This window comes from Amycolatopsis sp. lyj-109, from assembly GCF_046548995.1.
Taxonomy (GTDB): domain Bacteria; phylum Actinomycetota; class Actinomycetes; order Mycobacteriales; family Pseudonocardiaceae; genus Amycolatopsis.
In genome coordinates this window covers 278,312-334,816 of sequence record NZ_JAJPWR010000012.1, presented here as the reverse complement: position 1 = coordinate 334,816, position 56,505 = coordinate 278,312, and the positions used below count along the sequence as shown (strand labels likewise).

At 72.0% G+C, this 56,505-nt stretch carries 52 protein-coding genes (2 of these 52 only partly in view); 30 read left to right on the top strand and 22 right to left on the bottom strand.

Annotated elements, in window-relative coordinates:
- Positions 1–56, bottom strand: the beginning of a protein-coding gene (locus ACLJQF_RS27300; RefSeq protein WP_410612757.1) for a LysR family transcriptional regulator. It extends 847 nt beyond the left edge of the window; 56 of the gene's 903 nt are visible here — the first part of the coding sequence; its start codon is at positions 54–56; its stop codon lies off the left edge, out of view.
- Positions 57–153: 97 nt separating this feature from the next.
- On the opposite strand from ACLJQF_RS27300, the gene ACLJQF_RS27295 reads away from it, so the two are divergent.
- Positions 154–993 (top strand): oxidoreductase, encoded by an 840-nt coding sequence (locus ACLJQF_RS27295; RefSeq protein ID WP_410612755.1) that lies wholly within the window; start codon positions 154–156, stop codon positions 991–993.
- On the opposite strand, the gene ACLJQF_RS27290 is transcribed toward ACLJQF_RS27295, so the two are convergent.
- Positions 990–1,343, bottom strand: a complete 354-nt coding sequence (locus ACLJQF_RS27290; protein ID WP_410612753.1) for a VOC family protein — start codon at positions 1,341–1,343, stop codon at positions 990–992. The two genes, ACLJQF_RS27295 and ACLJQF_RS27290, sit on opposite strands and share 4 nt — an antisense overlap.
- Positions 1,344–1,501: 158 nt before the next feature.
- On the opposite strand from ACLJQF_RS27290, the gene ACLJQF_RS27285 reads away from it, so the two are divergent.
- Positions 1,502–2,680 carry an FAD-dependent monooxygenase gene (locus ACLJQF_RS27285; protein ID WP_410612751.1) on the top strand — a complete coding sequence of 393 codons (1,179 nt, stop codon included), beginning with the start codon at positions 1,502–1,504 and terminating at the stop codon, positions 2,678–2,680.
- On the opposite strand, the gene ACLJQF_RS27280 is transcribed toward ACLJQF_RS27285, so the two are convergent.
- The 3 genes from ACLJQF_RS27280 to ACLJQF_RS27270 are packed head-to-tail and all read right to left on the bottom strand — an operon-like array spanning position 2,661 to position 6,593.
- Positions 2,661–3,329 (bottom strand): ABC transporter ATP-binding protein, encoded by a 669-nt coding sequence (locus ACLJQF_RS27280; protein WP_410612749.1) that lies wholly within the window; start codon positions 3,327–3,329, stop codon positions 2,661–2,663. The two genes, ACLJQF_RS27285 and ACLJQF_RS27280, sit on opposite strands and share 20 nt — an antisense overlap.
- Positions 3,326–4,018, bottom strand: coding sequence for an ABC transporter ATP-binding protein (locus tag ACLJQF_RS27275; RefSeq protein ID WP_410612747.1), 693 nt, complete (start codon positions 4,016–4,018; stop codon positions 3,326–3,328). The genes ACLJQF_RS27280 and ACLJQF_RS27275 overlap by 4 nt, the downstream gene beginning before the upstream one ends.
- Positions 4,011–6,593 (bottom strand): FtsX-like permease family protein, encoded by a 2,583-nt coding sequence (locus ACLJQF_RS27270; protein ID WP_410612745.1) that lies wholly within the window; start codon positions 6,591–6,593, stop codon positions 4,011–4,013. Before ACLJQF_RS27270 ends, ACLJQF_RS27275 begins: the two co-directional genes overlap by 8 nt.
- A 255-nt stretch (positions 6,594–6,848) precedes the next feature.
- On the opposite strand from ACLJQF_RS27270, the gene ACLJQF_RS27265 reads away from it, so the two are divergent.
- A complete protein-coding gene (locus ACLJQF_RS27265) occupies positions 6,849–7,382 on the top strand; it encodes a carboxymuconolactone decarboxylase family protein (RefSeq protein WP_410612743.1) in 534 nt (177 codons plus the stop codon).
- Positions 7,383–7,522: 140 nt separating this feature from the next.
- Here the strand turns inward: ACLJQF_RS27265 and ACLJQF_RS27260 are convergent, their stop codons facing one another.
- From ACLJQF_RS27260 to ACLJQF_RS27250, 3 genes are read right to left on the bottom strand one after another with little or no spacing between them, the layout of a single operon-like run.
- Entirely contained in the window at positions 7,523–8,227 is a 705-nt protein-coding gene (locus ACLJQF_RS27260) for a hypothetical protein (protein WP_410612741.1), read from the bottom strand.
- A 4-nt stretch (positions 8,228–8,231) separates the two neighbouring features.
- Complete coding sequence (locus ACLJQF_RS27255) at positions 8,232–9,665, bottom strand: VWA domain-containing protein (RefSeq protein WP_410612739.1); 1,434 nt, start codon at positions 9,663–9,665, stop codon at positions 8,232–8,234.
- Positions 9,659–10,804, bottom strand: coding sequence for a hypothetical protein (locus ACLJQF_RS27250; protein WP_410612737.1), 1,146 nt, complete (start codon positions 10,802–10,804; stop codon positions 9,659–9,661). Before ACLJQF_RS27250 ends, ACLJQF_RS27255 begins: the two co-directional genes overlap by 7 nt.
- Positions 10,805–10,968: 164 nt before the next feature.
- Here ACLJQF_RS27250 and ACLJQF_RS27245 point away from each other — a divergent pair, with 164 nt between their 5' ends.
- Complete coding sequence (locus ACLJQF_RS27245; protein WP_410612735.1) at positions 10,969–11,124, top strand: hypothetical protein; 156 nt, start codon at positions 10,969–10,971, stop codon at positions 11,122–11,124.
- A 28-nt stretch (positions 11,125–11,152) separates the two neighbouring features.
- On the opposite strand, the gene ACLJQF_RS27240 is transcribed toward ACLJQF_RS27245, so the two are convergent.
- From ACLJQF_RS27240 to ACLJQF_RS27220, 5 genes are all read right to left on the bottom strand, one after another.
- Entirely contained in the window at positions 11,153–12,088 is a 936-nt protein-coding gene (locus ACLJQF_RS27240; protein ID WP_410612733.1) for a quinone oxidoreductase family protein, read from the bottom strand.
- A 6-nt stretch (positions 12,089–12,094) separates the two neighbouring features.
- Positions 12,095–12,955 (bottom strand): dioxygenase, encoded by an 861-nt coding sequence (locus ACLJQF_RS27235; protein ID WP_410612731.1) that lies wholly within the window; start codon positions 12,953–12,955, stop codon positions 12,095–12,097.
- An 11-nt stretch (positions 12,956–12,966) separates the two neighbouring features.
- Positions 12,967–13,761, bottom strand: a complete 795-nt coding sequence (locus ACLJQF_RS27230; protein ID WP_410612729.1) for a citryl-CoA lyase — start codon at positions 13,759–13,761, stop codon at positions 12,967–12,969.
- Complete coding sequence (locus tag ACLJQF_RS27225; RefSeq protein ID WP_410612727.1) at positions 13,754–14,911, bottom strand: CaiB/BaiF CoA transferase family protein; 1,158 nt, start codon at positions 14,909–14,911, stop codon at positions 13,754–13,756. Before ACLJQF_RS27225 ends, ACLJQF_RS27230 begins: the two co-directional genes overlap by 8 nt.
- A 123-nt stretch (positions 14,912–15,034) precedes the next feature.
- Positions 15,035–15,847 (bottom strand): IclR family transcriptional regulator C-terminal domain-containing protein, encoded by an 813-nt coding sequence (locus ACLJQF_RS27220; protein ID WP_410612725.1) that lies wholly within the window; start codon positions 15,845–15,847, stop codon positions 15,035–15,037.
- A gap of 192 nt (positions 15,848–16,039) precedes the next feature.
- Between ACLJQF_RS27220 and ACLJQF_RS27215 the strand changes: the two genes are divergently transcribed.
- Both ACLJQF_RS27215 and ACLJQF_RS27210 read left to right on the top strand, forming a co-directional pair.
- Positions 16,040–17,455, top strand: coding sequence for an amidohydrolase family protein (locus ACLJQF_RS27215; RefSeq protein WP_410612723.1), 1,416 nt, complete (start codon positions 16,040–16,042; stop codon positions 17,453–17,455).
- A 15-nt stretch (positions 17,456–17,470) separates the two neighbouring features.
- Positions 17,471–17,965, top strand: coding sequence for a hypothetical protein (locus ACLJQF_RS27210; protein WP_410612721.1), 495 nt, complete (start codon positions 17,471–17,473; stop codon positions 17,963–17,965).
- An 84-nt stretch (positions 17,966–18,049) separates the two neighbouring features.
- On the opposite strand, the gene ACLJQF_RS27205 is transcribed toward ACLJQF_RS27210, so the two are convergent.
- Positions 18,050–19,540, bottom strand: a complete 1,491-nt coding sequence (locus ACLJQF_RS27205) for a right-handed parallel beta-helix repeat-containing protein (protein ID WP_410612719.1) — start codon at positions 19,538–19,540, stop codon at positions 18,050–18,052.
- A gap of 588 nt (positions 19,541–20,128) precedes the next feature.
- On the opposite strand from ACLJQF_RS27205, the gene ACLJQF_RS27200 reads away from it, so the two are divergent.
- Positions 20,129–20,965, top strand: coding sequence for a hypothetical protein (locus tag ACLJQF_RS27200; protein ID WP_410612717.1), 837 nt, complete (start codon positions 20,129–20,131; stop codon positions 20,963–20,965).
- A gap of 471 nt (positions 20,966–21,436) precedes the next feature.
- Positions 21,437–22,582, top strand: coding sequence for a hypothetical protein (locus ACLJQF_RS27195; RefSeq protein WP_410612715.1), 1,146 nt, complete (start codon positions 21,437–21,439; stop codon positions 22,580–22,582).
- A 16-nt stretch (positions 22,583–22,598) separates the two neighbouring features.
- Here ACLJQF_RS27195 and ACLJQF_RS27190 read toward each other — a convergent pair whose 3' ends face one another.
- Positions 22,599–23,042, bottom strand: a complete 444-nt coding sequence (locus tag ACLJQF_RS27190) for a GNAT family N-acetyltransferase (RefSeq protein ID WP_410612713.1) — start codon at positions 23,040–23,042, stop codon at positions 22,599–22,601.
- Between the two features lie 119 nt (positions 23,043–23,161).
- Between ACLJQF_RS27190 and ACLJQF_RS27185 the strand changes: the two genes are divergently transcribed.
- The 3 genes from ACLJQF_RS27185 (at position 23,162) to ACLJQF_RS27175 (ending at position 26,823) form a co-directional block, all read left to right on the top strand.
- Positions 23,162–23,821 (top strand): DUF4255 domain-containing protein, encoded by a 660-nt coding sequence (locus ACLJQF_RS27185; RefSeq protein WP_410612711.1) that lies wholly within the window; start codon positions 23,162–23,164, stop codon positions 23,819–23,821.
- Positions 23,818–25,803: an ATP-binding protein gene (locus ACLJQF_RS27180; protein WP_410612709.1), complete on the top strand. Its 1,986-nt coding sequence runs from the start codon at positions 23,818–23,820 to the stop codon at positions 25,801–25,803. The genes ACLJQF_RS27185 and ACLJQF_RS27180 overlap by 4 nt, the downstream gene beginning before the upstream one ends.
- Positions 25,804–26,076: 273 nt before the next feature.
- Positions 26,077–26,823, top strand: a complete 747-nt coding sequence (locus ACLJQF_RS27175; protein WP_410612707.1) for a DUF4157 domain-containing protein — start codon at positions 26,077–26,079, stop codon at positions 26,821–26,823.
- A 45-nt stretch (positions 26,824–26,868) separates the two neighbouring features.
- Here ACLJQF_RS27175 and ACLJQF_RS27170 read toward each other — a convergent pair whose 3' ends face one another.
- Both ACLJQF_RS27170 and ACLJQF_RS27165 read right to left on the bottom strand, forming a co-directional pair.
- Positions 26,869–27,294, bottom strand: coding sequence for a hypothetical protein (locus tag ACLJQF_RS27170; RefSeq protein ID WP_410612705.1), 426 nt, complete (start codon positions 27,292–27,294; stop codon positions 26,869–26,871).
- An 89-nt stretch (positions 27,295–27,383) separates the two neighbouring features.
- The gene (locus ACLJQF_RS27165; RefSeq protein ID WP_410612703.1) at positions 27,384–30,821 is read right to left on the bottom strand and encodes a hypothetical protein; all 3,438 of its coding nucleotides are present in this window, start codon (positions 30,819–30,821) and stop codon (positions 27,384–27,386) included.
- Between the two features lie 191 nt (positions 30,822–31,012).
- Between ACLJQF_RS27165 and ACLJQF_RS27160 the strand changes: the two genes are divergently transcribed.
- The 15 genes from ACLJQF_RS27160 to ACLJQF_RS27090 all read left to right on the top strand — a co-directional run bounded on the left by ACLJQF_RS27160 (position 31,013) and on the right by ACLJQF_RS27090 (position 49,446).
- Positions 31,013–32,566 (top strand): phage tail sheath family protein, encoded by a 1,554-nt coding sequence (locus tag ACLJQF_RS27160; protein WP_410612701.1) that lies wholly within the window; start codon positions 31,013–31,015, stop codon positions 32,564–32,566.
- A gap of 19 nt (positions 32,567–32,585) precedes the next feature.
- The gene (locus ACLJQF_RS27155) at positions 32,586–33,029 is read left to right on the top strand and encodes a phage tail protein (RefSeq protein WP_086842691.1); all 444 of its coding nucleotides are present in this window, start codon (positions 32,586–32,588) and stop codon (positions 33,027–33,029) included.
- A 4-nt stretch (positions 33,030–33,033) separates the two neighbouring features.
- Positions 33,034–33,486: a hypothetical protein gene (locus ACLJQF_RS27150; RefSeq protein WP_410612699.1), complete on the top strand. Its 453-nt coding sequence runs from the start codon at positions 33,034–33,036 to the stop codon at positions 33,484–33,486.
- The gene (locus tag ACLJQF_RS27145) at positions 33,483–33,641 is read left to right on the top strand and encodes a DUF6760 family protein (RefSeq protein WP_003098516.1); all 159 of its coding nucleotides are present in this window, start codon (positions 33,483–33,485) and stop codon (positions 33,639–33,641) included. Before ACLJQF_RS27150 ends, ACLJQF_RS27145 begins: the two co-directional genes overlap by 4 nt.
- A 6-nt stretch (positions 33,642–33,647) precedes the next feature.
- Positions 33,648–36,641: a hypothetical protein gene (locus ACLJQF_RS27140; protein WP_410612697.1), complete on the top strand. Its 2,994-nt coding sequence runs from the start codon at positions 33,648–33,650 to the stop codon at positions 36,639–36,641.
- A gap of 29 nt (positions 36,642–36,670) precedes the next feature.
- Positions 36,671–37,117, top strand: coding sequence for a phage tail protein (locus tag ACLJQF_RS27135; protein WP_410612695.1), 447 nt, complete (start codon positions 36,671–36,673; stop codon positions 37,115–37,117).
- Between the two features lie 5 nt (positions 37,118–37,122).
- The gene (locus ACLJQF_RS27130) at positions 37,123–37,890 is read left to right on the top strand and encodes a LysM peptidoglycan-binding domain-containing protein (RefSeq protein ID WP_410612693.1); all 768 of its coding nucleotides are present in this window, start codon (positions 37,123–37,125) and stop codon (positions 37,888–37,890) included.
- Positions 37,883–39,706 (top strand): VgrG-related protein, encoded by a 1,824-nt coding sequence (locus tag ACLJQF_RS27125; RefSeq protein ID WP_410612691.1) that lies wholly within the window; start codon positions 37,883–37,885, stop codon positions 39,704–39,706. Before ACLJQF_RS27130 ends, ACLJQF_RS27125 begins: the two co-directional genes overlap by 8 nt.
- A 13-nt stretch (positions 39,707–39,719) precedes the next feature.
- Positions 39,720–40,001 carry a PAAR domain-containing protein gene (locus tag ACLJQF_RS27120; RefSeq protein WP_091311569.1) on the top strand — a complete coding sequence of 94 codons (282 nt, stop codon included), beginning with the start codon at positions 39,720–39,722 and terminating at the stop codon, positions 39,999–40,001.
- On the top strand, positions 40,002–40,433 hold the full coding sequence (locus ACLJQF_RS27115; RefSeq protein ID WP_410612689.1) for a GPW/gp25 family protein: 432 nt from the start codon (positions 40,002–40,004) through the stop codon (positions 40,431–40,433).
- The gene (locus ACLJQF_RS27110; protein WP_410612687.1) at positions 40,433–42,394 is read left to right on the top strand and encodes a putative baseplate assembly protein; all 1,962 of its coding nucleotides are present in this window, start codon (positions 40,433–40,435) and stop codon (positions 42,392–42,394) included. Before ACLJQF_RS27115 ends, ACLJQF_RS27110 begins: the two co-directional genes overlap by 1 nt.
- Complete coding sequence (locus ACLJQF_RS27105; RefSeq protein WP_410612685.1) at positions 42,391–42,930, top strand: phage tail protein; 540 nt, start codon at positions 42,391–42,393, stop codon at positions 42,928–42,930. The genes ACLJQF_RS27110 and ACLJQF_RS27105 overlap by 4 nt, the downstream gene beginning before the upstream one ends.
- 3 nt (positions 42,931–42,933) lie before the next feature.
- A complete protein-coding gene (locus tag ACLJQF_RS27100) occupies positions 42,934–43,911 on the top strand; it encodes an NADase-type glycan-binding domain-containing protein (protein WP_410612683.1) in 978 nt (325 codons plus the stop codon).
- A gap of 27 nt (positions 43,912–43,938) precedes the next feature.
- The gene (locus ACLJQF_RS27095; RefSeq protein WP_410612682.1) at positions 43,939–48,018 is read left to right on the top strand and encodes a translocation protein TolB; all 4,080 of its coding nucleotides are present in this window, start codon (positions 43,939–43,941) and stop codon (positions 48,016–48,018) included.
- A gap of 93 nt (positions 48,019–48,111) precedes the next feature.
- Positions 48,112–49,446: a hypothetical protein gene (locus ACLJQF_RS27090; RefSeq protein ID WP_410612680.1), complete on the top strand. Its 1,335-nt coding sequence runs from the start codon at positions 48,112–48,114 to the stop codon at positions 49,444–49,446.
- Between the two features lie 171 nt (positions 49,447–49,617).
- Here the strand turns inward: ACLJQF_RS27090 and ACLJQF_RS27085 are convergent, their stop codons facing one another.
- The 4 genes from ACLJQF_RS27085 to ACLJQF_RS27070 form a co-directional block, all read right to left on the bottom strand.
- Positions 49,618–50,244 (bottom strand): response regulator transcription factor, encoded by a 627-nt coding sequence (locus ACLJQF_RS27085; protein ID WP_410612679.1) that lies wholly within the window; start codon positions 50,242–50,244, stop codon positions 49,618–49,620.
- 106 nt (positions 50,245–50,350) lie between these two features.
- Positions 50,351–51,001 carry a response regulator gene (locus tag ACLJQF_RS27080; protein ID WP_410612677.1) on the bottom strand — a complete coding sequence of 217 codons (651 nt, stop codon included), beginning with the start codon at positions 50,999–51,001 and terminating at the stop codon, positions 50,351–50,353.
- A gap of 4 nt (positions 51,002–51,005) precedes the next feature.
- Positions 51,006–51,683, bottom strand: a complete 678-nt coding sequence (locus ACLJQF_RS27075) for a sensor histidine kinase (protein WP_410612675.1) — start codon at positions 51,681–51,683, stop codon at positions 51,006–51,008.
- Between the two features lie 423 nt (positions 51,684–52,106).
- Positions 52,107–52,877, bottom strand: coding sequence for an alpha/beta fold hydrolase (locus ACLJQF_RS27070; protein WP_410612673.1), 771 nt, complete (start codon positions 52,875–52,877; stop codon positions 52,107–52,109).
- 91 nt (positions 52,878–52,968) lie between these two features.
- Here ACLJQF_RS27070 and ACLJQF_RS27065 point away from each other — a divergent pair, with 91 nt between their 5' ends.
- Both ACLJQF_RS27065 and ACLJQF_RS27060 read left to right on the top strand, forming a co-directional pair.
- Positions 52,969–53,391 carry a MarR family winged helix-turn-helix transcriptional regulator gene (locus tag ACLJQF_RS27065; RefSeq protein WP_410612671.1) on the top strand — a complete coding sequence of 141 codons (423 nt, stop codon included), beginning with the start codon at positions 52,969–52,971 and terminating at the stop codon, positions 53,389–53,391.
- A 78-nt stretch (positions 53,392–53,469) separates the two neighbouring features.
- On the top strand, positions 53,470–54,261 hold the full coding sequence (locus ACLJQF_RS27060; protein WP_410612670.1) for a hypothetical protein: 792 nt from the start codon (positions 53,470–53,472) through the stop codon (positions 54,259–54,261).
- On the opposite strand, the gene ACLJQF_RS27055 is transcribed toward ACLJQF_RS27060, so the two are convergent.
- Positions 54,245–54,829, bottom strand: a complete 585-nt coding sequence (locus tag ACLJQF_RS27055; protein ID WP_410612668.1) for a DM13 domain-containing protein — start codon at positions 54,827–54,829, stop codon at positions 54,245–54,247. The two genes, ACLJQF_RS27060 and ACLJQF_RS27055, sit on opposite strands and share 17 nt — an antisense overlap.
- A gap of 185 nt (positions 54,830–55,014) precedes the next feature.
- Between ACLJQF_RS27055 and ACLJQF_RS27050 the strand changes: the two genes are divergently transcribed.
- Positions 55,015–55,509: a LysM peptidoglycan-binding domain-containing protein gene (locus ACLJQF_RS27050; protein WP_410612666.1), complete on the top strand. Its 495-nt coding sequence runs from the start codon at positions 55,015–55,017 to the stop codon at positions 55,507–55,509.
- A gap of 123 nt (positions 55,510–55,632) precedes the next feature.
- Positions 55,633–56,505, top strand: the 5' portion of a protein-coding gene (locus ACLJQF_RS27045; RefSeq protein ID WP_410612664.1) for an acetyl-CoA hydrolase/transferase family protein. 366 nt of this gene lie beyond the right edge of the window; only the first 873 of its 1,239 coding nucleotides appear in the window; it begins with the start codon at positions 55,633–55,635; the stop codon falls past the right edge of the window.

Sequence of the window (56,505 nt, the reverse complement as noted above, 5' to 3'; positions counted from 1 at the left end):
CTGGTCGCCTCGGCGACGGCGACGAAGTAGCGGAGCTGCCGCAACTCGGGGGTCACAGGCTCCGACTGTAGCCGCGGCAGGACATCGGTGTTGGCGGCCCGGCCGTGATCGTCTCCAGGATGGAAGGAGGAAAACACTGGGAGGACACGGAAAATGACGAACACCGACGGCCGCGTCTGGCTGATCACCGGCTGCTCCGCCGGCTTCGGCCGGGAGATCGCGCTGGCCGCACTGGCCGCGGGCGACCGCGTGCTGGCCACCGCCCGCCGACCGGAAACCCTGGCGGAACTGCAGGAGCGCGGCGGCGACCGGCTCCGGACCGCGGCCCTGGACGTCACCGACGCCGGGCAGATCGACACCGCGGTGCAGGCCGCGCTCGAGGCGTTCGGCCGGATCGACGTCGTGGTCAACAACGCCGGCAGCGGCTCGGTCGGCGCGGTCGAAGAACTCACCATGGACGAACTGCGCGCGCTGATGGAGGTCATGTTTTTCGGCGCGGTCGCGGTCACCAAGGCGGTGCTGCCGCACCTGCGCGCGCAGGGCAGCGGCACGGTCGTGCAGATCAGCTCGATGGGCGGGCAGCTGTCCCCGCCCGGCTACGGTGCCTACTGCGCGACCAAGTTCGCTCTGGAAGGCCTCTCGGAGGCCCTCTCCGCGGAGGTGGCGCCGTTCGGGGTCAAGGTGCTGATCGTCGAGCCGGGCGCGTTCCGCACCGAGTTCGGCGGCGGCCGCATGCACCGCTCCCGCACGATCGACGCCTACGCCGTGTCGACGTCGGGCACGCGCGAAGCGGTCGAGAACATGGACGGCACCCAGCCTGGCGACCCGGCCAAGGCGGCCGCGGCGATCGTCCGCGCGGTGGGCAGGGACGACGCCCCGCTGCGGCTCGCGCTGGGCGCGGACGCCGTCGAAGCCATCCGCGCCCACCACGTCGCCGTCGCGGCGGACCTGGCCGCCTGGGAGGAGGTCAGCCGGGCCACCGCACTCGATTAGGCGTGCGTGTCCTGCAGCAGGCCGAGGACGTTGCCGTCGGCGTCGGCGAAGGTCGCCACCAGGCGTCCGTTGCCGACGTCCTTCGGCTCGTCCTTGACCGTCCCGCCCGCCGCGGTCACCTCGGCCAGCTTCGCCTCGATGTCGCCGACGTGCCAGTAGGTCACCGGCCCGGTCATGCCCTGCTGCGCGCCGTTCGGCACCAGCCCGATGTGCTGGCCCTCGACGTCGTAGCCGACGTAGTAGGGGGCGTCGGCCTGCGGCTCGATGCCCAGCAGGGCGGTGTAGACGGCCTTGGCGGCGGCCAGGTCGGTGACGGGGTGCAGGACGGTCTTGATCCCCTGGGTGCTCATTTTCGGTGCTCCTGAAGTCGTGGTCTGGGGTACTTCGCTCGCGGTATGTCACCGACGCTATTCGCGGCGCCCTGACCAGCGCTTCTCGATTCCTGATCGGTTGGCGTGGTCAGCCGCTAAACTCCCGGCCGTCAACCGGATCGACGAGGGGGATCGCGATGAGCGGGAACAGGGTTCTGGTGGCCGGGGCGAGCATCGCGGGACCCGCGCTGGCCCACTGGCTGCGGCGGCGGGGCGCCGAGGTGACCGTGGTGGAACGGGCACCCGGATTGCGTCCCGGCGGGCAGGCGGTGGACGCGCGCGGGGTGGCCAAGGAGGTCATCCGGCGGATGGGGCTGGACGCGGCGGTGCGCGCGGCCCGCACCGAGACCGCCGGCGCGTACACCGTGGACGCCGACGGAACCGTGCTGGAGACCTTCCGCGCGGACGACGACGGCGGCGACGGGTACATCGCCGACATCGAGATCCTGCGCGGAGACCTGTCCCGGATCCTGTACGACGACACCCGCGACGGTGTGGAGTACCTCTTCGGCGACCGGATCGCCGAGCTCACCCAGGACGCGGACGGGGTCGACGTCACCTTCGCCGGTGGCGTCCGGCGGGGCTTCGACCTGGTGGTCGGGGCCGACGGGCTGCATTCGGAGCTGCGCGAGACGGTGTTCGGGCCCCGCGAGCGGTTCGTCCGCCACCTCGGGCTCGTGCTGGCCTTCTACAGCGTGCCCAACGAATTCGGCATCGACGGCTGGATGCTCGACCACCAGGACCGGGGGCGCTCGGCCGGGCTGCGGCCGCTGAAGGACCCCACCCGGGCGATGGCCATGCTGTCCTTCCCCGCGGCCGGTTTCGACGTCGATCACCGCGACGTCGAGGGGCAGAAGAACCTGCTGCGCGAGCGGATGGCCGGCCTGGGCTGGCAGACGCCGCGCATCCTCGCGCACCTGGACGACACCCCGGACTTCTACCTCGACCAGGTCGCCCAGGTGGTCATGGACCGCTGGTCGGCCGGGCGGGTGGGGCTGATCGGCGACGCGGCGTTCTGCTCGTCGCCGATGTCCGGTGGCGGCACCGGGCTGGCCCTGGTGGGCGCCTACCTGCTGGCCGGTGAACTCGCCGCCGCCGGCTGGGACCCCGAGGCCGGTTTCGCCGGCTACGAGACGCGGATGCGCTCGTTCGTCGAGGCCAACCAGGAGATCGGCCGGCTGCACGTCCGCAGCCGCGACGCCGCCGCGGACGCCGAGCCCGACATGGCGGCCCTCATGCCGCTGATCGAGCGCGCGATCAACGGTGCCGACCTGCCCGAGTACGCCGAGGTGCCGGTCAGTCCAGCAACGCCGTGAGCACCCCGTCGAGCAGGCGGACACGGCGGTCGGCGATGCGGTGGACCTCGTCGTCGTGGGTCGCCACGATCACCGCCGCCCCCTCCTCGGCACACCGGCGCAGCAGCCGCAGCACCCGGGGCGTCGAGCCGGCGTCCAGGTGCGCGGTCGGCTCGTCGGTGAGCAGGACCCGCGGCCGGCCCGACACCGCGCGGGCCAGTGCCACCCGCTGCTGCTGCCCGAACGACACCTCCAGCGGGTAGCGGTCGCCGAGCTCGCCGATGCCCAGCTCGTCCAGCAGGCCGGTGACCCGCTCCGCGATCGCCGGGCGCGACGGGCGCGGGACGTCCGAGCGCAGCCGCAGCGGCAGGGCGACGTTCTCGGCGATCGTCAGCTCGTTGGCCAGCCCGAGCGCCTGCGGCAGCACCGCGCAGGTGTGCCACGGCGGCGCGCCGCTGATCGGGACGCCGTCGAGCAGCACGCAGCCGGCGTCGGGGGAGTCGAACCCGCACAATAGCGCCAGCAGCGCGCTCTTGCCCGACCCCGACCGGCCCGACACGGTCACGAGCTCGCCGGCGCCGACGCGCAGTTCCAGCCCGCGCAGCACCTCGATGTCGCCGCTGGGGTGGGCGAAACTGCGGCGCAGCCCGACCGCTTCCACGAGGGTCATGCCGGTGGCTCCCGTTCTTCGATGCCTTCGAGCGCGCCCTTGTGCAGCCGGGCCACCCGAGCGCCGAGGTCGATCAGGCGTTCGTCGTGCGAGGCGACCAGGACCGCGAAGTCCTGGTCCACCAGGTACTGCAGGGTCTCCAGCACCAGGTCGGCCGACGCCTCGTCCAGCTGCGAAGTCGGCTCGTCGGCGAGGATGACCGTCGAGCGCGCGGCCAGCACGCACCCGAACGCCAGCCGCTGCTGCTGCCCGCCCGAGAGTGCGGCGATCTTCCAGCTGCCGGTGCCGTGCAGGCCCAGCTGCCCGAGAATGTCATCTGCCGCACACTCGGTCCCGGCGGCCTCGGCCGCGGCGTGCAGGTTCTCGGCCACGGTCAGGTAGCCCAGCAGGTTGTCGGCCGGGTTCTGGAAGACCAGCCCCAGGTGGTGGCGCCGCAGGGCCCGCCGCTCGCGGTGCTTGAGCTTGCGGACGTCGGCGCCCTGGAACGTCAGCGTGCCGCGCGCGGGCGGCTCGAACAGCCCCAGCACCCGCAGCAGCGTCGACTTCCCCGACCCGGACGGCCCGGCGAGCACGGTCATCCCGCGCGCGGGCACGTCGAGGCTGACGTCGTCGACGCCGGTGACGACCCCGGCGGGCGTCGGGTAGTCGACGCCGATGCCGCGCAGGGAAAAGATGGGCTTCTCAGGCACGGATCAGCTCCGCGGTCCGGGCGGTGCGCACCGAGCGCACCGCGATCCAGCCGGCCAGCGCGACGACCGCCACGCCGATCACGACGACGGTCAGCACGAACGGCAGCGGATCCGGCAGCTCCGACCGCGGCGCGAGGAACGTCGCCGGGTCGAACCGGGGGACCGACAGGCCCGCCACCGAAACCCCGCACACGACCCCGACGACGATCGCCAGCCCGCTCAGCGCACCCAGCTCCATCAGGTGACTGGCCAGCAGCGTCCGTGGCCGCATGCCCATCCGCAGCACCAGCGCCCCGGCCAGGGCGTTCTGCCGCCGCCGGACCTCGACCGCCACCAGCAGCGCCAGGATCGCCACCACCCCGAGCACCGCGCCCAGCAGGGCCACGAACGAGAACGTCCACGACACCACGAAGAACGGCAGACCGTCCAAAGCGGACTCGCGGCTGATCCGGCTCGGGATGAACACCCCTGCCGCGCGCAGCGCCGCGGTCGCCTCCGCCATCGGCGCCGTCGTCAGCACGCTCCACTTCGGGATGCCGTCCAGCTGCGCATGGCTGAGCACCGTGCGCGAGACGACGTACCCGGGGGAGGTGCCGATCATCGGGAACACCGGGAGGTCGCCGGCGACGACCGCGTCGGGCAGGTCCTCGGGCAGCTTGGCGTTCTGCTTGGCCGTGTGCCCGACCCGGATCACCGGCGTGCCGCGCGGGTCCGGCCGCGAGATCTTCTCCAGCAGCCCGGCGAGGTCGTCGCCGGGGACGTGCTCCACCGCGGCGCCGCGGGCGAACGTCGCCGGGTCGATCACCAGCACCACGCTGCCGGTCCCGGTCAGCTCGCCCACCACCGTGCTGTTCCCGGCCAGCGACGCGGGCATCGCGACCTGGCCCATGCCGATCGGGCTGTCGGTGTCGAGGCGGGCGTTGCTGCCGACGAAGATCGCCGACTTGGTGTCGAGGGCCGCTTCCTGACCGTTGGCGATGCCGATGCCGGTGGCCAGCGTCCCGATGGCGAGGGTGCCGATGACGAGCACCCCGGTCACCGGGGCGCGGGCGCCGGCCAGCCGCCGGATCGCCAGCTGCAGCGCCGGGCGCGACCAGAACCGGGCCCGGTGCGAAGCGTGCAGCGCCAGCCACGCCAGCCGGGCGGTCAGCAGGCCCACCGTCAGCACCACGAACACCGGATAGGTCAGGGCCAGCGGATCCACCTGCGGCAGGGGATTGCCCAGCCGCGACGTCGTGCCGTAGTGCGCCAGGCGTGTCCAGCCCAGCCAGGCCATGCCCGCCGTCGCCAGCTCCCACGGGAAGTACGCCAGCAGCCGTACCCGCTTGCCGCCGCGGCGCACCCGGCCCAGCTCGAACTCGCGGTGCACCCGCACCGCGACGACCAGCGCCAGCAGCACCAGCGACACGACCAGCGTCCCGGCCGCGACGCCGACGGCCCGCAGCTCGGCCGCCGGATCCGGGGCGCCGGGCGGGCCGTACACGCCGAGCAGCAGCCGCGCCGCGACCGCGCCCGCCGCGCCACCGAGCAGGATCGGCAGGCCCAGCTCGGCGACGGCGAGCCCGCCGAGCGCCGCGGGGCCACTGCCGCGCGCGGCGAGCAGCCGCAGCTGTGCGTGCCGCCGCTGGTACCACTGCAGAGCGACCGTGCCGAGGCCGGCGCAGCCGACCAGGACGCTGATCAGCGCCAGCGGCAGGATCGAGACGAACACGTTGTCCCGCGCCTGGCGGGAAATCTGCACCGAACGCTGGAACATCGGGACGTCGGCGGCGATCAGCGAACCGAGGCCCTGGGCGGTGAGGTCGGCGCGGACGTCGGCGACGAGGCCCTGCGAGCGCCGCAGCAGGTCCTCCGCGGCGCTGAGCGTCGTCGGCGGAGGCTCGTAGAACGAGACGTGGAAGTACTGCATCGTCGGCAGCCCGATCGCCTTGATCGTGTCGTCGAAGGTCTTGCGGTCGGTGGCGAAGACGATGGAGTCGATCGGATCGTCGACCAGCCGGTCGATGACGGCCCCCGACTGCTGCGAGCACCACCACCGCGGCGGCGGGTCGAGCAGGTCGCGGTAGATGCCGGTGACCGGCGGCAGCGGGACGCCTTGCAGGCTCGGCTTGGTGCCGACGCCGATGTGCTCGGCGTCGGCCACCACGTTGCCCAGCCACAGCCCCGGTGCGCGCGTGCCCTGCTGCAGCGTCAGGTTGTCCAGGCCGGCCTGGTCGCGGAAGCCGAGCCGGATCTTGTAGTGCGGGTCGCCGTTGAACTCGGTGCCCCGCAACACGTTCGTGAACTGGCCGACGATCGGGGTGCCGAACCCGTGGGCGGCGGCGTGGCGCTGGATCGCGCCGGTCACCGCGGGGATGTCCTGCACCGGCATGTTGCCCTTGCCGAACATCGGGCCGTAGCTGTCCGGGCAGGTGATACCCGTCTGGTACTTGACGGTGGCGCCGCCGGCCGCGGACGCCTGCAGCACCGCGGCCGTGCCGAGGAAACAGGCCAGCAGCGAGGTCACGGCCGCCACGATCAGCGTCAGCGGGCTGGAGAGGGCGGCCTTCGGCGCCGCGCGCCACGGCTTGGTCACTCTGCGTTGTCCATTCTTCCCCCACATCACCCGCATGGCGTAGGACGCTACCGGCCGTCCCGTCGAGTTGGAACGTTTTTGTCACGATCGTTGTGTGGGTACTCGATCTTGGAGGTTGGGCGAGAACTCCGCCGGGGCAAGGAAAACGGACTGCGGCTTTCGGCGGCAGCCGGTTCGGCAACACGGAGGTTGGCCGGGCCGCCGTCAACCGCAAGACTGCGCGGGACGATCTTTCGCTCCCACCAGGAGGTACCGATGCCGCACATCCCGCTCGACCCGCAGCTGCCCGGCATCCGGTCGCTGATGGCGTTCCGGCCCGAGACCGCGGTCCCGCTCAACCACCTGGCGCAGACCCTGTTGCGCGGCCCGAGCAGCCTGACCGTCGGCGAGCGCGAACTGATCGCGGCGGTGGTGTCGAACGGCAACGAGTGCCGCTTCTGCCACGGCAGCCACGCCGCCGCCGCGGCCGAGACCCTCGACGGCGGCCGCGCGGTGGTCGATGCGGCCTGCGCGGGGATCGACGACGCACCGGTGGGGGAGAAGCTGAAAGCGCTGCTGCGGATCGCGCTCGCCACCCGCGAGACCGGCCGAGCCGTGACGCCCGAGCTGATCGCGGCGGCCCGCGCGGAAGGCGCGACCGACGTCGAACTGCACGACACGGTCCTGATCGCCGCGGCCTTCTGCATGTACAACCGCTACGTCGACGGCCTCGCCACGGTGGCACCGGAAGACCCGGCGGCCTACGACCAGATGGGGAAGGTGCTGGCCGCCGAGGGCTACGGCCGCTGATTTCGCGCGTCGGTTGACGTTCGGCCGCTGGAGCCGGGGAGCTCGCCCGGTCCGCCGGCCCCGACCCCACGTCTTGAATGACTCATTCATGTCCTCGCAGGTCTTGAATGAGTCATTCAAGACGCCGGCGACCGGGACAGCTACTGCAGGACGGCGATCGGCAGGATGACCAGCTCGCCGCTGTCCGGCCGCCACGCCTGGCTCTTGCCCAGGCAGCGCGCGTTGAACTCGCCCTCCGGCACCTCCTTGCGACGCAGGTGACCGTCGTGGCAGGCCACCCGGACCCACGCGTCGTGCAAGCCGATCCGCGCGTGCAGCACCACTTCGTCGCGGGACTCCTCGGCCACGGTGAACTTGCCCTGCACCACCACGTAGCCGTCATGGATTTCCGACAGCCGCGGCGAGCGCGTCCGGCGCCACGCCCGGTCGCCCCGCACCGAGCTGGCCGCCAGATTCGCGTGCACGACGCCGTCCTGGGCTTCCAGCGACTGCAACGCCAGGCCCAGCAGCGTGTTCGCGGTGACGTGCACGTCGTAGCTCGTCTCCGTCTCGTGCCCGCGGTTGGCACCGCGGCCGAGCTTGAACCACTGGCTGGTGAACCCGAACGAGCCGTCGGTGTTCCGCTTGACGAACTCCCGGATCGTCCGTTTGGCGATGTCGCCGTAGCCGCCCTGCTGGCAGAGCTCGATCACCCGCGACTCGTCCAGGTAGAACGGCAGGCCGGGCAGGATCACCGGGCGGCTGCGCCGCAGCACCCCGAGCACCAGCACCACCAGCATCAGCACCGCGGCCAGCGCGGTCGCCACCCAGACCCAGGCCCACCAGCCCAGCACCGACCACAGCATCGTCCTATCCACATCCACGAAGCTCTTTCACCGCCTCCGTCAACGATTCCGCGGTGCCGTCGACGACGCGCCCGCCGGTCGCGGCCGTGACCCGGCCCAGCTCGGCCGGATTCGCCTCGCCGAACCGGATCGCGTACGCCGGCCCGGCGTCGTGCCGGCCGGCGAGGAACGCGTCCAGGCCCGGACCGGCGTTGTTCTCACCGTCGGTCATCAGCACGATCGACGCCCCCGGCTTCGCGATCCGGTAGGCGTGCTCGAGCGCGGCCCAGATCGCCGTGTACGGCCGCAGGTCCGCCGACGCCACCACCGCCTGCAGCGCGTCGGCGTCCTCCCGGCGCGACACGGTGACCGTGCGCTCCTCCAGCACCTCGCCGGCGAACCGGATGATCGTCACGTTCTCGCCGACGTAGAACCGGTCGAACCCGGTCAGCGCGGCGAACGCCCGGCGCAGTGCCGCCACCCGCGGCCCGGCCATGGACAGCGAGTAGTCCAGCACGAAGATCACCTGACGGCCGGTGCCCGCGCGGTCGTAGGCCTGCAGCAGCCGGTCGACGACCTCCTGGCGGTCCGGGAAGTACAGCGGGTTCCCGATCGGCGTCGCCAGTGGTCCGGTGCGCGGTACCGCCGGATCGGCCGGGCGCCGGAACGTGCGGTCCATGATGGACCGCTGCGCCGCCGGCGTGCGCAGCCACCGCACGACCCGGTCGTAGGCGGCGCGCTTGGCCGGGGTCAGCAGCATCAGCGGGTAGTCCGCGAGCACGATCCCGTCGCGCGGGTAGACGACTTGAAGGGGCTCGCGCAGCCGGCCCGACGCGTTGAGCGCCAGGATCGCCGACTCGGGCGCGACGATGCCGCCGGCGTCGTGCTGGCGGCGCACGTACTCCTCGGCGACGTCGGCGGCGTCGAACGCCCGGCCGGCGAGGAAGCCCTGGATCCGGTCGCACCGGACGTCTTCCGGGCGCAGCGCCGCCCCGGTGCCGGCCGCCGCGGTGGCCACGCCGATCAGGGCGGCCATCCCGCTGCCGGAGACGTGCGGATCCGCCATCCCGTACCGCAGCTCGCCGCCGGCGGCGCGATCGGCGATGTCCGCCCACGTCGGCTGCGCGCCCAGCTTCGCCGCCTGGCTCGCCTTCACGCCGAGCACCAGCGGCGAGAGCATGATCGACGTCGCCAGGGTCGGTTCGGCCGCCCGCAACCGCAGGAACCGGCTGGTCGACAGCCAGGCGAGGTCGAACCCGCGGTTCAGCTCGGCGGTCGCCGCCATCGTGCCGCGGTAGTCCATGACCAGTTCGACACCGGTGTCGCGGCGCAGGTCCGCCAGCACCGGGCCGAGGTCGGCGAGCTCGCTGGTCGCCAGCACGCTGAGCTTCTCGGCGTCGGGCCCGCCGGGAGTGCACCCGGTGAGCAGGAGCAGCAGCACCAGGGCGGCCCTCACCACCGGCAGTCCCCGATCTCGTCGACCATCCGCCGGAACTCGGCGTCGCGGGGCAGCCAGGTCTCGGTGTCGCTGGTCGCGGTGGCCGGCTCCGGGATGCGGCGCTGCGCCAGGTACCCGGCGAAGTCGAATTGGGCGGTGTCGGCCGAGTACACGTGGAACCCGAGTTCGACGGCCCGCCGGCGCAGTGCGGGATCGGTCATCAGCAGGGAGCCGATGGCGTCGCCCTCGGGGCTGAACGAAATGAAGTCGGGCGCGGTCTGGTGCTGGGCGCCGGGGTACATCAGCACCCGGTCGGTGTCGAGCCCGAGGCCGTTGTCGAGCCGCCGGTTCTGGTAGGCGAGGTACTGGTGCTCGTAGATGACGGCGACCGTGGCGAAACTGCGGCCCTCCGGCACGAAGTACTTCGGTGCCATGTCGTCGCTGTGCTGGCCTTCGGCGTCCAGCATCGGCTTGATCCCGCGGGCCTGCTCCACGGCTTCGGCTTCCGTGGCGGCCGGCTGCGCGTACCGCGCGAAGGCGACCAGCCCGACGTACGCGGCACCCGAGTAGCTCCGGCACGGGTCGGGCGACTGGACGAGCAGCCGGTTCGCGCTGAGCTTGGCGTCGTAGTCCCGCCAGCGGCCCTTGCCGGCGACGAGCGCCATCAGCTTGCCCATGTCGACGCTGTAGTACAGCGGGGTGTCCCCGGTGCCCCGCGGCTCGGCCACTCGGGCGTTCACCAGCGCCTGCGCGTAGTCGCGGAAGGTGGCCAGCACGAGCGGGGTGAAGAACGGCTTGTACGCGACGGCGTGCTTGCCCCGGCGGCGCTCGCGGACGCGGTCGGCCGCGGCCTGCCCGGAGGGGAACACGAACTGGTAGCTGTCCAGGTCGGCGGTCTCGGCCAGCTCGAACGACCCGGCCGGGGTGATCTGCACCTGGTAGCCGTGGCTCATCAGCAGCCGCTTGACCTGCTCGTCCTCGAAGAAGTCCCGCTTGGACGCGAGCATCCCACGCACGACGGTGATGGGCTGCAGCGGCCCGGGCACGTGCCCGGCGAAGAGCAGGGCGACCAGCCCGAGCACGAAGACCCCGGCGGGCGGCACGAACCAGGACAGGAAGCGCCGTCGCGTGTCGACGACGTCGAACTTCGGTTCGTCCACCCCGGCCCCCTCGGACTCGTACCGGGCCATTGAACGAGAGCGCCGTGGGCACCGGCCACGGCACACGCCGAAATAGGACCGAACGGACCATCGGCTTTCCGGAAACGGAAGCGGTTTGGAAGCCGGATCGCGCACAATACGGGGGAACGCGAAGGAGCTCATCGATGAAACGTGCTGTAGCTGCCGCTTTGCTCACCGCCGCTGCGCTCGTCGTGCTCGCCCCCGTGGCGTCCGCGACGAACGACCCGAACCCGGTCGGCGGGGTGGGAAGCGGTCCCTACATCGGCGATGTGCCGAAACCCGGCCCTGGGGGCCGGTGACCACAGTGGTCACCGCCGGCTGCCCGCTTCAGGGCACCAGCACCACGCGGCCCGGGCGATTCCACGCCCGGGCCGCGTCGTGCAGCGGGACCCGCTCGTACTCGGCCGTGAGCGCCCCCGCGATCGTCTGCGCCACCACCGTCAGCAGCGCATCGCGGCGCTCGGCGGCGGTGAGCTCGTTGTTCGTGTAGCCGAGGATGCGCAGCGACCGGCTGCGCAGGACGGCCGAGGGGACCGGGCACACCTCGCCGGCCGCGCTGCCGAGGTTGACCAGCCGTCCGCCCGGACGCAGGGTGCGCAAAGCCGCCGCGGCCGGGAGCCCGCACACCGGATCGACGACCAGATCGACCGGGCCGGCCACCGCGCCGAGCCGCCGCGCCAGGCTGTCGGCGTCGTCGCCGTCCTCGAGCCGGACCGTGCCGTCCGCGCCGAGCCGGCGGGCCCGCTCCAGCGCGGCCTCCGACCGCGCGCACGCCACCACCCGCCCGGCCCCGGCCACCCGCGCCAGCTGGACGGCCGACTGCCCGACCACCCCGCCCGCGCCGAGCACCAGCACCGTCTCACCCGCGGTGAGTTCTCCGGTGCCGGTCAAACACCGCCAGGCCGCGACCGCCGACAGCCCGAGCGCCGCGACCAGCGCGTGATCCGCCCCGGCCGGCAGGGTGACCACGTCGGCGGACGCGGCCACGGCGCACTCGGCCATGCTGCCGTCCCCGGGACGCATGCCCGCCGCCGTGGCGAACCAGACGGGCGTCCCCGCCAGTTCTCCCACGCCCTGCACGCCCGGTACGTAAGGCGTGGCGGGCGCGCCGAAGTAGGACGTGCCGGACGCGCAGAGCAGGTCGAGCGGGGTGATCGGGGCCGCGGTGACCCGCACGGCGACCGCACCGGGCCCGGGTGCCGGCTCCGCCCGCTCGGCCACCACCGGGGGCTGCCCGGCCGTCCGGATCTCCGCCGCGCGCACCGGCGGTCACACCGGCTGGAGGATGAAGTCGTACCGGGCTTCCAGCCACGGCTGCGCCGACTCGCCGCCGTCCGGCGTCGGCCCGGGATCGTGCCGCTCGAAGGCGACCACCAGCTCCTGCTTGGTGCCGAACACGACGTCGCTGTCCAGGTACTGCGCACCCTCCTGGAACAGGTGCGTGATCAGCGGCTCGTACCCGGCGGCGTTGATCAGGAAGTGCACGTGGGCCGGCCGGAAGTGGCTGATGTCGGTGCCGCGGATGAGCTCGCCGACCGGGCCGTCCATCGGGATCGAGTACCCCTTCGGCGCGATCGTCCGCACGCAATAGGTCCCGTCGGCGCGGCTGGTGTACTTCGCGCGCAGCCGGGCCTCGTCGACGTCCGGGATCTGCGACTCGTACGCGCCCTCCTCGTCGGCCTGCCAGACGTCGAGGACCGCGCCGATGACGGGGAAGCCGTCCAGGCCGCGGACCGTGCCGGTGACGAAGAGCGGCGTGCCGGCCAGGCCGTCGGACATGTCGCCGCCGAACTCCTTCTCCGGCGAGCCGTCGATGTGGAAGGGGCCCAGCACGGTGGCCGGGGTCGCCTTCGCCTCGAAGGCGTGGTTCATCTGCACCACCAGCATGCTCAGCCCGAGCACGTCGGAGGCGAGGATGAACTCCTCGCGCTTGTCGTTGCTGATCTGCCCGGTCTCGGTCAGCCACCGCATCGCGGCCATCCACTCGGGCTCGCTCAGCCGCACTTCGCGGGCGAAGGCGTGCAGGTGGCGCACGAGCGCCGCCATCACCTCGCCCGTCCGCGGATCGTGCGCGCCGGCCCACCGCTGCGCGGCGAGCTCGGTGATGTTGTCCTCGGTGACCAGCTGCATCGGCGTTCCTCTCACGCGTGCGGATCCGGCGGGACCGACCGGTTGTTCAGGTCGACCGAAAGGAAGATGTCGTTGGCGACGGGGTGCCGCAGCTCCTCGGCGAGCTGGCCGATCAGCCCGGCGGTCCGGGCCAGCAGCGCGAACCCGCGCAGCAGCTCCAGGGGCAGCCCGAGGTCGGCGAGCGCGGCGCCGCAGACCCCGGCCCCGTTGAGCGGCAGTGTCTTGCCCAGCACCCGCGGGTGCACCCGGCCGATCGCGGCGAACAGCTCCAGGTGCGGGCCGCGCAGGCCTTCGGCGTCGGCGATGGCGAACAGCCGCGGGGTGCGCGGGTCGCCGTCCTTGTGCACGTGGTGCCCGAGCCCGGGGACGAACTTCTTTTCCGCGCGGCGCTTTTCGACGGTTTCGAGCGCGAGCGCGTCCCAGCCGCCGTCGTCGTCCGGGAGAGTGTCCACTTCGGAAAGGACGTCGTGCAGGAACCGGCCGCAGTCCTCGGTGACGCCGAGGAAGCGCGACCCGCCGCCCAGCAGCCCGGCGGCCAGGGCACCCTGGACCGAGTCCGGCGCGGACAGGTACGTCAGCCGCGTGACGATCGCGGTCGGGGTGAAGCCGTGGTCGGCCAGCGCGGCCAGCACCGCCTCGAAGACCCGGGTTTCCCCTGGGGACGGACGTCGCTGCGTCGCCAGCCAGAAGGCGAGCTCGCCGAACCCGACCGTGCCCATGACGTCTTCGGCCAGGTCGTGCCCGAGCAGGGTGATCTTGTCCCTTGTGGACGCACCGAGGGCGGTTTCGTAGACCGGGTCAGCCATCGGCGGCCTCCGTCAGCCAGGCCCGCAGTTCGGTGCCGTGTTCGTCGAGCTCCGGCGGCGGCAGCCGGTAACCGGCCGGCGTCGCGGAGAACCGGATGGGGTGCCGGGTCGTCGGGACCGCGCGGTCGCCGTCGCCGACCTCGACGATCGGGTCCAGCCCGAAGCGTTCGGCCATCGCGAATCCGCCGTCGATCGTGTTGATCGGTCCACAGGGGACACCGACCGCGGTCAGTGCGTCGAACCAGTCCACCGCACCGCGTTTCGCCAGCCGCTCGACCAGGATCGGCCGGAGCTCTTCGCGGTTCTTCGTCCGATCGGCGTTGCGGGCGAACCGCGGGTCGTCCGGGACGTCGGGCAGGTCGAGGACTTTGCACAGCCGGCGGAACTGCCCGTCGTTCGCCGCGGCGACGATCAGGTCGGCGTCGGCCGTCGGCAGCGGCTCGTAGGGGAAGACGCTGGGGTGGGCGTTGCCCATCCGGTAGGGCACCACGCCACCGGCGGCGAAGGCCGAGCTGTGGTTGACCAGCCCGGTCAGCGCCGAGGACAGCAGGTTCACTTCGACGTGCTGGCCCTCACCGGTCGCGTCGCGGTGGCGCAGCGCGGCCAGGATGCCGATCACCGCGTGGTTGCCCGCCATGACGTCGAACACCGAGATCCCGGCCCGGTACGGCGGGCCGTCCGGATCGCCGGTGAGGCTCATCAGGCCCGAGATCGCCTGCACCATGAGGTCGTAGCCGGGCACGTGCGCGCCTTGGCCGGCCCCGAACCCGCTGATCGAGGCGTAGACACCGGCGGGGTTGGCCACGCGGACCGTCTCGTAGTCCAGGCCGTACTTGGCCAGGCCGCCGGGCTTGAAGTTCTCGATCAGCACGTCCGCGCGGGCCGCCAGCTCGCGGCCGACGGCGGCGTCGGCCTCGTCGCGCAAGTCCAGCGCGATGGACCGCTTCCCGCGGTTGACGCCGAGGTAGTAGGTCGAGACGTCCCCGCGCACCGGCGGCATCCACGTGCGCGTCTCGTCACCCTGCGGGCCCTCGACCTTGACGACGTCGGCGCCGAGGTCCGCCAGCAGCATCGTGGCGTACGGGCCGGCCAGCACCCGGGAGAAGTCCGCGACCAGCAGCCCGGACAGCGGGCCGGTGGGGGATTCCACAACCAGCTCCTCGCCTTCTGTCCGTCAGGCGGACTTTTGTCCGTCAGTCTGCGACAGAGACCGGCCGCGGTCAACCCGCTGAGCTGAGTCTGCCGCGGCCCCTCGTGAGTGGTAATTCGGGTTCTAACCCGAATTACCACTCACGAGGGCGTGCGGGACGTCGTCCAGCCGCGCGAAGTCCGCGCTGATCTCCCCGGCGGTCTGCAGCAGCAGCGGCAGGTGGTGCTCGACCAGCTTCTCGACCGGCGTCTCGGCGGCGTGGCAGTTGACGTTGACGCCCGCGATCACCCGCCCGGACCCGTCGCGCAGCGGCGCCGCCACCGACCGGATGCCCAGCGTGAGCTGCTCGTCGGTGAGTGCCCAGCCGCGGGCGCGAACCTCGCGCAGCGCGGCGTCCCGCTCGGCGCGGTCCGGCTGCCAGCGTGGCACCAGCCCCGACCGGGACGCCTGGGCCAGCACCGCCTCCAACTCCGCCGGCGGCAGTGCGGCCAGCTGGACCTTGCCCAGCGAGGTCGGCAGGGCGGGGAACCGGGTGCCGATCTGCACGCTCAGGCCGACGATCTTCGGCACCGCGACCCGGGCGACGTACACGATGTCCGACCCGTCGAGCTGGGCGATCGAACACGACTCGTTCGTGCGGGCGACCAGGCGTTCCAGGTGCGGCCGGGCGACGTCCCAGAGACCCATCGAGCGCACGTAGGCGACGCCGAGGTCGAGCACGCGCGGGGTCAGGGCGTAGCCACGCCCGTCGGTGCGGACGTAGCCGAGTTCTTCGAGGGTGAGCAGGATCCGGCGGGCGGTCGGGCGGGCCAGGCCGGTGGCGGTGGCCACCTCGGCGAGCGTCATCTCCGGCCGGTGCGGCCCGAACGCCGTGATCACCTCGAGCCCGCGCGCCAGCGCTTCGATGAAATCGGGACCGGTGCCCTCGCGTGGCATGCGCCACCTCCTCTCGGATGCTGCTTGACAGATCTTCCGGGGGCCCGGGTGGCGGAGCCCCCGGCTCGGAGCGGAGCTCCGGGTGCTACCGCAGCGTAGCCGCGGGGATTGACACCGGCGCGGCACTGGGCAAAGGTGACTGCGCCCACTGAGTGTCCGTAGAGCGGACGAGTGGACGCAACGGAGGAAGTCATGTCCGGATCGATCGTCCTGCGCGGCGGCACGGTGCTGACCCTCGACGACGCCCGCCGGGTCCTCACCGGCGAAGACGTCCTCGTCGAAGGCGACCGGATCACCGCGATCGGGCCCGCGCTGGACGTCCCGCCCGGCACGACCGAGATCGACGCGACCGGCGGCATCGTCATGCCCGGGATGATCGACACCCACCGCCACCTGTGGCAGACCGCCATGCGCGGCTACGGCGCCGACTGGACGCTGACCCAGTACTTCGTCTGGTACTACCTCGAGTGGGGCAAGGTGTTCCGCCCCGAGGACATCTACGCCGGCAACCTGCTCGGTGCCCTCGAGGCCCTGGAGGCCGGCGTCACCACGACGGTCGACTGGTCGCACGGCCTGCAGACGACCCAGCACGCCGACGCGGCGGCCGACGCGCTCGAATCCGTCCCCGGCCGGTTCGTGCTGGCCTACGGCAACATCCAGGACGCCCCGGCGAACTGGACCGCCACGCCGGAGTTCCGCGACTTCGTCTCGCGGCGCACGGGTGGTGACCTCGGCTTCCAGCTCGCCTTCGACGTCACCGGCGACCCGGCGTTCCCCGAGAAGCCGGCCTTCGAGGTGGCCCGCGACCTCGGCGTGCCGGTGACCACGCACGCCGGCGTCTGGGGCGCGACCGGCGACGACGGCATCCGCCTGATGCACGACCACGGGTTCATGACCCCGGAGACGATCTACGTCCACGGCGCGTCGCTGTCGGCCGACTCCTACCAGCGCATCGCCGCCACCGGCGGGTCCGTCTCGGTCTCGACCGAAAGCGAGCAGAGCGCCGGCCAGGGTTACCCGCCCACCTGGGCGCTGCGCAAGTACGGCGTCCCGGTGTCGCTGTCGATGGACACCTCGGTGTGGTGGAGCGGCGACCTGTTCTCGGCCATGCGCGCCACCCTGGGCGCCGACCGGTCCCGGGAACACCTGGAAGCCCACGCCAAGGGCGAAACGGTGACGCACGCGGCCCTGCGGGCGGAACAGGTGGTGGAGTGGGCCACCCGCGGCGGCGCGGCGGCCCTCGGCCGCTCGGACCTCGGCAGCCTGGAAGCCGGCAAGAAGGCCGACGTCGTGCTGCTGAAGAACGACGACTCCCCGGTGTCGTTCCCGCTGCTGAACCCCTACGGCCACGTGGCGTTCCAGGCCCAGCGCGCCGACGTCCACACGGTGCTGGCCGGTGGCCGGGTGGTCAAGCGCGACGGCCGCCTGGTCGGCGTCGACCTGCCCGCGGTCCGGCGGCGTGTCGAGGAGACGGTCGAGTACCTGCGCGGGCAGCTGGGGGAGGAGGCGTGGCGGCAGGGGATGAACCCCGAGGTGCCGGAAGCCAAGATCCTCGACAACCCGTACACCTACACGGACTACCAGAGCGACAGCACCCACGGCGGCTGAGCTACGTTCCCCTTCGTGGCCCAGGTCTTCGTTCAGCCCGCATACGGCACCGCGGACGCGCGCCGCTACGGCGCGGAATCCCTCGACCGGACCGTCGCCTTCCGCGAGCTCGCCGACCTGCTCGACCCCGCGGACCTCGCCCGCCTGAACGCGCTGCACCCGGGCGGGCGGGCGAGGTTCTGGGGCGCCAAGGACAAGTACGACCGCCGGATGGACACTGTGACCACCGGCGACGTCGTGCTCTTCACCGGCGGCAAGCACGTCCGGGCCACGGCCGAGGTGGGACACGGGTTCCGCAATCCCGCCTTCGCGCGTCGTCTGTGGAACCCGGACCCGGGCCGCTGCCTGTTCAGCAACGTCTACAGCCTGCGCCGCTACCGGCGCGTCGAGCTGCCCTACGAGGCCGTCTGGGCGCTGCCCGGGTTCAACCCCGGTGACCACTTCATGGGCCTGAGGTTTCTCGACGAAGCGAAGTCCGCCGCGGTGCTGGGGCTGCTCGCCGCGCTCTGAACCGCGGGACGCTCAGCGGTGCGGCCCGATTCAGCGGTGCGGCCCGATTCAGCGGTGCGGCCCGATTCAGCAGTGCGGCCCGATTCAACAGTGGGGCATCACGTCGTCGAAGGACGCGCAGTTGTCCTGGTCCCAGGGCGTCGACTGCCACTGCGCGGCCGTCAGGATCCGGGACGTGTCGCCCGCGACGAACTTCCAGGGCCCGTAGTAGGAGTTGCTGAACCAGTAGTTGCCCTGGTCGTGGGTAATGGCGTCCTGGACGAGCGTGCCCTTGTACGGCGACCAGGACGGGTACGTCCCGTAGTTGGCCAGCAGGGCCATCTTGCCGCAGGACCCGTTCGTGCAGCCGACGTGGGTGGGGTCGAAGCGGAACGTGTTGTCGTGCACCTCGACCAGCTGGGTCTTCCACCGGCAGTCGTCGTACAGCGGCGGGGACGCGATACCGGGCGCCGAACACTGCGTGCGGTCGGCGACGAGCTTGGTGCAGGTGTTGATCGAAGTGTTGGCCGGGCTGTTGCAGAACCGGTCGGCGTTCTCCCAGGCGGTGATGCCGGACCAGTTGTCCTCGAAGGTGTTGTCGTAGATGTCGACGAGGTGCGTGCGGGCCGGCACCCGGGGCTCGCCGCCCGACTCGGACAGGTAGACGCTCGCCACCGGGAAGTTGTCGCCGCGGTCGGCGCGGCGCTTGCCCGCCACCAAACTGTTGCGGCGCAGGACGTTGTCGCGGAACACGAGGTTGTAGCTGATTTCGTAGAACAGCGCCTCGGCGTCGTTGTCCTCGATGAGGTTGCGCTCGATCAGGAAGTCGTTGTTGTCGGTGTCGGCCCAGAGCCCGGCGCCGTGGTTGTGGTGGATCCAGTTCCCGCGGATGTCGGCCTTGTCGACCACCCAGAACTTGACTCCGCCGCTGCATCCGCAGCCGGGGCTGCGCGTTTCCCAGTCGTCGGTGTTGTTGCCCGAGATTTCGTTGCCTTCGATGATCAGCGCGGTGATCGTGCTGTCCGACCGGTAGGCGTTCATGCCGTACTGGCCGTTATTGCGCAGGCAGCTGTGCCGCACCACCTGGCGGGCGCCGGCCATGATTCCCGCGCCTTTGTTGTTCTGCACGGTGGTGTTTTCGATGATCCAATGCGCGCCGGAATCGTGGTTCACCACGCCCTGGTCCTGCGGGGCGACGAAGTTCTGGATGGTGAGCCCGCGGATGACGACGTCCTTCGCCTGCTGGGTGAAGGCCGCGCGGTTGATGCCCTGCCCGTCGAGGATCGCGCCGGGGGCGCCGAGGTAGACGTCGCCGTCCTTGGGGATGACCTGCCCGAACGGGTCCGCCGCCAGCAGGTGTGTGCCCGGTGGCAGCCAGAACGTCGTGCCCGGCGGCGACTCCTGGGTCTTGCGGTAGAGGTCGCCGGGCGCCGCGGTGTCGACGGTGACGGCGCCCGCGGGAGCGGTCGTGTTGGCCACTGGCTGGTGGTCGCATACCGGGCCGGGCGTCACCGCGGCCTTGGCCACCGCCGGTCCGGGCGGCACGAGGAACGCGGCCAGCAGAACGGCAGCAAGAATGGATCTGATCGGCAACATGTTGTGAAACCTACGCAATTGACCGCGCAACGGCGTGGTCCGAACGAGTCCATTCGCGGGATTTTCGGGTGTACGAGGTAACGAAAAAATCAGTGATTACCCCACGACTGTGAATACCGTGGGAACATTCGTGGACGGTTCCGTTATCGTGGTCCGGCGGGGAGTTCGCGACCGGAATTCCCCGCCGAGGAGACGTGTCGGGCGTCACGCGGGTGGGCCACCTGCCGCGTTCCGGGCAGCCGCCCGGCCGAGCGCGGCCGCGGTCGACCGGGGGACGGCGGCGCCGCCCGGGTGTCCCGGCGGCCGGACCACGATTTTATCCGTTAAACGGAGAACTACCTGAGCGAGTGATTTCACGCCATTCATTACGGCCACCCGCGCGACGGCGAACTACGCTGGTCCGACCCCATTCCGGTTCTGTCCTCCACTTGGCGGTTCCCGGGTCCCGATCGGGTATTTGCGCAGGTCAACGCCCTATCGAAGGCCCGTCTGGGCGGTAGCGTCACCTATCGGACAGAGCTTCTGTCCCGGCGTCCGGGCCCCGATTGAAACCCGGCTGCCGCACTCAGGAAGGAACCCCGAGAAATCATGTCCACATTGCGAAGACTGGCTGTCGCCGGCGCATTCGCGCTGCCTCTTTCCCTCGTCATCGCCGGGCCGGCGACGGCGCACCCGCTCGGCCTGCCGCACGACTCCTGGAGCGCCGAGAGCTCCGGCAGCTGGGCCGGCATCGGCGGCGCGGGCACCACCGACACCGACGAAGGCTCGACCTGGTGGGGACACCACTGGTCGGAACAGGACTCCGCGGTGGCCGGCATCGGCGGCGCCTACGTGACGCACAGCGGCGAGTCCGGCGACGACGGCTGGAACCACGCCTGGCACCACCCGGCGCACGACGGCTGGTACGGCGAAGACCACGGCGGCTGCGGCTGCGGCGACACCGGTGACTATGACACCGGCGACTACGACGACGATGCTCCCGCCGTGGTCCACCACCACGCCATGAGCCACCCCGACCCGGTGGACCAGGAGCCGGCCGGCCACGTCGTCCGCCCGGTGTACGACGCCACCGACGACGCCACCGACGACGACGATGACGCCGACGACGTGGGCTACCACGCCGAGCAGCACTCGGCCGGCGTGGACGGCGCGACCTCGGCGCACGTGGCGAGCCACGCGGGTGAGCACCACGCCGTCTACGAGGCGGAGAAGCTGACGGCCGGCCCGTACGGCGCATCGTCGGAGGGTGCGCACGCGGTGGCCGTGCCGGACTACTCCGGTTACCACGCCTGGTACACCACGGCCGGTGTGGGCGGGGCCGCGGCGCACTCGGTCACCGCGGTCGCCGACGCCACGGCGGCGGACGACGACCACTGGGTCGTCGACCACGACGTGGACGACGAATCCGACTACGACGAGGACTGACCTCCGCCGTCGAAGCCGAGGCTGAGCGAGCCGGGTCCGCACCGCGCGGACCCGGCTCGCTCAGCAGGGTGCCTCCGGGGCGAACTCCAGCCGCAGGGCGTCGGTCCGCGGCAGCACGAGGGCGGTCCCGCCGGCCTTGCGCCACTGCACGGGGCACGAGGAAGTACTGGCCGCCGGACTGCGGGACCAGCTTCAGCCCAGTGCACCGGTACTCGTAGGCGGAGCCGGGGTTGCCGCACGGCGTTTCGCGGACACCCGGCGCGGCGAGGGTCAAGCTCTTGGCGCTGTGGAGGACGTGCTGCCTGGTCGTCGGTCGTCCCGGCACCGGGCCCGGTTACCAGATCGGACTGTGAACTGATTCCGGGCGCCACGACAACAAGAGGTGTGCAAGCCATCGACGCCCGGCCGGAAGATCGTCCGCGAACCAGGGGAGAAGCAGTGATCGACAGTGCCCTCGTGCATCGTGCAGTCGTGAAACGCGGCGTGGCCGTGGCGCTGGCCGCGGTGCTGGTGTCGGCGAGCCCGGTCGCCGCGAGCCCGGGCTGGGACGTCGTGCCGCTCCAGCCCGGCTCGGCGAACCTCGTGGACGTGACGGCGCTCTCGGCGCACGACGTGTGGGCCGCGGGCTTCGCCGTCAACCAGGAGATCATCGACGGCAGGCCGTACACCACGTTCGAACCGCAGGTGCAGCACGGCGACGGCGTGACGTGGTCGGCGGTCCCGACCGCGCCGCTGGGCAAGGACGTCCACGCCCAGTTCGCCGGCATCGCCGCCGCCGCGCCCGACCGGATCTGGGCGGTGGGCCACGTGTGGGAGCCGCACGCCCAGGTCCGGTCGCTCATCGAGCACTGGAACGGCGTGACCTGGACCCGCGTGCCCGCCGACGACATGCCTGATGCCGGCCACGCCCTCTCGGACGTGGCGGCCGTCGGCGCCGCCGACGTGTGGGCGGTCGGCACCTTCGCGAATGCCGAGAACAGCGGGCCGGTCGCGCAGCACTGGGACGGCGTCCGGTGGACCAGGGTGCCGTTGCCGCCCGGTCTGGACGGCGCCGCGTTGGAGGCCGTGGCGGCGGCCGGTCCGGCCGACGTGTGGGCCGCCGGGCTGGCCGTCGCCGACCAGGAATCGGGGCGGACCGAGCCGCTGCTGCTGCACTGGGACGGCGTCGCGTGGTGCCGGGTCGCCCTGCCGGACACGGCCGACCGGGGATCGGCGCTGCTCGACGCCGTGACGGTGTCCCGAGGGCAGGTCTGGGCGGTGGGCGAGTCGACGATGGGTGGCCCCGTCGACCGCAGGCCGTTGGCCTTCCGCATCGACGGCCGTCGCGCGGCCCTCGAGCCCACGCCCGACGAGCAGGGCCAGCTGAACGGGGTGACGACGGTGGGCCGCGAGGTGTGGGCCGTGGGCTACCACTACGACGAGGCGCGCACCGCGCAGGCGTATGCGCTGCGCCGCGGCCCCGACGGCACGTGGCGGCGGGCACCGGTCCCGGCCCGGGAGGGGGCCACGTTGTTCGGCGTCACGACGGAACGGGCGAGCGGAACGCTGTGGACGTCCGGCGCGATGACCGGCACCGGAACCGGCCAGCCGGAGCCGCTCGTCGCCCGGTTCCGCTGATCGGTTTCGGTTCGCCTCAGCCGAGGTACAAGCGGTAGCCCTGGGCGGCGGCGCGGAATCCCAGCGACTCGTAGAAGACGTGCGCAGGTTCGCGGCCGGACCGGGACAGCAGCTGGACCTTGTAGCACTGCGCTTCCCGGGCCCGGGCGAAGGCCGCCTCCAGCAGAGCGGTGCCCACCCCCGACCGCCGGTGTCCGGCGGCCACCACGACGTTCTCGACGAGCATGAACGGTCGCGCGCCCCGTGTGAGGTTCGGCAGGGTCGCGCAGTCGATCGTCCCGGCCACCACGCCGGCGGACTCGGCGACCAGGATCGCCCGTCCGGACTGGCTCTCGATGGCCCGCCAAGCGGCCGCCGCGGCGTGCGCGGGCGGGGTGGGGTCATCCGGGTGCAACTCCCGGAGCAGGGCGAGCAGGGCCGGCACGTCGGCCTCGGAGGCGAGCCTGGTCGTGGTGGTCATGGAGGCCACTCTGCCCTTACGGGCAGCCGGGGGTACCCGAAGGTTTGCCGCTGCGTGGCTGGCCTGGCCGGATTCTCGCGATCATCGTGGAGGCACCGCCAGTGCGAGGAGGTCCGCCGGTGATCCACGAGGTCGACGAGGCGCTGCGCCGGCTGGTGAAGGACGAGGCGCTGCGGGGCAGCGAGGTCGACGTCGCCTTCGACGCGCCCACCAAGGACTGGGCCGCCCGGCGCAACGCCCCGACGGTGAACATCTACCTCTACGACGTTCGCGAGGACATGCGACGCCGGTCGCGGGGGCTGCTCAACGAGTACGACCAGCGTGGTGAGGTCGCCGCGCGGCACCTGCCGCCCAAGCACGTCAAGCTGTCCTACCTGGTCACCGCGTGGACGCAGCGGCCAGAGGACGAGCACCGCGTGCTGTCGGACCTGCTGCTCGGCCTGCTGCGCCACGAGGCCGTGCCGGCCGAGGTGCTCACCGGGTCGCTGGCCGAGATGGGGCTGCCGGTGCCGATGACCGTCGCGCTGCCGCCGCCGGAGGACCGTGCGTTCGCCGACGTGTGGACCGCGCTGGGCGGCGAACTCAAGCCGTCGCTGGACGTCGTCGTCTCCGCTCCGATCCACAGTGGACGCGTCTACCCGGCCGGGCCGCCCGCCAAGGAAGGCCTCAAGCTCGACACCGGCGACGGCGAGCTTCTCGGGCACCACGTGTCCGCGACCGGGGTGGTCGAAGGGCAGCGCCGGGTCGCGATGGCGCGCACCCACCGGAAGCCCCGGTGAGCCTGGAGTACCTGTTCGAGCGGCTGGCCCGGCTCGAACAGCGCATCCGCGACGCCGTCGACAGCCGTCGCGCGGCCGACCCGAACCCCGACGACCCCTTTCGCGGCCTCTACCTGTCCAACGAGACGATCGACGCGCTCCTGGAAGGGCTGCGCGAGCCGTTCACCCCGTTCACCGACTCCGTCCCGGACGGCAGGCTGCGGCCGCTCGCCGAACGCGCCGGGCTCACCGGCGTCGACGTCGAGCTGCTGCTGGTCGCGCTCGCCCCCGACCTGGACAGCCGGTTCGAGCAGTTCTACGGCTACCTCAACGACGACGTGACCCGCCGCCGCGCCAGTGCCGGCCTCGCGCTGCGCCTGTGCGGCATCCCCGAGGCCTCGGCCACCGGCCGGGCCCGGCTCGACGCGGACTCCCCGCTGGTCACCTGCGGCCTGCTCGCCGTGGGTGAGGAGGACCGGCCGTTCCTCTCGCGCACGCTGCGCGTCCCCGACCGCGTGGTCAACCACCTGCTCGGTGACGACCGGCTCGCGCCCGAGCTCGCCGGCTGCGCGCACCTGGGCACCGAGCTCGTCGAAGTGCCGGGCCGCGACCGGCTCGCCCGCGCGCTCCGCGGCGGGGTCGGGCTCGTCTACCTGAAGGAGCAGCCCGGGGGCGGGGCCGAGGAGCTCGGGGTCGGCGCGCTGGCCGCGGCCGGGTACCCGGCGCTGGTGGTGGACGCGGCGCGCTGGCAGGCCGAGCCCGGCCACGCCGAGCTGACCGCGTCACTGCGGCGGGAGGCGTTGCTGCGCGGCGCCGGGATCGTGCTGGGCCCGGTGGAGGACCCGCGGCTGGAGGCGCTGGCGCACCCGGCGATCCCGCTGGTGGTGCACGGCACCGCCGCCTGGGACCCGCGCTGGAGCGCGACACCGCCGTTGCAGCTCGACGCCGTGCCGCTGTCGGGCGCGGCCCGCGCGGAACTCTGGCGCAGCCGTCTCGACGGCCGGCTCGCCCCGGACGTCGACCCGGGGGAGGCGACCGCGCACTTCGTCCTGGGGCCCGGGCAGATCGCCCGCGCGGCGAAGGCCGCGTCGGTGACCGCGCTGGCCGACGACGGGCTGGTCCGCGCGGCCCACGTCCGGGCCGGCGCACGCAGCCAGAACGCCGCCGGCCTGCAACGTCTTGCGCGGCGCATCGAACCGGTCGTCGGCTGGCCCGACCTGGTGCTGCCGGCCGGCGTACTGTCCCTTTTGGACGAACTGGCGGCGCGGGCGCGCTACCGCGACCAGGTGCTCGACGAGTGGCGGATGCGCCCGGGCGGCGGCCGCGGCCGGGGCGTCACCGGGCTTTTCGCGGGGGACTCGGGGACCGGCAAGACGATGTCCGCCGAGGTCATCGCCTCGTCGCTCGGGCTGGACCTCTACACGGTGAACCTGGCGACCGTGGTCGACAAGTACGTCGGCGAGACGGAGAAGAACCTGGAGCGGATCTTCACCGAGGCGTCCGGGGTCAACGGCGTCCTGCTCTTCGACGAGGCGGACGCGATCTTCGGCAAGCGGTCGGAGGTCCGGGACGCGCACGACCGGTACGCCAACATCGAAAGCGCCTACCTGCTGCAGCGGATGGAGACCTTCGACGGCATCGCCGTGCTGGCCACGAACCTGCGGGCGAACCTCGACGAAGCCTTCACGCGCAGGCTCGACGTCATCGTCGACTTCCCGCTGCCGGACGTCGCACTCCGGCACCGGCTGTGGGACCGCTGCCTGGGCGCCCGGATGCCGCGGGGGACCGACCTGGACCTGGGGTTCCTCGCCGAGGCGTTCGAGCTGGCGGGCGGCCACATCCGCTCGGCCGCGGTCACCGGCGCCTACCTGGCGGCCGAGGCGGGCCGTCCGGTGGGGATGAGCGACCTGGTCGGCGCGGTCGCGCGGGAGTACCGCAAGCTGGGCCGGCTCTGCCTCGACCGGGAGTTCGGGCCCTACCTGGCAATGGTGACGGACAGCTAAGTACAGGAACACTTGTGCGCGCGACCTGACAAAACCCGGCCAACTCACCAACCGCAGCGGCCAACTCACCAACCGCAGCGGCCAACTCACCCGCGTGCCCGGCGAGTTGGCCGTTCCGGTGCGTGAGTTGGCTGCTGCGAGCGGTGAGTTGGCCGTTCCTCCGGCAGACCAGCTGCCCATAGGGGCAGCGTTCGCTGCCCGTCCGGACGGGCAGCGCAGTCTGGCGCTCGCCCCGCCGGGCGGGCAAGCTGGACGTCGGCGGAGGGAGCGGACATGCGCGGGCACGGTCACGACAACGACTTCGACCCGATCCTGCGGCCGAAGGGCGACCGCATCGAGCGGGACGACCACGACCTCCTGGGCCGGGCGGCGGTAGCCGGCCGCACCGACGTGCTGGGCCCGGCGGGCATGCTGGGCCTGCAGCGCGCGGTGGGCAACGCGGGAACGGCTTCGCTGGTCGAGGACGAGCGTTCCCCCGTCCACGACGTCGTCGGCTCGGGTGGCGGCGCGCCCCTGGACACGGCGACGCGCACGGACATGGAGGGACGCTTCGGCGCCGACTTCTCCGACGTGCGGGTGCACACCGACGGCGCGGCGCACGACTCGGCGAAATCGGTGAGCGCCCAGGCGTACACGGTGGGTTCGAACATCGTGTTCCAGCGGGACAAGTACGACCCGGCGTCGGATTCCGGCAAGCACATGCTGGCGCACGAGTTGACCCACGTGGTCCAGCAGCGCAGCGGCCCGGTGGACGGCACGGACGCCGGCGGCGGGGTGAAGGTGTCGGATCCGTCGGATCGGTTCGAGCGGGAGGCCGTCGCCAACGCGGACCGGCTGATGTCGGCGCCTGCTCCGGCCGGGCCCGCGGTGCAGCGGTGCGAGGACGGTGGGCACGCTCATTCGCCGGAGGACTCGGCGGCCGTGCAGCGGGAGGAAGCTCCCGAGGCCGAAGAAGGCGCAGAGGAGACGATGGCGCAGACGTTCGTTCAGCGTGAGGAAGAGGTCGAGGAAGAGGCTTGATCAGTGGTGACGCCGGGTGAGAGCGAGCCCTCACCCGGCGAAACGCTACGCCACGCCGTAACCCCAGGCGTCGGCTGCGGTGTTGGCGCCCCCGTTCCAGTACTCGAACACGTGGACCGTGACCGCGTATCCGTCCGCGAAGATGTTGGCGTGGATGGACTCGCACTCGCCGTTGTTCGACGGATCGTAGATGTGGAGCTCATTGGCACCCCATGGCCCTGCGGCCGGGGTACCGGTGACGATGGCGGCGACCCCCCGGTTGTCCGTCTCGTTGTCACACACGGTGATCTTCTCTTCGGAGGGATAGTTCACCAGGTCGGCGTCGAAGAAGACCGCGCCACTCTTGCCGACCGTGTACAGCCATCCGACGTTGTGGGGGCCCTCCGCCGCCTGTGCCTGGGTACCGGCACCGAGAACGACGGCCGCCATGGTAGTGATCAGGACACCAGACCGTTTCGCCCACTGCTTCATCGATCCTCCACTCGTTCGTGCTGCAACCTGGATCGGAAGGTGCCGCACGTCGCTTGCAGATCGCTGGCAGGCCGGTGGCGCAGGCCGGCTCACGCTTTCCCGTCGGGGCCGGTGAAGCCCGGGATCTCCACGTCCTTGCGGTAGCGCTCGGCCGCGCCGGTGTCGGCGTCCTTCGAGCCCTTCTTGCTGTTGCACGACCCGCACAGGACCTCGAGGTTGCCCGGGTCCGCGTAGAACTGCGACCGGTCGGGGTGGCCCTTCTGCCTGCCCTGGGTGTTCCAGTGCCCGGCGACCGACTTCTTGTGGTCCAGTGCGTAGTTGTCGGCGTTGTTCGGCTTGACGCGGGCGGCGACGTGCGGAGCGATGCCGAGGAACGGGACACCCGGACAGGTGAACGTCACCCCGTCCGGCCGCATCACCGCAGCGATCTTGCCCGCGTCGTGGCCGCTGTACTTGTGGGATCCGCCGTAGAAGACCGCGCGGACGTCGTGGTACTCGGGCCGCAGCGTCTTTCCGTCGATCGTGTACTGCGTCTGGTCCGCGCCACCTTCGGCCGGGCCGAGTTCGGGGCCGCCGTTCGGGGTGTTGGCCAGGAACTTGAGCACCGGGAACGTCGGCCGCCCCTCGGAGCTCTTGCTGCGGCCGCCGGCGGTGCGTTCCAGTTCGTACTGGAGCGTCACCCAGCCGTCGGGGTGGACGTCGGTGACCTTGGCGACCCGGTTGGTCGCCTTCACGACGAACCGCTTGCCGAGGTAGACCTTCGCTTCGTCGACCGGCGCCATCGGACCCAGGGGGAGTTCCCCGGTGTCGTCGGTCGGGTTGACCTCCAGGTGGGTCTTGAACTTGCCGTTGCTCGTGGGCACCAGCGCGATGGTCGTCAGCTTGAAGGTGTCCTTGATCTTCGGCAGTGCCGCTTCGACGGTGTGCTGCGTGGCGTTCGGCTTGCGCATCTCCGCGTCGGCCGCCTGCTTGGCCTGGGCCAGCGCCTGCTGCTTCTGGGCCGCGCTGCGCGGGTCCGGCACCCCGCTTTCCTTCTTGCCGCCCTTGAGCTTCGACCAGACCTTCTTGCCCGCCTTGACGACCGTACCCACCACCGAGTCGATCACCTTGCCCACCGGCGCCTGGACCTTCTCCAGGATCGACTTGATCTTCTCCGAGATCCCGCCCAGCCCGAGCAGGCTCGCCAGGAAGCCGAGCACCATCGGCAACGCCTTCGCCAGCGTCCGCTCGATCAGCCCGGCCACCGCGCCCGCGCCACCGCGGGCGATCGACTCCACCGAGTCCAGCACCGAGTCGACGAACTCCTTGATCTGGGCGGCCTTGTCCACGAAGAACAGCACGATGTCGTAGATCGCCTTGCAGGCCTTGATGAACGCGGCCGCCGGGTTGAGCATCGAAATGATCCAGGTGATGCCCGCCTTGACAACCTTCTCGATCACGAAGTCCTTGACCTGGCCGAGGACCAGCTCCTTCAGGTCGCCCAGTTTCTGGACCACCCAGCGCCACAAGCCCGGCACGCCCTCGGTGATCAGGATCTTGACCACGTCCAGGGTCTGCTCCAGCTTCGCGAGCACCGGTTCGGGGATGAACCGCAGGATCCGCGCGCGGACGCTCGCCCAGGTCAGGCCCAGGATCGAGAGCACCATCTTCAGGATGCCCTTGGCGTCCAGCGCCTCCGGGATCTCGATGCCCGCGCTGGCCAGGTTGCCCAGCAGCCACCCCTTCAGGCCGCTCTTGAGGTGCTCGACGATGTTCGCGCCGAAGTTCATGACGCCGGTCTTCACGGCGTTGACCAGGTTGCCGAGGAACTCGATCGGCTTCGCGATGATCAACCCGACCGCGTTCGCGGCCCGGGACAGCACGCCGAGCAGCATGTCCTTCAGCTTCAGGATCGTCTCGATCGCGCCGCCGACGGCCTCCTTCGCCTTGCTCCACAGGCCCTTGTTCTCCGCCTGCAGCGTCTTGATCTCCTCGTCGACGGCGGTGCGGGCTTCGCGGTACTTCTGGGCCAGGTCCTCGACCAGCGCGTCCTGCTTCTCGTCGACGGACTTCTCGAGGTCGTCGAACTGGCCGCCGAACTCCTTCGCCGCCTCGCCCGCGATCTTGCGCAACGCCGGCGACTGGGACGCCACCTTCTGCTGCACCCGGGTGCGGCCGTCCGCGATCAACTGTTTCGCCTCACCCAGTTTCTGGCCGACGAAGTCCGCGATGTCGCCGATGACGCCCTGCATCTTCGCCTCGTAGACCTTCTTGGCCTCCAGGAAGAGGTTGTTCGCCTCGGCCGGCAGGTCGGCGAAGAGGTCGTAGGCCCAGCGCGCCGCGCCGGTGATCCCGTCGTAGCGCTCGTCCTTGAAGCGCTTCATCCGTGCCTGGTGGTCGGCGGTGAACGCGGCCTTGGCCTGGGCCTCGCCCGCTTCGAACTTCTTCGCCACCTGGTCGTCGAGCGTGCCCAGCACGCCCTCGACCTTCGTCTTGGTCTCGTCGAAGATCGCCTTGATCTCGCCGGTGATCCGCGCCCGGTCCTGCTCGTCCTTCGACTTCGTCGCCGTCTTCGCCGCCTGGCCCCGCTGGGCCGACGACGACCGCGCGCCCGTCATGCCCGCCATCGCGGCCTGCCCGGACGCCTGGGCCGCGCCGGTCACGGCGGCCAATTGCCCGGCCTCGGACTCGCGAACCGCGGCCGGCGCCGAAGCCGTGTGCTGCTCGCCTTCCTGCTTCGCGGCGAGCGCGCCGGTGAACTCCGGCTCGTTGGACTCGGCCAGCTGCTGGTCGGTGACGCCCGCCGCGGCCATCGCGCAGTGTGTCTCGCACTGGTCGGCGCGGAGCTCGGTCTGTTCGGGCGGGGCCTTGTCCGGAGTCGCCTTGCGCGCGTCCGGCGGGGCCAGGGCGGGCGGGGCGGGGGTTTCCGGGAGCGGCGTGACCGGCTTTTCCACGGCCCGGCTGGGATCCGGCGGCTCCTTCGTCCGGTCCGTGACGTCCTTGGCCGAGGAGTCCTTGCCGCTGGTGACCTTGCCGAGCACCTCGGTCTTGACCTGGTCGGCCTTGCCGGAGGTGGCGAACTTGTCGGCCTCGTCGAGGTTCTTGGGCGCCTGCTTGGCGATCGCGGCGTTGACCGCGGCGACGAAGGCCGCCTTGTCGAAGCCGGCCGGCTTCGCCGCCGCCATCTTGTCCGCCTGGGCCGCCTTCGCCTGCGCGTCCTTGTCGTCGGCGGGCGCCACCGCGGCGTCCTGGGCTTTCTTGACCTCCGTGCCGGCAGGTGGGTGGGCTTTCGCCGTCTTGGCCTTGTCGCCGACGTCCTTCGTCAGCGACTGGAACTTCGGGTCGGACGCGGGGGTGACGCCGGGCGGCGCGACCGGGGGCGCGGGACAGCTTTGCCGCTGCAGCGCGACCAGCTTCGACACCGCCGCGTTGCCCACCGAAGCCTGCAGGCGCAGCAAGGCGGGGGGTGTCGCCCGGCGCGCCGGGCGGGCCGGCCGGGCGGGCTGCCCGGACAGCTCCGGTGGTGCTTTGTCCCGCCCCGTTGGCATGGGTTCAACTGTCGGCCCCTCCGGGCCGGTTGCCAACGACCGGACGGGCAGGCGCAGCTGCCCGAACGGGCAGTTGCCTTTAAGGGCAGAGATCGGTTCCCGCGGGCCTAGCCGCACGGTCGTTCCGCCGGGAACGCCCTGGCAGCAGCATCGCCGAAGACAAGACTTGTGCGTCGACAAGGGAGGCACGCATGCCCACCTATCTCACGCCGGGGGTGTACGTCGAGGAGATCGAGGCGGGCGCACGGCCGATCGAGGGCGTGGGCACCGCCGTCGCCGCCTTCGTCGGCTTCGCGGCGGACGGTCCCTTCAACACCCCGACGCTGGTGTCCAACTGGGGCCAGTTCACCCAGACCTTCGGCGACTTCATCGAAGGCTGCTACCTGGCCCAGTCGGTCTACGGCTATTTCCTCAACGGTGGCTCGAACTGCTACATCGTCCGCATCGGCGGATCGCGCGCCCAGGACAACGGCGCCGCGCCGAAGCAGATCACGGCCCGCCAGGCCGTGCTCGGCGGCTACCGCTTCGTCGCGAAGGAACTGCCGGAGGGCAAGCCGGCCGGCGAGATCACCGTCGAGGTCGCCGAGCCGACCGGCGAGAACCCGGCCGAAGACCGGTTCACCGTGCTGGTCAAGCAGGACGGCAAGGTCGTCGAGACGCACAACGTGACGACCAAGCGCACCAAGGAGAACGTCGTCACCGCGGTGCGGGAGAAGTCCAGCCTCATCACCATCGAAGAGGTCGCCACCGGGGGCGCGGTCACCAAGCCCGACAAGGGCACCGCCGTGCTGTCGCCGCCGCCGAAGGAATCGGCCGCCCCTCCGGTCCCGGGTCGCGTCGCGGCGAACGACTACGTCGGCGACGTCGCCGACCGGACCGGCTTCGGCGGCCTGGAGGCGATCGACGAGATCACCATGGTCGCGGCGCCGGACCTGATGGCCGCCTACCAGCGCGACCTGATCGACCTCGACACGGTCAAGGCCGTGCAGCTGGCGATGATCGCGCACTGCGAGCTGATGGGCGACCGGATGGCGATCATCGACCCGCCGCCCGCGCTCAACCCGCAATCGGTCCGCAGCTGGCGGATGGACGCGGCCGGGTACGACTCGAAGTACGCCGCGCTGTACTACCCGTGGGTCCAGGTCCTCGACCCCGCCTCGGGCACCAACACGTTCATCCCGCCGAGCGGCCACATGGCCGGCGTGTGGGCCCGGACCGACGCCACCCGCGGCGTCCACAAGGCCCCGGCCAACGAGGTCGTCCGCGGCGCGCTCGCGCTCGAGACGCACCTGACCAAGGCGGAGCAGGAACTGCTCAACCCGATCGGCGTCAACTGCGTGCGGTCGTTCTCCGGCAAGGGCATCCGGGTCTGGGGCGCGCGGACGCTCTCGAGCGACCCGGCGTGGCGCTACCTGAACGTCCGGCGGCTGTTCAACTACCTCGAGGAGTCGATCCTCGGCGGCACCCAGTGGGTCGTGTTCGAGCCGAACGACGACGCGCTGTGGGCCCGGATCCGGCGCACGATCAGCGCGTTCCTGGTGATGGAGTGGCGCAAGGGCGCGTTGTTCGGGCTCACCCCGGACGAGGCCTTCTTCGTCAAGTGCGACCGCGAGACCAACCCGGCCGAGGGCATCGACCTCGGCCAGGTGATCTGCGAGGTCGGGATCGCCCCGGTGAAACCGGCGGAGTTCGTGATCTTCCGGCTGGCCCAGATGTCCGGCGGCACCAGCCTGGTCAACGAGTGAGTGAAGGGACTCCACAGACATGGCACTTCCCGATCTTGACAAGGCGGTAGGCCACTCCTTCGGGCTCGAGATCGACGGCGTCCAGATCAAGCAGATCTCCGAGGTCTCCGGCCTCAAGATGGAGCAGGACGTCATCGAGCTCAAGCAGAACACCGTCGACGGCAAGTACGTCATCAAGAAGCTGCCCGGCCGCCCCAAGGCGGGCGAGGTCACGCTGACCCGCGGCCTGACCGAGGACAACAGCTTCGAGAAGTGGGTCAAGGACGCCCACTTCGGCAAGATGGCGACGGCCCGCAAGGGCGGCGCCATCATCGTCTACGACTACGAAGGCACCGCGCTCAAGCGCTACAAGCTCACCAACGCCTGGCCGAAGAGCCTGGAGATCGGCGCGCTGAAGGCCGGCGACACGAGCGTGCTCACCGAGAAGCTCGTCATCACCTACGAGCAGATGGAAGTCGAGTGAGCCGATGCGCAGGGTGATGGCGTCGGCACCGGTCGAGGAGGCCCCCGTCGCGACGGCGGCGGGGGAGTCCCGGCCGGAACGGCCGAAGCTGCGGACGGAGTTCGCGTTCGAGCTCCCGCGCGGGTACGTCGACGACGAGGGCAAGGTGCACCACTCCGGCGTGATGCGCCTGGCCACCGCCCGCGACGAGCTGATCCCGCTGCGGGACGACCGGGTGCGCGAGAACGCGGCGTTCCTCACGGTGGTGCTGCTGGCCCGAGTGGTCACCCGGATCGGCGACATCACCGACGTCCACGCCGGCGTCATCGAGAACCTGTTCGCCTCCGACCTGGCGTTCCTGCAGGACATGTACCGCCGGGTCAACAGCGAGGGCCACACCAGGGCCGGCGTCGCCTGCCCCGAGTGCGGCCACAGCTTCGTCGTCGACGTCGCCGGTGGCCGCCTGGGGGAATCGTGACGTACGCGGCCGACCGGCTGCACGAGGAAGTCGCGTACGTGGCCTACCACCTGCACTGGTCCCTCGACGACATCCTCGACCTCGAACACCCCGACCGGTTGACCTACGTCGCCGAGATCGCCCGGATCAACACCCGGATGAGCCAGGGACGGTGACGCTGAATGTGGTTCCGCAGGAAGGAGCCGAGCCCGCCGCCCGCGCCCGCGGCTGAGCCGGCCGCGCTGCCGGTGACGCGCGCGGAGTGGCGAAGCGTGGCGCCGCTCCAGCGGGTCCTGGCCGAGCACCCGCTGGTGAACCCGGTGCAACGGTTCAGCTCGACGCTGACGTCCTGGCGGAGTCCGGGCTACCTGGAGCCGCTCGGGCACCGGGTCGGGCCCGCCGAACCCGCCGGCGTCATCGGCGATCTGGTGCGGCCGGCGCTGCCGGTGGTCGGCGGAGTGGCCCCGGTGCAGCGGGTCGTGGCTCCGGAGCCGGCGGACCTGCCGCTGGTGCTGCCGGTCGTCGCGGGGCGCGCGGCCGTGCCCCCGTTGACGTCGGCCGGGAGCACGGTCACCCCGCCGGTGCGGACCCTCCAGGCGATCGCGGAACCGTCCCCTGTGGACACCGCGTCGGCCGGAGCCGGTCCGGTGGTGCCGGTGGCGGCACCGGAGCCGGAAGCGGTCGAGCCGGAGCCGGCCGAACCGGAACGGCCCGAGCTGCCGCTCGTCCAGCGGACGGAACAGGCGGTACCGCGGCGGCTGGGACTGGGTGCGCCGATGCTGCCGGAGACCGGTCCGGCGTCGCTCCCGGTGTCGCGCCTCGCGGATGCCGGTTCGCCGGGTACGCCGAGCGCTTCGTCCGCGAAGCCGCCACCCGGGCCGGTCAACAGCTTCCGCCCGCTCGACAGCCCGGAGATCCGTTCCGGGACCACGGAGCCGCCCGGGACACCGGGCGGCTCGACGAGCGTTTCCCCGTCGTTGCCCGAGGCGTCGCTGCCGGTGCTGCGGGAGGCTGGATCTTCGGCGCTGCCGGGGGCGCCGACGGCCCAGGAGTCCCTGCTGCCGGTGGCGCGGGCGGCCGAGGGTTCACCGCTCCCGGCGACCCGAGCGGACCGCCTTCCGGTGGTGCCGGAATCCTCGCGGCCGGTCTTGCCTGCGGGCGAGGCTCAGGTGCTCCCGGTGGCGCCGACGGCACCGGAGGCCCCGTTACCCGTATCGAGGGCGGCCGAGTTCTCCCGGTCAGGACCGCCGGGCGCGTCTCCGGCACCGGAATCGCTGCCGCGTGTGCCGGGGGCGGTGGAGGGTTCGGCGCTGCCGGTGGCGCGGGTGGCGGAGGAGCCGGGGCGTCTGGTGATGCGAGCAATCGAGACCCCGGTGCTTCCGGTGGTGCCGGAGTCAGTGGTGCCAGGATCTGTGCTGCCGGGGACGGAGAGCCCGGTGCTTCCGGTGGCCGGGTTGCGGGAGTCCCCGCTGTCGGCGGCCGGGACTTCGGGGTCCTCGGCCGGGCCGGTGCTGCAGCGGTCCATTCCGCCCGGGGCTGGGACTTCGGGGTCCTCGGTCGGGCCGGAGGCAGGGCGGTCCGCATTGCCGGGGGCCGTCAGCTCGGTGCTCCCGGTGGCGCAGAACGCCGCATTGCCGCCGACCGGAGGCGCGATCTCCGAAGTACCGATGGCGGCGCAGTCTCCGCTGCCGCAGGCCGGAAGTTCGGTGCTTCCGGTGGCGGGGTTGGAGGCGTCTTCGCTGCCAGGGGTCGAGAGCTCGGTTGCCCCCGTCGCGCAGCAGTCTCCGACAGCGGGGACAGCTCCTCTTCCGGTCGCGCAGAGGTCCCCCCTGTCGGCCGGGGACCCGGCGCGCTCGGTAGCACCGACGGCGGAGCAGTCCCCGCGGCCTTCCGGCGCGCCGACGCTGCCGGTGCTGCGGGCGGTCGAAGCCTCGGCCCATCCGGTGGCACCACCCCTTCCGGTGATGAGAGCCGTCGAGAGTTCGGTGGCGCCGGAGTCTCCGCTGTCGGCGGCGGGCTCGGGGGCCTCCACTGCGCCGGTGGTGCAGAGATCCGCGCGGCCGGCAGTCGAGAGTTCGATCCTGCCGGTGGGGGGCTCGTTGCCGTCGGCTGGGACTGCGGCGCCCTCCCTGGGCCAGGAGCCGCTCCCGGTGCTGGGGGTGGGCGAGACTCCGGTCCACTCGGAGCCACGAACGGCTGAGCAATCACCCCTTCCGGTGATGCGCGCGACGGAGACTCCGGCGCTCCCCAGCACGAAATCGGCGGGCGCCGCACCCCTCGCGGCCGGCGAGGGTTCGCTGCTCCCGATCGCTCGAGCGGGCTCCCCGGCAGAGGCAGCACGGATCCCGGAGACCCGCACCGTCGAAGGCTCGGCCCGGACAGTGGACGCCGCGCTGCCGCTGCTCCCGGTGGCACGGGCGATCGAGGCCGAAGGCTCTGCCCCGGCGCTGCCGGTGGTACGGGCGATCGAGACCGCCGTGCGCCCTGCACCTGGCCGGGCAGCGCCGGAAGCCACACTCCGGGTCGCGCGGGCCGTCGATGGTTCGGCGGCGGTGCCGGGAGCCGCGCTCCCGGTGTCCCGAGCGCTCGAAACCTCGGCCCGGCCCGCCGAAGCCTCGGCCAGTGGAGCCGCGCTGCGGCCGCTTCCGGTCGCGCGGGCCCTCGATGACTCGGCACCGCCGCTCCCGGTCACGCAGGCCCACAACGGCTCGGCGCCGCCGCTCCCGGTCGCGCGGGCGCTCGGCGGCCTGGCGCCGATGGCCGGAGCCTCCGTGTCACCACTCCTCGTCGCCCGAGCGCTCGAAACCCCGGATCTCCCCGTGGCCCGCACTCCCGCGGCGCCGGCGACCGATACCCCGGTCTCGCGTGCCGCCGATGCCCTGATGTTCCGCAGCGACACCACCGCGGCACGCGCCGAGCTGCCGGTCGCGAGGATCGCCGACCCGGCTCCACCGGCCGCACCGGACCCACCGCCGAGCCCGGCCTTCACCACGGTCGTCCAGCGCGATCCGGAACCGGCCCCCGCACCGACGCCCGCCCCTGCGACGACACCACAACCGCAGCCGGAAACCGAAGAGCTCGTCAAGAAACTCTTCGATCCGCTGCTGCGCCGCCTCAAGACCGAACTCCGTCTCGACCGTGAGCGCCGGGGCGCGCTCACCGATCGCCCGCACTGAAGATCGCCCGCACTGAAGGAGGAGCGCCGATGCCGGACACCGAAGAGGCCGTTGCCGTGTGCTACGTCGTCAAGCTGGACGACAAGAACCTCGGCAACCTCGGCGCGTTCTCCAGCTGCGACGGCCTCGGCTGCGAATTCGTCATGGAACAGCGGGAAGAGGGCGGCAACAACGGCATGGTCTGGCAGCTGCCGACCCGGATCAAGTACTCGAACATCAAGCTCTCGCGCCCGGTCACCGAGGCCAGCTCGCAGATCACCAAGTGGTTCGCCAGCCTGGCGAGCGGGATCGAGCGCAAGACCGCCACCATCGAGGCCCGCACCCTCGAGGGCAAGGTGATCGCCAGCTGGTCCCTCGAAGGTGTCGTTCCGGTGCGCTGGAGCGGGCCGCAGCTCTCGCCCGACTCACCCAAGGTCGCCACCGAGACCCTGGAACTGGCCCACCACGGCTTCCTCAGCCCGGCGAAGAAGGGCTGACAGCCATGTCCTCGCCCGTCACCTTCACCTCGGCCGGCTCGCAGCCGCCTGCCGCCTACGGCTCCGGGGAGCCGGCGCCCAGCAACCTGCAGCGCGCGCTGCTGGAGGTCCGGAAGCCGCCGCAGTCCGGGGGGACCGGGCAGCCGCCCGGGGAGAAGATGTTCGACATCAAGTTCCAGTTCAACCCCAAGGAACTCTCGGTCAGCAAGAACGCGAAATGGGGGCGCGACGCGCAACCCAACGCCAAGAAGAGCGCGCCGCCGCAGTTCAAGGGCTCGGACCCGGCCAAGCTCGCGCTGGAGATGTTCCTCGACGCCACCGACAAGATGGACGACGCCGTCGTCAAGAAGGTCGAGCAGCTGTTCACCTGCTGCGTGGCCACCGAGGACAGCCGCCAGCACAAGAAGCCGTCGCCGCCGTGGGTGATCTTCAAGTGGGGCGGGATGACCGGCTTCCCCGCCTACGTCGCCAGCGTCACCGCGAAGTACACGCTGTTCACGCCGTCGGGGACGCCGGTGCGCGCGGTCTGCACGGTGAACCTGGAGGAGATCTCGGGCGAGCTGGGCGGGCAGAACCCGACGTCCGGCGCCCTCGCGGCCCGGGACACGCACGTGCTCGTCGCCGGGGACTCCCTGCCGTCGGTGGCGTTCCGCGCCTACGGCGACGCCGGGAAGTGGCGCGAGATCGCCGACGCCAACGACATCGACGACCCGATGCGGCTGCGGCCCGGCACCCGGCTGCTGGTGCCCGCGCTGGAGGAGCTCGATGGCTAACGAGACCTTCACGAACACCCTCATGGTCGAGGTCGAGGGCACCGCGCTGCCCGACGACGTCAAGGTGATGCTCAGCTACGCCTACGTCGACGACAGCCGGAACCTGCCGGACACCTTCGTGCTGCGCTTCCGCGATCCCGGGACCGTCGTGCTGGAGAAAGGCAAGTTCAAGGTCGGGGCGAAGCTCAAGCTCAAGGTCCAGACGTCCGATCCGGAGGGCCCGCAGGACCTGCTGTCGGGCGAGGTCACCGCGGTCGCGATCGACCTCGACGCGCACGGCACGTTCACCGAGGTCCGCGGGTACGACCACGCGCACCGGCTGTTCCGCGGCCGCCGGGTCACGGCCTACCCGAACATGACCATCGCGGACGTCGTGCGCAAGGTCGCCCAGCGCGCGAACATCCCGGCCGGGAAGATCGACAACGTCAAGGGTTTCGGCGGCCGCCCGAACACCCAGCTGTCCCAGGACAACGTCAGCGACTGGGAGTTCCTGTCCCGGCTGGCCGACGTGGTCGGCGCGCAGATCGCCGTCCGGGACGGGAAGCTGAACTTCGAACTCCCGGAAAAGCCGTCCGGCGCGCCCTCGACCACCACCAAGGCCACCGCCGACCCGCTGGTCCTCGAAGCCCACGGCACACTGCTCAGCCTGCGGGCCAGCGTCACCGCGGCCGAGCAGGTCCCCGAAGTGCACGTCAACGGCTGGGACTACGAGAACAAGCAGGCGATCACCGCCACCGCGACGCCGAAGAACGCGGGCACGGACGTGCCGGCGGTGGACCCGGTGGCGCTGGCGAAGAAGTTCGCGAGCCCGCCCTTCCTCGACGCCGCCGCGCCCCGGCGCACCCAGGGCGAGGCGGACGCGACGGCGAAGGCGCTGGCCGAGAAGTTCGGCACCGCCTGCACCGAGCTCGACGGCGTCGCCAAGGGCAACCCGAAGCTGCGCGCGGGCACCGCCGTCACGCTCACCGGCGTCGGCCAGCCCTTCTCGGGCAAGTACACGCTGACCAGCACGCGCCACCTGTTCAACGACGAGGTCGGCTACACGACAGAGTTCGCCGTGTCCGGCCGCCAGGAACGCTCGCTCTACGGCCTGGTCGCCGGCGGGGGCCGGACCTCGACGTGGCCGGGGGTCGTCCCCGCGCAGGTGACCGACCTCAAGGACCCGGCGAAGCTCGGCCGGGTCAAGCTCACGTTCCCGTGGCTGGACAAGGAGTTCTCCAGCACCTGGGCGCGTACGGTCCAGCCCGGTGCGGGCAAGGACCGGGGCGCGCTGGTGCTGCCCGAAGTCGGCGACGAGGTCCTGGTGGGCTTCGAACACGGCGACTTCGAAGCGCCCTACGTGCTCGGCGGTCTCTACAACACCAAGGACACCGCGCCGTCGAAGTTCACCAAACCCGTCGTCGACGGCAACAGCGGGGAGGTGGCGCTGCGCGGGTTCGTCTCGCGGAAGGGCCACAAGCTCGAGTTCGCCGAGGACGACGGGATCATCCTGTCTTCCGGGGACGCGAAGTTCGTGGTCAAGATCGACCAGAAGAACCAGGTCATCGAGGTGACCAGCGGCAAGAGCGTCACGGTCAAGGCGCAGAACGGCGTGAGCATCGACGCCGGGACCGGGCCACTGGAGCTCAAGGGCCAGAAGGTGTCCGTGAAGTCCCAGACCGACGCCAGCATCGAGGCGACCAGCCAGCTCAAGCTGAACGGCACCGCGGGCGTGAAGGTCGAAGGCGCCACCGTGTCGGTCGCGGGCCAGGGCCAGACGGAGCTGACCGCCAGCGGTGTCGTCACCGTGCGCGGCAGCGTGGTCAAGATCAACTGACGGGGGAGAGCGCATGCCACCAGCCGCGAGGGTCGGCGACCCGACCGGGCACCCGGGCGTCATCGCCGGGCCCGGGGTGCCGACCGTGCTGATCGGCGGGATGCCGGCCGCGAACGTCGGGACGCTGCACACGTGCTCGTTCCCGCCGCCCGCGGTGCACCCGCCGACGCCGATCGCGCCGCCGGGCTGCCCGACGGTGCTCATCGGCGGCATGCCGGCGGCCCGGATGGGCGACATGGCCGCCTGCGGCGCACCGATCGTCATGGGCTGCCCGACCGTCATGATCGGAGGCTGAGTGACTGTGACCGGGACCGGGAAAGACTTCCTCGGCCGGGGACTGGCGTTCCCGCTGCACACCGACGCGACCGGCTCGATCGCGCTCGTCGGCGGCGAACGCGAGGTCGTCGAGAGCATCCGGCTGATCCTGGCCACCTCGCCGGGCGAACGCCCGATGCGTCCCGAGTTCGGCTGCGCGGTGCACGACCTCGTGTTCGCGCCCGCCGACGCGGCGACCGCCGGGCAGATCGCCTACGAGGTCCGGATCTCCCTCGAGCGCTGGGAACCGCGGATCACCCTCGACGACGTCGTCGTCAGCTTCGACGAGGCCGACCGGGGCACCCTGCTGATCGACATCCGCTACCACCTGCGCGGCACCAACGACCCGCGCAACCTCGTCTTCCCCTTCTACGTCATCCCGCCGCACGAGTCCATTGAGGACGGTGCGTGATGTCCCTGCCGATGCCCAACCTCGACGACCGCCGGTTCCAGGACCTGGTCGACGAAGCCAAGTACCTGGTCCAGCGCAACTGCCCGGAGTGGACCGACCACAACGTCTCCGATCCCGGTGTCACGCTGATCGAGACATTCGCGCAGATGGTCGACCAGCTGCTCTACCGGCTCAACCGGGTGCCCGATCTGCACTACCTGCGCTTCCTCGACCTCATCGGGGTCCGGCTGTTCCCGCCCGCCGCGGCGCGGACCGACGTGACGTTCTGGCTTTCGGCCGCCCGGGACGTCCCGGTGGTCGTCGCGGCCGGCAAGCAGGTCGCGAGCGTGCGCAACGAGGTCGAGGACCCGGTGGTCTTCACCGTGGAGCGCACCCTGAACATCGTGCCGTGCTCGCTCGCGCACCTGGCGACCGGCACGGCCGACACCGGGATGCCCCCGGTCGACCGCACCGACGAACTGCTCGTCGGTGGCAGCCCGGCGGCCTTCTCCGAGACCCCGGCCCCCGGCGACGCGGTCCTGTTCGGACTGTCCGACGCCGTGCCCGGCTGCGCGGTGCTGCTGCGGATCGACTGCGAGGTCGAGGGCCAGGGCGTCGACCCGCGCGACCCGCCGTGGCTGTGGGAGGCCTGGGACGGCACCGGCTGGGCGGCGTGCGAGGTCGACCGGGACAGCACCGGCGCGTTCAACCGGGCCGGCGACATCGTGGTGCACGTCCCGGACGGGCACGCGATGTCGGTGCTCGCGCGGCAGCGGGCCGGCTGGCTGCGGTGCCGCCTCCTCGAGGCCAAGCAGAACCAGCCGTTCTACCAGCGCTCGCCGCGGCTGCACGCGGTCGAGGCCTCGACCATCGGCGGCACGGTCGGTGCCGTGCACGCCGAGATCGTCCGCAACGAGATCGTCGGGACGTCCGACGGCACCCCCGGCCAGCGGTTCCCGCTCGGCCGGCCACCGGTGGTGGTCGGGGAGGGCGAACTGGTCGTCGAGGTGTCGGGACCGGACGGCTGGCAGCAGTGGACGGAGGTCCGCTCCTTCGCCGACTCCGGCCCGGACGACCGGCACGTCCAGCTCGACCGCGTCGGCGGGCAGGTCACCTTCGGGCCCGCGGTGCGCGAGCCCGAGGGCGGGCTCCGCTACTACGGGGCCGTCCCGCCCAAGTCCGCCGCGATCCGCGTGCCCGAGTATCGCTCCGGCGGCGGGCGGCGCGGCAACGTCGCCCGCGAGGTCCTCGAGGTGCAGCGGGACCCGATCCCGTTCGTCAGCAGCGTGGTGAACCGCCGTCCCGCGATCGGCGGGGTGGACGGCGAGTCGGTGCGGGACGCGGCGGTCCGCGGCCCGCTGCTGCTGCGCACCCGGGACCGCGCGGTCACCGCCGAGGACTACGAGCAGCTCGCGCGCGAAGCGGCGCCGGAGGCGGCCCGGGTGCGGTGCATCCCGGCGCACGGCGCCGACGGCCGCGAGACCGGTGCGATCCGGGTCCTCGTCGTGCCGGCCGTGCCCGACACCGGCGAGCTCGCCTTCTCGACCCTGATGCTCGAAGCCGGCCTGCGCGGCCGGATCGAGCGCCACCTCGGCGAACGGCGCTGCGTGGGCGCGCTGGTGTCCGTGGAACCGCCGTTCTACCAGGGCGTCACGGTGGTCGCGCGGCTGCGCGCCCGGCGCCGGACGACGGCGGGCACGCTGGGCGCCCGGGCGAGCGAGGCCCTGTACGACTACTTCAACCCGATCAGCGGCGGTCCGGACGGCGACGGCTGGCCGTTCGGCCGCCCGGTGCAGTCGGGCGAGGTGTTCGCGGTGCTGCAACGGCTTTCCGGCGTCGAGCTGGTGGAGGACGTGCGGCTGTTCGCCGCGAACCCGATCACCCGCGAACGCGGCGAGCAGGTCGACCGGCTCGACCTGCCGCCCAACGCCCTCGCCTTCTCGTTCGGGCACCAGGTCCGGGTCCGGGAGGCGGGCGCATGAGGACGGGGATCCCCGGGCTGGCGAACCCGCACCCGATCGGCGAGCAGCTGCCCGCGGTGTACGCCGAGGACCGGTTCGTGCAGGGCTTCACCGGCGCGCTCGACGAGGTCCTCGCGCCGGTCGTCTCCACTTTGGACAACTTCACGGGCTACCTCGACCCGGGCGTGGCGCCCGCCGACTTCCTCGGCTGGCTGGCCCACTGGGTCGCGTTGCGCGTCGACGAGAGCTGGAGCCCGGACCAGCTGCGGCAGCTGGTCACGCGCTCGGTCGAGCTGCACCGGTGGCGCGGCACGCGGCGCGGCCTCGCCGAGCACGTGGGCCTGCTGACCGGCGGCGAGGTCGAGGTGACCGACAGCGGCGGGGTCGTCGAGGCGCCGCAGCCGGGTGCGCCCCTGCCGGACCCGGGGCCGCCCTGGGTGCAAGTGCGGGTGCGGGTGCCCGACCCGGCGCGGATCGACGTGCGGCGGCTGACGGCGACGGTCGTGGATGCGGTGCCCGCCCACGTGCGGGTCACGGTGGAAGTGCTGGAGGGCTGAGGATTGGTCATCTACACGGAGTGCGGGCACCAGGGGCCTGCCGACGTCGAGTTCTGCGGCGAATGCGGCCGCTACCTGAAGTGGGACGACGACGGCCCGGTCGCGGTGCGGTCGCAGCCGGTGGTGCAGCAGCAGGTCGTGCAGCCCGCCGAGCCGATCGCGCCGGTCCGGCAGCCGGTCCAGCAGACCGTGGAGGAGCAGGTCCTCAACCCGGGCGACCTGATCTGCGGCCGGTGCGGCAAAGGCAACGCGCCGGCCCGCAACTTCTGCAGCCGCTGTGGCTCGCCGCTGGCCGAAGCCGAGGTCGTCAAGACGTCGTGGTGGCGGCGGCTGTTCGGCCGCAAACCGAAGGAGCACAAGGCGGGGGCGCGCCCGGGCAAGGACGGCATCCGCCGCCGGACCGGCCGGGCCGGGGCCGCGCGCCGGACCGTGGGCAAGGTGATCCGCCGGGCCGTCGCGGTAACGCTGATCTTCTCGGCGCTGATCTACGCGCTGTACCAGCCGTTCCGCAGTGCGATCAACACCGCGGCGGTGGGCGCGTGGAGCCAGGTGACCGGGATCTTCGAGGCGAAGCTGAACCCGATCCACCCGGTCAAGGTGACCGCGACCGCGGAGGTCGCGGGGCACGCGGCGCCGCTGGTCAGCGACAACGCCAAGAACACGTTCTGGGCGGCGCCGACCGACCGGGAACAGACCCTGGTGTTCACCTTCGACCACCCGGCGGACCTGCGGAAGGCGATCGTGTACTCCGGTGACGCGGCGAACTTCCCGGCCGAGCACCGGCCGTCGAAGCTGCACCTGGTGTTCTCCACCGGCAAGACCTACGACATGGCGCTGGCCGACACGCCGGACGCCCAGGAAGTCCCGATCGAGAACAGCGAAGGCGCGACCGGCGTCGAGCTGCACGTGGTCGGGCTGCACCGCTCGCTCAACGGCACCGACGTCGCGATCTCCGAGATCGAGCTGTTCGAAGCCGGCTGAGCTACGAAGTTTTTGGGAGGACCTACCATGCGCGCGAACCGAGCGGTGGCCGGCATCGCGGTCGTCGCGGTGCTCGGCGGCTGGGCGATCAGCGGAGCGCTCTCGCCGACCGAGGCACAGGGGCCGGCGCCGGTCGCCGCGCCGTACCGCGTCGGGTACGTCAGCGGGGCCACCACCGGCCTGTACCAGGCGACCGGCGAAGGCGCGGAGCCGGCGCTGCCCAGCGGTATCGGCAGCGTCGACTCCGACGCGTCCGCGGGCACCGGCGGCCTCGTGTGGGTGAGCCACCGCGCCGCGACCGCCGGTGGCGCGGAGCGGGACGGCGAACTGTTCTTCCTCCCCGACGGCGCCTCGGCCGCACAGCAGCTGACGAACGACGACGCCGTCGACCTCCACCCGGCGCTGTCGCCGGACGGCCGCACGGTCGCGTTCGCCTCCGAACGCGCCGGCAGCCGGAAGATCTTCGTGATCGGCGTGGACGGCCAAGGGCTGCGCCAGGTGACGACCGGCCCGGCCACCGACGACTCGCCGAGCTGGTCGCCCGACGGTACCCGGCTGGCGTTCAGCAGCACCCGCGACGACCCGGCCGGAGACATCTACACCGTCCCGGTCACCGGCGGCACGCCGGTGCGCCTGACCGCCGACCCGGCCGCCGACACCCAGCCCGCGTGGGGGCCGGCGCGGATCGCGTTCACCACCACCCGGTTCCACCCGGCGGGAGACGTGGTGCTGGTCGCCGACACCGGCGGCGCGGTCACCCGCGCGGTCCCCGACCCCGGCGATTCCTCCGAACCGGCGTGGTCGCGCGACGGCACCCGGCTGGCCTTCACCACCCGCGCGCAGGACCCGCTCGGCGACGTCAAGCAGATCGCCGGCGGCACGGTCTCGATCATCTCCGCGTTGCCGGCCACCGGCGAGGCCGAGCCCACGTTCCGCCCGAACGGGCAGCCGGTGTTCACCGAGCTGCGGTCGGGCGGCACCTCGGACATCTGGAGCGCGGACGCGACCGGCGGCGACCGCCGCGACCTCACCCAGCGCCCGGGCGCCGACGAGTTCGACCCGGCGTTCTCCGTGGACGGTTCGCAGCTGGCCTACACCCAGGCCGGCCCCGGCGAGTCGTCGTCGGCGACCGAGATCATCGTGGCGAACGCCGACGGCAGCGCGCCGCGGGCCCTGACCGGCCCGCGGGACGGCGCGAAGCACGAGCAGCACCCGGCCTGGTCGCCGGACGCCACGATGATCGCGTTCACGAACACCGTGTTCGCCGGTGAGGACCAGCAGGACACCGTGCGGATCGCGCGCGTCGAGGACGGCCGGATCCTGGGCGAGATCCCGCTGCCGCCGTACCTGCGCGGCGACGACTCGCAGCCGGTGTGGTCGGCCGACGGCACGAAGGTCACCCTGACGCGGGCGGCCGCGCGGGTCGCGCCGCCGGGACCGTCCAGAGTGGACCCGTCGGTGGTGGACATGCCGGTCGGCCAGGGCAGCTCGGGCTCGGTCGCGAAGACGGTCCAGACGGACAAGGTCCCCGCGCAGCCGGACATCGTGCTGCTGATGGACCAGACCGGCTCGATGAGCGGCGTCCTCGGTGACGTCAAGGCGAACCTCGGCCACGTCATCGACGAGGTGCTGAAGGTGCAGCCGTCGGCGCACTTCGCGGTGGCCGCGTACGGCGACCGTGTGGACGACGTCCCGATCGAAGGTCCGCCGCCGAACCCGCCGCGGTCGTTCTACGTGCAGCAGCCGCTCACCGCGGTCGACACCGAGGACCAGCGCAAGCTGCTCACCGACGCCTTCGGCCGGATCACCGCCACCGGTGGCGACGACACCGCCGAAGACTGGTACGACGCCCTGCAGAAGGTGTCGACCGGCGCGATCGGCTTCCGCGACACCAGCAACCGGATCGTGGTGCTGGTCGGCGACGCCGCCAGCCACGAGTCCCCGAAGGACGACGCGCGGGGCGCGTTCCCGACGACCGCTGGCGTCGTCGCCGCGCTGAACGCCGCGAAGATCCGGGTGGTCGCGGTACCGGCCGTGACCAGCAGCGGCGGCTCGGAGGGCAGTCTCGCCGCGGAGACGGACGTGGGCCTCGACGGGCGCGGCCAGGCGAGCGCCGTCACCAAGGCGACCGACGGCGTCCTGACCCAGAGCACGGACGTCGGGCAGATCAGCACGGCGATCATCAAGGGGATCACCGACCTCCCGGTGCGGGTCCAGCCGGTGCCGTTCTGCGACCCGGGGCTGACGATGACGTTCAGCCCGGACGGGACGCAGCAGGTCCCCGGCGGGACCGATGCGCACTTCGCCGAAACCGCGGCTGTCGCGCCGGCCTCGCCGATCGGGTCGTTCCTGCACTGCCGGGTCGAGTTCCGGCTGGACGGCGAGCGCACGGTGCGGCCCGGCTACACCGAGGACGTCACCGTCCGGGTCAAGGATCCGCGGCTGCCGCTGATCACCGTGCACGACAAGACCGTCACCGGGACCGCGCCCACGGTCGTCGAGTACCCCGCGACCGCGATCGACGCCGACCGCGAAACGCCGCTGACGCCGTTCTGCACGCCCTCGTCCGGGAGCCTCTTCCCGGTCGGCGCCACCACCGTGACGTGCACGGCGACCGGCCGGGGCGGCACCGCCACCGAGACCGCCGTGATGTCCGTCGACCCCGGCGGGGAGTTCCGGCAGGAGCTGTGGCAGGTCGCCCTCGACTCCGGGCCGGACAGCGTGGTCGCCGGGACCCAGCGGGACCTCTCGCCGTCGTTCGGGGCGCCGTGCGGGACCGGACGGCAGGGCTCGGCGGACGTCTCGCCCGACGGCACCGCCCTCGTGTTCCACAACGACCGCCGCCAACTCTGCGTGGCACCCGCCGACGGCGGCACCGCGCGGGTCCTGGTATCGGACGCCGGATCCGTGGACGACCCGGCCTGGTCGCCGGACGGCACGCTGGTCGCCTTCGACAGCACGCCCGGTGAATCCCGGCCGAGCATCCTGACCGTGCCGTCGGCCGGCGGTGCGCCCGCGGTCCTGATCGCCGGGCCGGGGGGTGCCGCGCAGCCGGCGTTCCAGCGGATCGCCGACGTCGGGGTGACCGCGACCGCGGTCCCGGCGGCCATCCCGTTCTCCGGGCTGACGACGTTCGAGTTCGTGGTCACCAATCACGGTGTCGCCGCTTCGCCCGGCGTCGGGCTGTTCGTCCGGCTGACCGCCGGGCTGCGGCCGGAGGCGCCGATCACCAGCGCCGGCACCTGCACACCGGACCTCGTCTGCACCTTCGGCACGCTCGCCCCGGGTGCCCAGGCGCGGGTGCGGTTCAGCGCGACCGGCGCCGAACCCGGGGCGCAGGCCGCGACCGGCACGGTCACCACGGCCGGCCAGGACGCCGACGCGCGGGACAACTCGGCCACGGCCGTGGTCACCGTCGGCGCGAAGCCGGTGCCCCCGGTCACGCCGGGGTCGCTGTCGGTGGGGCTGGCGGTGTCGGCGGTCCCGCTGTTCGTCGGCGGCGACGACGTCGTGCTGACCTTCCTGGTGCACAACGGTTCCGGGGCCCCGATGCCGAACGTCCGCCTCGTCACCCAGCTGCCGCCGCAGCTGCCCGCGACCTCGACGTCGCCGGGGTGCGCGCCGGGCGGCGGCAACTGTGCGCTCGGGACGCTGGCACCCGGCCAGACCGTCGAGATCCGGATTTCGCTGGCGGCCAAGGCCGCGGCCGACGCGCCGGTGTCCGGCACGGTCAGCACGAGCGGACCGGACAACAACCCCGGCGACAACACGGCGAGCGGGCGGGTGGTGTTCCGCCAGCCGGTGGTGACGGTCGATCCGGGCATCGCCCCGGTGGGCTCCGTCCCGCGGGTGACGGGCACGGACTTCCCGCCGGGCGCGACGGTCCGGCTGGCCTGGTCGGCCGGCATCTCCGAGACGCCGGGCCTGGCGACCGTGGGCGTCGACGGGAAGTTCGAAGCGCAGTTCCTGGTCTTCCACCACGACCTGATCGGGCCGCGCACGGCGTCGGTGACCTCGGTGAGCGGACCGAAGTTCGGGACAGTGCAGTCGAACCCGCTCCTGGTGGTGCTGCGCACGGAACAACCCCCGTTCATCAGCCGCGGCTGACGCAGACCACTGCCCTTAGGGGCAACCACCGGCGCACGGCCGCACACCCGTCCGCTGGTGCCGGACCCGCGACACGAAAGGGAGACTTCGCGCATGGGAGCAACGGCGACGCTGTCCGAGGCCGGCCTGGTCGCGGAACCCGGCCAGGAGACGAGCTGCACGGTGACCATCCGGAACGCCGGGCAGGTCGTCGACCAGTTCGCGATCGACGTGGTCGGCGACGCGGGTGGCTGGGCCACCGCGGATCCGGCGACGGTCAACCTGATGCCGGGGGAGACCGGGACGGTCACCGTGCGGTTCGCGCCGCCGCGGTCCTCCGACGTCCCCGCCGGGACGATTCCCTTCGGGGTCCGGGTGTTCTCGAGCGAGGACCCCGCCGGCTCGGTCGTCGAGGAAGGCACCGTCGAGCTCGGCGCCTTCACCGAGGTGACCGCCGAGATCGTGCCGGCCAAGGTGGAGGGCAGCTCCAAGGCGGATTTCGAGGTCGCCGTCGACAACCGCGGCAACCGGCCGGTGGCCGTCGAGCTGAGCCCGCTGGACCCGGAGGACGAGCTGGACTTCCGGCTCGAGCGCGACCGGGCCGAGCTGGCGCCGGGCACCGCCGCGTTCGTCCGGATGCGGGCCAAGCCGCGGAAGCGCTTCCTGCGCGGGCAATCCGTCCGGCACCGCTTCCAGGTGTTCGTCGTCGCCGACGGGGCCGAGCCGATCAAGACCGAAGGCACCATGGTGCAGCGGCAGCTGCTGCCGAAGTGGCTGCTGCCCGCGCTCGCCGCGCTGCTGGTCCTCCTGCTCGGCCTGCTGACGCTGTGGTTCACCGTGCTCCGGCCCGCGGTGAAGTCGGCCGCCCGGGAAGCCGCCGAAGAGCAGAACCACGAGATCGTGAAGGCGGCGCAGGACGCCGGCGCCGGGGCCGACCAGGCGAAGAAGAACGCCGACCAGGCCAAGCAGAACTCCGAGCAGGCGATGAAGGCCGTCGGCCTGACCCCGCCGGGCGACAACCCCGCGGCTCCCGGCACCGGCACCGGCCCCGGCGGCACGCCCCCGACCCGCGTCTCGAACGCCGCCGCCGACGGAACGCCGACGGACTTCCGGGTGGCCGCGGACGCGAAGATCGACTCGAACGTCAACCGGTTCGCCGAGTTCCCCTACACCCTGCCGGACGCGAGCAAGACACTGGTGATCACCGACCTGATCCTCCAGAACCCGCGCGGTGACACCGGAACCCTGCGGCTGCTGCGGGATTCCGGCGGCACCAAGACGGTCCTGCTGGAGGTCGGGCTCTCCAACTTCCGCGACCTCGACCACCACTGGCTGCAGGCCTGGCGGTTCCAGCCGGGGGAGAAGATCGTGCTCGCGGTCAGCTGCCAGAACCCGCCGGACCGGAACCGCTGCACCCCGTCGGTCTCCTTCTCCGGCCGGGTCGAGTAGGCCGCCGTCGTGCCAGTGCCGCGCGTCGCAGCCTCATCGACACTCACGCACCCAAGGTGGCCTTCGGTGCGTGAGACGCACCGAAGGCCGCCTTGGGTGCGTGAGACGCAACCAAGGCCGCCTTGGGGCGCTTGGACCGAGCCGGGGTCGACGGACCTCGGACGCGCGGCACTAGATGAGCCCTTCGCGCATGGCGAACGCCACCGCGTGGGCGCGGTTGCGGAGCTGGAAGCGGTTGGTGATGTCGTGCAGGATCGACTTCACCGTCCGCTCCGAGTAGCTCAGCTGGTCGGCGATCTCCTTGGTCTCGAAGCCGTCGGCGACCAGCCGCAGCACCCGGGTCTCCCGCTGGGACATCCCGGCGAGGTCCCACCCGTTCGGGTGCAGCACGTCCCGCTGCAGCCGGGACACCCGCGACAGCAGGCGGCCCAGCAGATCGGGCGGCAGCGCGCCTTCGCCGACGGCCGCGGCCTTGACCAGCCGCACCAGGGTGTCCGGGGTGGCGTCGGCCCGGCGGATGATCGCCGACACCCCGTTGCCCACGACGTCCAGCAGTTCCGAGTCCTCCACCTCCCCGGCGACCAGGACGACGCCCGCGTGGCCGGCGCACTGGAGGCTGCGCAGCAGCTGCCGCGCCTCCTCGTTCAGCCGCTCCACGATGACCAGCACCACGGCGGGCTCGCCGGAGTCCTCGTCGGCGAAGCGGATTTCGGGACGTGACCGCAGCGCGGCCGTGACGCCCGCGTGGGTGATGGTGTCGGTGGCGTGCAGCAGCACCGGAACCTGGTCGGTGATCATGGGGTGTGGCCCTCCCTCGAACGACGTCGGATCGTTCCTCCCCCAAGGATCGGGGTGCGGACGTCTGCCGAACAGGGACATGGAGTCCCGATATGTCCCGCTTTCTTTACTCCGATCGGGCAATGCCGGCCTCTCTGGCCTTGGCGATGGCCTGGGTGCGGTCGGTGACCCGGAGCTTGCGGAAGATGTGGGACACGTGGTTGCGCACGGTCTTCTGGCTGAGCACCAGCTCTTCGGCGATCGACGCGTTGCCCATGCCCCGCGCGACGAGCCGTAGGATCTCCGTTTCGCGCAGGGTGAGCCGTGGGAACGACTCGTCACGCGGGGTCGCCGTTCCCAGCAGCGACAGCACCCGGGTGGCGATGGCCGGGCTGAAGATGGCTTCGCCGTCGCCGATCACCCGGACCGCGCGGATGATCTGCTCGTTGCGGGCTCCTTTGAGCAGGTAGCCGCGGGCGCCCGCGCGCATGGCGGCGAACACCGCGGCCTCGTTCTCGAACATGGTCAGCATGAGCACGCCGGTGTGCGGGCTGGTGCTCACGATCCGCCGGGTCGCCTCGACCCCGTCGAGGTCCGGGAGGTTCAGGTCCATCAGGACGACGTCGGGTTCCAGCCGGCCCGCGTCGGCGACCGCGGTCAGGCCGTCGGCCGCCTCGCCGGCGACCTCCATGCCGTCGGTGGCGTCGAGCATCGCGCAGAGTGCCGCCCGGAAGACGGGGTGGTCGTCGACCACGAGAACGCGCAGGGAACCGAACACCGGCTCACTTCCCCGCGGCGAGCGGCAGCCAGGCGGCGATCCGCGTGCCACCGGAGGAAACCGGCTCGACCCGGCAGCCGCCGCCGAGGTCGCCGGCGCGTTCCCGCATCGACCGCAGCCCGGTCCCGCCGACCGACGGCAGGGCCCCGCCGTCGGTGCCGACGCCGTCGTCGACGATCTCCACGTGCAGGTCGCCGTCCAGCGGCCAGAGGAGCACGGTGCACTCCCGGGCTCCGGAGTGGCGGGCGACGTTCACCAGCGCCTCGCGGATGATCCGGTAGGCGGTGACCTCGACCTCCGCCGACAACGGCGGCAGCTCGCCGCGCACCTCGACGTCGACCCGCAGCGGCCCGTGTTCGGCGGGCACCCGCCCGGTGAGCGTGGCGGCGTACCGGCGCACGGCCAGGACCAGCCCGGCCTCGTCGAGGGCCGGCGGCCGCGCGTCGGCCACGATCCGCCGCAGGTCGGTGATCGCGCCGTAGAGCTCGTCCTCGAGCCGGGCCAGGAGGTGCTCGGTGCCCGCCCGGTCCCGCGCGATCAGGTCCCGGGCGGCGCGCAGGCCGAGCACGGCGGCGGTGAGCGTCGGCCCGAGCCCGTCGTGCAGATCGTGGAGCACGCGTTTCAGCCGGTCTTCGTAGCCCGCGGGACGACCGAAGTCGGCGACGACGAATGTCCGGCGCATTTTCTCCCCGTCCGCCAGAATGGTCTGGACCCCCGTGGTGAACCGGGGGAACCAGCTCTCGTGCGGGTAGCCCAGCCGGCTGCTCCGTTTCGCGTAGCGGGATGGTCACCCGCTGTACTAATCGCCGCATCTTGCCCCGGCGTTTCATTCGGAGCGACCCTCGCAGGTCACGGTATGGTCCCGATGCGGAAACGCTCGTAACGTCGCAGGTGGGGGCAATGATCCGTTCGGCGCAGCGGGTCCCGCCTGCTAAAAACGATTCATGAACTGCCTGGTGAACCGGTGGAAATTCGACAAAGCCGGGACGCTGCACTTTCGGGAAGTCACACGGCGGATGGAGCAGAACGCTGACGGCAAGTGGCGGAACAACCGCTACGCCGTTTCTTTTTGGTTCTTCCGATCGATATCGGGAACTCTTTCGGGTCAGCCGTCGAGGCCGAGCAATGCGCGGAGTAGTTCTTCGGGCGTTTCGACCTGCGGCAGATGTCCGGTGTGGGGGAGCAGGGTGAACGTCGACCGCGGGATGGCGGCCGCATAGGCCTTCCCGTACTCCGGCCCGGCGATGCCGTCGCTCTCGCCCCAGATCACGTGCACGGGGAGATCGAGTTCGCCGAGCCGTCCGGCGAGTCCCGGGTCGGTCATGGCCGGCCCGGTGTAGCCGATCAGGGCGCGCACGTCCGGGCTCGGTCCGGTGCCCCCGCCGGCCGGCGGCACCGGCGCCTTGCCCGGGTCGTGGAAGGACAGGGCTCGGATCTCGGCGAGGGACATGCCGCTGATGTCGGTCATCGGGTGCCCTTCGACCTCGATGCCGATGCCGTCGATGATCACCGCGCCGCTCACCCGCGGACTCTTCTGCACCGCGATCTCGGCGGCCAGCCAGCCGCCGAAGGAGTTGCCGATCACGGTGACGTCCGTGAGGTCGAGGTCGGTCAGCAGGTCGACGTACAGCCGGGCCAGTTCGGTCACGCCGGTGAGGCTTCCGGCTTTCGGGGTGCCGGCGAAGCCCGGGTGGGTGGGCAGCAGCACCCGGGAGCGGGTGCGTTCGGCGAGCAGGTCGGCGAAACCGGCCATCGTCGCGACGCCGCCACCGCCGTGCAGGAGCAGGAAGGTCCGGCTGTGGTCGCGGTCCTGGAAGGTCACCTCGGCCGGGCCGAGGGTGCGGGTTTCGGTGCGGGGTGCGGGGAGCGTCGTCATGGTTCCTTCTCGGTCTCGAGCGCGTATCTAAGGAACCTTATATAAGTATGTTTAGATAAGCAACCTGACCTCGATGGGATAGGGTGACCGCATGAAGTACCGCCCCGGCGACGTCTCCCTGGCCGTCAAGCGCCTGCAGCACCGCCACCACCGGGCGCTGAGCCGGGTGCTGGCGCCGCTGGGGCTTTCGCTCGTGCAGTGGGACACCCTGCGGCACCTGCACCGCCGTCCGGACGCGTCCTTGCACGAGCTGGCGGTGCTGACCTTCCAGACCGACCAGTCCTTCGGTTCGCTGGCGACCCGGATGGCGGACCGCGGGCTCATCGAACGCGTCCCCGGCCCCGGCCGGGCGGTGCGGCACCGGCTCACCGAGGAAGGCGCGCGGCTGCGCGCCGAAGGCCAGCACCTCGTCGACGGCGTCGCCGAATCCTCGTTCCGCGACCTGTCGCAGGCCCAGCTCGACCAGCTGGGCGAGCTGCTGGAGCGCGCACTGGGAGCGGATCCGGCGGAGTAGCCCGTTTCGCCTCCCCGGCGAAGGTGGCCCGGCTACCCTTTTCCCGGGCGCGGCGGCGAACCGGACGGGGTGAGCGGGATGACGGCGCTGGCGGTCGTGCTCTTCGCCCTCGGCGCGGCGCTGACTTTCCTGCTGCCGGTGTGGGCCCTGCTGACCTGGGGTGCCCGCCGGGAACGCCGCCGGATCGCGCGGCTGCCGGTCTCGCGGTGCGCCGGGGTGACCGGGCCGGAAAAGCGGCTGTGCGCGGTGGAGGGGCGGAGCGAACCCGGTCCCGCCGGGCCGTTGCTCGCGCCGCTGTCGGGCGAGCCGTGTGTGTGGTACTTCAGCCAGGTGGTGGCGAACACCACCGACGACGGCGCCTCGACGCGGCTGGTCTGGGAAGCCGGTGGCGCCATGGCGTTCACGGTCCGCGACGCCACCGGGTCGGTGCTCGTCGACGGGCAGCTCGTGCATCCGGACCACGCCTCCGGCCGCACCGGCCACCGCCCGCCGGTGCGGCGCGTGGTCGGCGAGGACGTGCGATCCGCGCGGGACAGCGCCCACCTGCAGGCCTTGATTGCCCGGGGTGTCCTGAGCGAGAAGTCGTTCGACCGTCGCTGGTGGTCCTCGACGCTGAGCTGGAGCGTGCGCGAGTACGTGCTGCCGGCCGGCGAGCCGCTGCACGTCCAGGGCCGGCCCGGAATCCGGGACGGCAGGCCGCTGCTCGGCGCCGCCCGGCGCAAGCACCTCGTCTCCGGCCGCACCCACGCGCAGCTGGCCGCCGACAGCGAGCAGGACGTGCGGACCGGCACGGGCTGTCTCCTGCTCTGGAGCGTGGGTGGCCCGCTCCTGCTCGTCGCCGGTTACCTGCTGCTCATGCTGACGCGTTGAGCGGGGTCAGTTCCGCCGCGCCGAAGGAGACGTCGAACCGGTCGCACCAGATGCTCACGCTGGTGTAGGCGGACAGGTCGGTGCCGGCGGGCAGCGGGTAGTTCTGGTTGCCCCTGTTGCCTTTGAGGCTGCCCGCGTCGAGGTGCTTGCCGTCGTCGAAGACAGCCCAGCCGTCCTTGCCCGGCTTCACCGGCGCGTCGGTGAGCCAGACGTGCACGTCGGGGCCGCTGCTGGTGGCGAGGTTTTCCAGGCGCAGCACGAGAGATCCGCCGGCCGCGCGCACGATCCGGACGCTGCCCGACGTGCGGTGCTCGTGGCTGATCAGCGTGCCGGTCGCGAGGTCGGCGGGCGCGGCTTTCTCCATCGGCCGGATCGACGCCGAAGGCCGGGCGGGCCGCGCCGGTGGCGCGGACACCGGAGGGGCGGCCGGCAGGGCTTCCTGCACGGTCTCGTCCACCACCAGCCGCCACGGCTGGAACCAGTACAGTCCGGCCGCGGCGGCGACCACCCCCGTCACCAGGACGGCCGGCATCCAAGGCCGGGTGAGCAGGCGCCGCGTGCGGTTCATCAGGTTCTCCTCCGTCGTCGTCCGGTGACGGGTTCAGTCAACGGGACGAATCGCCCACGGACATCCGGCGCGCAGTTACCGATCTCTTACGGCGAGGTCCCGACCGGGGACGAATTCCTCTATCGCCGGAGCGGCATCGGAGCATGATGGTCGCTGCGGGCGGTCCGGACCGAGAGGAGCGATCAGTGACGATCTACCTGGAGCAACCGGCACCATACGACCTGGTGGGCACCGTCATCCAGGTGGCGGGCGTGGCCGGTGGGGCGTTCGAGGCGAACTTCGGCTACCGCGTTCACGAGGGCCACGACGAGGTCACCGGCTCGTTCATGGCGGGCGACGGCATCGGCGGGCACAGCCAGTTCCAATTCACCGTCGACGTCGCCGGCGCGGCCTTCAAACTGGACCGGTTGTTCGTGGACCTGTTCCACACTTCGCCGAAAGACGGTACCGAGTTGGACAAGGTCGTCGTCCCGGTGGTCTTCGGCCCGAGGATCGTTCCGGGCTACCAGAACTACCTGGAGCACATCGTGGTGGCCGGTGAGACGCTGTGGGGCATCGCGGCCAAGTACTACGGGTCCGGCAACCTCTACCACCGCCTGGTGGCGGCCAATCCGGTCACCATCCCGAACCCGAACGTCATCCACCCGGGTGACCTGATCCGCGTGCCACAGGGAACCTGAGCGCCCAAAACCAGCGCCGGCGCGGCGGAGGTGCGGCTCCACGCCGTCCGTGCCGGCAAGATCCTTCCGTACTGTTCCAGGAACTCTCCCAGGGAATCTTGGGGTCGGCACGGAGGAACCTCGATGCGCGTTCTGTCGGAGGCACAGTTGGGTGCGGTGCTCGCCGGGCTACCCACACCGCAGCCCCGGGTCGTGGTCAGCGGGAACTTCGCGACGCCGGCGCGGGCGATGGCCGTGCTGGACGCGGCGCTCGCCGAGTACCGCTTGTTCGCGCTCAACGCGCAGGCGGGCCTGCCGGACCGGGAGGGCGTCCTGCTCGAGACCCCCTTCGTGGGCCCGGGGATGCGGGGCCGTGCCGGGCTGCGGTACTTCCCGTCCCGGTTGTCGCTCGTCCCGCAGCTGCTCAAGCAGGCGCTTCCGCCGGACGTCGTGCTGGTGCACACCTCGGTGCCGGTGGCCGGTGTGGTGTCGCTGGGCACCGAGGTCAACATCCTGCCCGCCGCGATCGAAGCCGTCCGCGCCCGCGGCGGCCTGGTGATCGCCCAGCTCAACCCGCAGATGCCGGTCACCTACGGCGACGGGGCGCTGCCGGTCGAGGAGATCGACTACGCACTGGAGGCGGAGGAGCCGCTCCCGTCGCCGGCGCTGCGGGTCCTGGGCGACACCGCGCGCAGCATCGGCGACCGGGTGGCCGGCCTGGTCGCCGACGGGGCCACGCTGCAACTGGGCATCGGCGGGATCCCGGACGCGACGCTCGCCGCGCTGACCGGCCGCCGCGGGCTGGCGGTGTGGTCGGAGATGTTCAGCGACGGCGTCCTCGCGCTCGACCGCGCCGGTGCGCTCGACCCGGCCGAGCCGGTGACGGCGTCGTTCGTGTTCGGCAGCCCCGACCTGTACAAGTGGGTCGACCGCAACCCGCGGGTCCGGCTGCTGCGGACGGAAAAGACGAACGACCCGGCGGTGATCGCCCGTCAGCGCGCCCTGGTCTCGGTGAAC

Bases quoted from the DNA above. Each gene is read 5' to 3' on its own strand.
- ACLJQF_RS27295 (WP_410612755.1), top strand. From the start codon at position 154: ATGACGAACACCGACGGCCGCGTCTGGCTGATCACCGGCTGCTCCGCC.
- ACLJQF_RS27290 (WP_410612753.1), bottom strand. From the start codon at position 1,343: ATGAGCACCCAGGGGATCAAGACCGTCCTGCACCCCGTCACCGACCTG.
- ACLJQF_RS27285 (WP_410612751.1), top strand. From the start codon at position 1,502: ATGAGCGGGAACAGGGTTCTGGTGGCCGGGGCGAGCATCGCGGGACCC.
- ACLJQF_RS27280 (WP_410612749.1), bottom strand. From the start codon at position 3,329: ATGACCCTCGTGGAAGCGGTCGGGCTGCGCCGCAGTTTCGCCCACCCC.
- ACLJQF_RS27265 (WP_410612743.1), top strand. From the start codon at position 6,849: ATGCCGCACATCCCGCTCGACCCGCAGCTGCCCGGCATCCGGTCGCTG.
- ACLJQF_RS27260 (WP_410612741.1), bottom strand. From the start codon at position 8,227: ATGCTGTGGTCGGTGCTGGGCTGGTGGGCCTGGGTCTGGGTGGCGACC.
- ACLJQF_RS27245 (WP_410612735.1), top strand. From the start codon at position 10,969: ATGAAACGTGCTGTAGCTGCCGCTTTGCTCACCGCCGCTGCGCTCGTC.
- ACLJQF_RS27235 (WP_410612731.1), bottom strand. From the start codon at position 12,955: ATGCAGCTGGTCACCGAGGACAACATCACCGAGCTCGCCGCGCAGCGG.
- ACLJQF_RS27230 (WP_410612729.1), bottom strand. From the start codon at position 13,761: ATGGCTGACCCGGTCTACGAAACCGCCCTCGGTGCGTCCACAAGGGAC.
- ACLJQF_RS27220 (WP_410612725.1), bottom strand. From the start codon at position 15,847: ATGCCACGCGAGGGCACCGGTCCCGATTTCATCGAAGCGCTGGCGCGC.
- ACLJQF_RS27215 (WP_410612723.1), top strand. From the start codon at position 16,040: ATGTCCGGATCGATCGTCCTGCGCGGCGGCACGGTGCTGACCCTCGAC.
- ACLJQF_RS27205 (WP_410612719.1), bottom strand. From the start codon at position 19,540: ATGTTGCCGATCAGATCCATTCTTGCTGCCGTTCTGCTGGCCGCGTTC.
- ACLJQF_RS27200 (WP_410612717.1), top strand. From the start codon at position 20,129: ATGTCCACATTGCGAAGACTGGCTGTCGCCGGCGCATTCGCGCTGCCT.
- ACLJQF_RS27190 (WP_410612713.1), bottom strand. From the start codon at position 23,042: ATGACCACCACGACCAGGCTCGCCTCCGAGGCCGACGTGCCGGCCCTG.
- ACLJQF_RS27175 (WP_410612707.1), top strand. From the start codon at position 26,077: ATGCGCGGGCACGGTCACGACAACGACTTCGACCCGATCCTGCGGCCG.
- ACLJQF_RS27170 (WP_410612705.1), bottom strand. From the start codon at position 27,294: ATGAAGCAGTGGGCGAAACGGTCTGGTGTCCTGATCACTACCATGGCG.
- ACLJQF_RS27165 (WP_410612703.1), bottom strand. From the start codon at position 30,821: ATGCCAACGGGGCGGGACAAAGCACCACCGGAGCTGTCCGGGCAGCCC.
- ACLJQF_RS27160 (WP_410612701.1), top strand. From the start codon at position 31,013: ATGCCCACCTATCTCACGCCGGGGGTGTACGTCGAGGAGATCGAGGCG.
- ACLJQF_RS27155 (WP_086842691.1), top strand. From the start codon at position 32,586: ATGGCACTTCCCGATCTTGACAAGGCGGTAGGCCACTCCTTCGGGCTC.
- ACLJQF_RS27150 (WP_410612699.1), top strand. From the start codon at position 33,034: ATGCGCAGGGTGATGGCGTCGGCACCGGTCGAGGAGGCCCCCGTCGCG.
- ACLJQF_RS27140 (WP_410612697.1), top strand. From the start codon at position 33,648: ATGTGGTTCCGCAGGAAGGAGCCGAGCCCGCCGCCCGCGCCCGCGGCT.
- ACLJQF_RS27135 (WP_410612695.1), top strand. From the start codon at position 36,671: ATGCCGGACACCGAAGAGGCCGTTGCCGTGTGCTACGTCGTCAAGCTG.
- ACLJQF_RS27130 (WP_410612693.1), top strand. From the start codon at position 37,123: ATGTCCTCGCCCGTCACCTTCACCTCGGCCGGCTCGCAGCCGCCTGCC.
- ACLJQF_RS27125 (WP_410612691.1), top strand. From the start codon at position 37,883: ATGGCTAACGAGACCTTCACGAACACCCTCATGGTCGAGGTCGAGGGC.
- ACLJQF_RS27120 (WP_091311569.1), top strand. From the start codon at position 39,720: ATGCCACCAGCCGCGAGGGTCGGCGACCCGACCGGGCACCCGGGCGTC.
- ACLJQF_RS27110 (WP_410612687.1), top strand. From the start codon at position 40,433: ATGTCCCTGCCGATGCCCAACCTCGACGACCGCCGGTTCCAGGACCTG.
- ACLJQF_RS27105 (WP_410612685.1), top strand. From the start codon at position 42,391: ATGAGGACGGGGATCCCCGGGCTGGCGAACCCGCACCCGATCGGCGAG.
- ACLJQF_RS27095 (WP_410612682.1), top strand. From the start codon at position 43,939: ATGCGCGCGAACCGAGCGGTGGCCGGCATCGCGGTCGTCGCGGTGCTC.
- ACLJQF_RS27090 (WP_410612680.1), top strand. From the start codon at position 48,112: ATGGGAGCAACGGCGACGCTGTCCGAGGCCGGCCTGGTCGCGGAACCC.
- ACLJQF_RS27085 (WP_410612679.1), bottom strand. From the start codon at position 50,244: ATGATCACCGACCAGGTTCCGGTGCTGCTGCACGCCACCGACACCATC.
- ACLJQF_RS27075 (WP_410612675.1), bottom strand. From the start codon at position 51,683: ATGCGCCGGACATTCGTCGTCGCCGACTTCGGTCGTCCCGCGGGCTAC.
- ACLJQF_RS27070 (WP_410612673.1), bottom strand. From the start codon at position 52,877: ATGACGACGCTCCCCGCACCCCGCACCGAAACCCGCACCCTCGGCCCG.
- ACLJQF_RS27065 (WP_410612671.1), top strand. From the start codon at position 52,969: ATGAAGTACCGCCCCGGCGACGTCTCCCTGGCCGTCAAGCGCCTGCAG.
- ACLJQF_RS27060 (WP_410612670.1), top strand. From the start codon at position 53,470: ATGACGGCGCTGGCGGTCGTGCTCTTCGCCCTCGGCGCGGCGCTGACT.
- ACLJQF_RS27055 (WP_410612668.1), bottom strand. From the start codon at position 54,829: ATGAACCGCACGCGGCGCCTGCTCACCCGGCCTTGGATGCCGGCCGTC.